Genomic DNA, 54,817 nt, shown 5'->3' on the forward strand with positions numbered 1-54,817 from the left:
GTGCCACCGTCGCCGTTGCCGGGGGCGCGATCTACAACGCCGCCGACCCGGGTGCCGCAGCGAAGGAACTCAAAAAGCGCGCCACCGCCTGACCGACCCCACTCGCTGTGTGCCGGGCACCGGCTCGGCACACAGCGAAAAAGACCCGATATCACATTTTCGAATTTGGCCGGAATGTGCCGAGTGAGAATTATCAGGAGTGCGCGTCCATGGCAGCAAACGGATCGATCTCCCGTTCCCGCGCGATCGAATCAGCCGAAGAGCTTGTTCGCTTGACCACCAAGCGACTCCCCGAAGACTGGACCGAGTTGGACCGGCGTGCGGTGGACACCGCCCGCGTGCTGGCGGCGGACGCGGTCGAGCACTGCGGGAGCGGGCACCCCGGCACGGCCATGAGCCTCGCGCCCGTCGCCTACGCGCTGTTCCAGCGGGTCATGCGGCACGACCCGGCCGACGCGCAGTGGCTCGGCCGGGACCGGTTCGTGCTGTCGGCCGGGCATTCGAGCCTCACCCTGTACATCCAGCTGTTCCTCTCCGGCTACGGCCTGGAGCTCGACGACCTGAAGGCCCTGCGCAAGTGGGGTTCGCTGACCCCCGGTCACCCCGAGTACGGGCACACCAAGGGCGTGGAGACCACCACCGGCCCGCTGGGCCAGGGCCTGGCCACCGCGGTCGGGATGGCCATGGCCGCCCGCCGCGAGCGTGGCCTGTTCGACCCGGACGCCGAGCCGGGCAAGAGCCCGTTCGACCACCAGGTCTACGTGATCGCCTCGGACGGCGACATCGAGGAGGGCGTCACCTCGGAGGCTTCGTCGCTGGCCGGCACGCAGCAGCTCGGCAACCTCACGGTGATCTACGACAGCAACGAGATCTCCATCGAGGACGACACCCGCATCGCGCTGTCCGAAGACACCGCCAAGCGCTACGAAGCGTATGGCTGGCACGTCGTCACGGTCTACGGCGGTGAGGACGTGACCGGGATCCTGGCGGCGATCGAGCAGGCCAAGGCCGAGACCGCCCGCCCGACCCTGATCGTGCTGCGCACCGTGATCGGGTACCCGGCCCCGACCAAGATGAACACCGGCAAGGCGCACGGTGCCGCGCTGGGCGCAGACGAGCTCGCCGCGGTCAAGCGCGCCGTGGGCCTGGACCCGAAGCAGAGCTTCCAGGTCGACGACGACGTGCTGCGCCACACCCGCGAGGTGGCCGAGCGCGGGCGGGCCGACCACGAGAAGTGGCAGCTGGAGTTCGACGCCTGGGCGAAGAGCAACCCGCAGCAAAAGGCGCTGCTCGACCGCATCAGCAGGCGCGCGCTGCCGGCCAGGTGGGCCGACGATCTGCCCACCTGGCAGCCCGACGCCAAGGGCGTCGCCACCCGCAAGGCGTCGGCCGCGGTACTGGCCAAGGTCGGCGCGGTGCTGCCGGAGCTCTGGGGCGGGTCGGCGGACCTGGCCGAGAGCAACAACACCACGATCAAGGGCGCGGACTCCTTCGGCCCGGTCGAGATCTCCACCAACGCCTGGCAGGCCAACCCCTACGGTCGCACACTGCACTTCGGTATCCGTGAGCACGCGATGGGTTCGATCCTCAACGGCATCGCGCTGCACGGCGGAACCCGCCCGTACGGCGGTACCTTCCTCATCTTCAGCGACTACATGCGCCCGGCGGTGCGCCTGGCCGCGCTGATGCGGCTGCCCGTCATCTACGTGTGGACGCACGACTCGATCGGCCTCGGCGAGGACGGCCCGACGCACCAGCCCGTCGAGCAGCTGGCGTCCCTGCGCGCCATCCCCGGGATGTCGGTGGTCCGCCCGGCCGACGCGAACGAGACCGCGTACGCCTGGAAGGCCGTGCTGGAGGACACCGCCGGCCCGGCCGGGCTGGCGCTGAGCCGCCAGGACCTGCCGACGCTGGAGGGCACCTCCGCCGAGGGGGTGGCCCGCGGCGGTTACGTCCTCGCCGAGGCGTCCACGGGGCGGCCCGAGGTGCTGCTCGTCGGTACTGGTTCCGAGGTCCAGCTGGCCGTGGCGGCCAGGGAGGTGCTCGAGGCCGAAGGGGTGCCCACCCGGGTCGTGTCGGTGCCGTGCGTGGAGTGGTTCGACCGGCAGGACCGGTCCTACCGGGACAAGGTGCTGCCCCCGTCGGTGCGCGCGCGGGTGGTCGTCGAAGCAGGTATCGCGCAGCCGTGGCACCGGTTCGCCGGCGACGCGGGAGAAATCGTGTCGCTGGAGCACTTCGGCGCTTCGGCCGACTTCAAGACCTTGTTCAGCCAGTTCGGCATCACCACCGAGGCCGTGGTCGAAGCGGCCCGGCGGAGCGTGCGCGCCGCGCGGCCGTGAATTCGTTGTCCTACTTGAGTTGTGGAGGAAGATCTCGGTGACGCACTCGATTTCGAAGAAGCTCGACACCGGCCTGTTCGTGGACGCAACGCGAGCTGTCATCGGCGAAGTCGACCGGGTGAGCGCGGGGGTGCAGTCCCCGTCCTGGATCCGGGCCGGCGCGTTGTTGCTCAAGGCTCCGGCCGTGTTCACGATCGGCACCGGGCGCAGTGGGCTGGCTCTGCAGATGGCCGCGATGCGGTTCATGCACCTCGGACTCCCCACCCACGTCGTCGGTGAGGTGACCGCGCCGGCGATCGGCGCCCGCGACGTCCTCGTGGCGGCGTCGGGCTCGGGGACCACGGCGCGCGTGGTGCGGGCCGCTCAGACCGCCCGTGACCAGGGCGCGGACGTGATCGCGCTGACCACGGCGGCGGAGTCACCGCTGGCCAAGACCGCGACCGAAGTGCTCATCATCCCGGCCGCGGACAAGCAGGACTTCGACGGCGCCGCCTCCGTGCAGTACGCCGGCAGCCTGTTCGAACAGTCCGTGCTGCTGACCACCGACGCGTTGTTCCACGCGTTGTGGAAGACCAGCGGGAGCCAGGCCCGCGAACTGTGGCGGCTGCACGCGAATCTCGAGTGACCGCAACGCAGGTGCCGCGATCTCACTGTCCTGATGCTACAGACGAGAAGAGGAGTTCGAGATGCAGTATCAGACTGAGGTCGAAGCGCGGACTTGCGTTGACATCCACACTTTGGAGGCGGTGGCGCTGGCCGCCACCTGCCGCGCCGCGGTGGCCAGCTACGCCTGGGTGGGCCGGCACGATCAGAAAGGCGCCGACGCGGCCGCGACCGCGGCCATGCGAGCGGCGCTGGCCGACGCGCCCGGGCGCGGGACCGTCGTCATCGGGGAGGGCGAGAAGGACGACGCCCCCATGTTGTTCAACGGTGAGGTCGTGGGCAACGGTCACGGCCCGGACTTCGACATCGCCGTCGACCCCCTTGAGGGAACGTCGTTCTGCGCGAAGGACCTGCCCGGCGCGCTGGCCACGATCGCGTTCGGCGAACCGGGCACGCTGTGGTCACCCGGGCCCGGGTTCTACATGGACAAGATCGTGGTGCCCGCCGCGGCGAAGGACGTCATCGATCTCGACGATCCGGCCGAGGTGACCTTGGCCAACGTCGCCAAGGCGCTCGGCAAGCAGGTCAGCGAGCTGCGCGTGGTCATCATGGACAAGCCGCGGCACAAGGACCTGATCGCCCGGGTGGTGCGGGCCGGCGCGGCCGTGCAGACCCCAGCGGGTGGCGACGTCGGGGGCAGCCTCGCGGTGCTCCTGCCGACGCTCGATGTCGACCTGCTCATCGGAGTCGGCGGCACGCCCGAGGGAGTGCTGACCGCCGCCGCGGTCCGGGCACTGGGCGGCGGGATGCTGGGCCGCCTGGCCCCGCAACGCGCCGACGAAGCCGACGCCATCCGCGCCGCGGGTATGTCCCTCGACCGCGTTTACGAGTGTGCCGAGCTCGTCACCGGCGACGCGTTTTTCGTCGCCACCGGCGTCAACGGCGGGCCGCTGGTCGGGCGGCCACGCACCGGTGCCGGGGCGACCATCACCGAATCGCTCCTGATTTCCCGGGGCCAGGTTCGCCACGTAACACACACCACCTTCGACTGACTTCCCGGCTGGTTCGCGCTCAACGCGAACCCCGTTGACCATCAAGATCAAGGAGACACGGTGACGTTGCACCTGGACGACCTCGGCGTTCGCCGCCTCGGCGAGTGCCGTTACGACTCGCCGTTCTCCGAGATGCTCTCCACCAAGCAGACCTCTCCCCACTACGTCGCGGAAGGCGACCGGGTTCTGCTCGAGGACACCGTTTCCATGCTCGCCGAGCACAGCCTCCCGCCCGGCCAGGTGCCGAGTTTCGAAGCCGCCGGTCCTCGGCGGAAGATCTTTTTCGACCCTCCGCGCGTGACCGCCGGCATCGTCACCTGCGGGGGGTTGTGTCCCGGGCTCAACAACGTCATCCGTGGTCTCGTGCAAGAACTCGCGGTGCACTACAAGGTCAAGCGGATTCTGGGTTTCCGCAACGGTCTCCAGGGCCTGACGGAACAACACCGCTACGACACCGTCGACCTGACGCCTGATCGCGTTCGCGACATCCACAACGCCGGCGGCACCATCCTGGGCAGCTCGCGCGGCGGCCAGGACGCCGACGAAATGGTCGACAGCCTCGTCCTGCGCGGCGTCGACATCATGTTCGTCATCGGCGGCGACGGGGGCATGCGCGCGGCGACGTTCCTCAGCAAGGCGATCCGGGCGCGTGGTCTGGACATCGCGGTCATCGGAGTGCCGAAGACGATCGACAACGACCTGCCCTTCACCGACCAGTCCTTCGGGTTCCAAAGCGCGTTCGCGCGGGCCACCGACTTCATCACCGCGGTCTCCGTCGAAGCCGCGGCCAGCCCGAACGGTGTCGGGATCGTGAAGCTGATGGGCCGGCACTCGGGTTTCATCGCCAGCTACGCCGCGTTGTCCGCCAACGCCGCGGACATCGTCTTGATCCCCGAGATCCCGTTCGCCCTCGAGGGAGCGGACGGCCTGCTGGCCCACGTGGAGCAGCGCGTGAGAGCCAAGGGTTTCGTCGTCATCGTCCTCGCCGAGGGAGCGGGCCAGGACCTCCTCGAAGAACACGGCCTGCCTCAGCTCAACGGCCGCGACGCCTCCGGCAACGTCAAACTCGGCAACATCGGCGAACTGCTCAAGGAGCGCATCACCGCACACCTGCTGTCGGTCGGCCTGCCCCCCACGATGCGCTACATCGACCCGAGCTACGCGGTCCGCAGCATCGCCGCCAACGCCTACGACGCCGTCTACTGCCTGCGGCTGGCCCATGCCGCGGTGCACGCCGCCATGGCCGGCCACACCGAAGCCGCCGTCGCCCGCTGGCGGCGCCGCTTCGTCCACGTCCCGCTGTCCCTCATGACCAGCCGCCGCAACCAGGTCGACCCCGACGGCGACCTGTGGATGTCGGTTCTCGAAACCACCTGCCAGCCGGCCGAGTTCGGTTCGGTACCGGACCGGGTCCGGGTGCGCTCGGGGTTCTGCTGACACTGCGGGGCAGGTCGCAGTTCGGGGGCCCTGTCCGGGCGGCCGAACGCGGCGTCGATCCGGCGTGGGCGCGGGCGGCGTTCAGCGCTGAAACCTCACCCCTGCACAGAACCCGACGCCGACCACGTCGGGGAGTCCACCGCGGAGTATTCCTCGCCCTGGCCGTCGAGGCGGCGCATGCGGCGGGAGGCGCGTTCGGTGAGGACGGTGGGGTCCAGAGGGGGCACGAAGGCGTTGTCCACCACGGTGTATTCGGCGGCGAGGCGGCCGATGGGGGCGATGGCGCCGAAGTCGATGCGGCCGTTGACGTAGAGGTCGTCGCGGACGTAGAAGTTGACTACTTCGCCCCAGACGATGTGGTGGAGGCCGTCGGGGGCGGAGAAGATCTGGTCCACTTTGCACTCGAGGGCGACGGGCGCGTCCTTGATGCGTGGGGGTTTCACGAGAGCCGAGGCGACCTTTTCGACGCCCACCGCGTCGAACTCGTCGACGTCGGGTTCGAACTCGGTGGCGCTGCGGTGCAGGGCGAAGGCTTGGGGCAGCGTGGCCATGTTGGTGACGAACTCGCCCGTGTCGCGGATGTTGACGAAGCTGTCCTTGAGCGTCGCGCCATCGGATTTCGGTTGGATGGACAGGGAAACCTTGGGTGGTTTGCGGCCGACGCAGGTGAAGAACGAAACGGGCGCGAGGTTGCCGACGCCGGACGTCGACTCCGTGCTGATCCACGCGATGGGGCGCGGGATGATGCTGCCGATGAGGAGCTTGTACGCGGACTTCGCGTCCAGGCCTGCGGATTCGATGTTCATTCAGTCCCCCAGCAGTGCGACGGCGCCGTACCAGACGGGGCCCGGGTTGAGGCGCTCTGGGTGCAGGCGCAGGATTTCGTCGTAGAACTCGCGGGCGGTCGGCTTGGTTTCGAGCAGGCGGATGACGTCGAGCAGGTAGGCGCGCGTCCGGTCGATGGCGATCGGGTCGTCGGGCAGGTCCTTGTTCTTGTGGCCGGCGACGACGGCGCGCGGCTCGAGTTCGGCGATCCGGTCGAGCGCGCGGAGCCAATCCTGCAGGCCGCCGTCGCCGCCTTCGAGGATGTACTGGTGGATTCCGTTGTAGACGGTGTCGCCGGCGACGACGAGGCCGAGGTCCGGCACGTGGAGCACGGAGGTGGCGTCGGTGTCGGTGTGGCCGACGTCCACCGCGCGCACGACGTGGCCCTCCAACAGGAAACCGTCTTCGGGGATCGGTTGCGCCAGTACGGGTGACGGCGGGATGCGGCCGGGGAAGTCGAGGTCCCACATCTGAGCGCGGCCGTCGGTGGCCTGCTTGTGCATCACGTCGATGGTGCCGGGGGTCGCGTAGACCTGGGCGCCGGGGAACTGGCCGAGCAACTCGGCGGTGCCGAACCAGTGGTCGCCGTGGCCGTGGGTGGCGAAGATGTGGCGCAGGCGTTTGCCGCTGCGGGCGACCCAGTCGGCGACCTCGCGGATCTGGAAGTCGAGGAACGGCGGGTCCACGAGCACGGCGTCTTCGGCCCCGGTGATGAGGGTGGTGGAGACCGGCGAGGAGATGATCGGCTCGCCCGTCGGAAGGGTCTGGCCGCGCTCGCGTCTGGTGCCGGCGGTGACCAGGACGTCATAGGACAGGGTGGTCATGGGGTTCGCCCTCTCGACATAACTGTAACTTGGTTAGCTCTGTCTTGTCACAGTATGCGGCGGGCCGGGCACGTTGCCGTGGTGGAGTGATGCAGGTCTCGTGCCGAGGAGAAGAAATAGCCCAATCAGTGACACTTATGTCCTTGGCGAAGACGTTTGTCCACAAGGGACCGTCAGTGCCGCGTGACCTCTGCCAGCTCGAACTCCATCAGGCCAAGGGAGACGAACGGCAGCTGCGCCAGCTTGGCTTCCGCGTCTTCGCGGGAGGCGGCTTCGACGACGTTCACCACGCCCGGGCCGGGCTGCAGGAAGAAGACTTCCTGGATGAAGCCCTCGGCGCGCAGGCGGTCGAACTCGCGGACTTCTTCGGGCATGTGGGCGGCGGTTTCTTCGGGCCGCAGGATCCGGCCCGTCGCGAGGAAGTACATGGTTTCTCCTGGTCAGTGGCCGGATTTGCGCGCGCGGTGGTTTGCGACATTGGTGCGGTTGCCGCAGATTTCGTAGGAGTGCCAGCGGCGCGTGCGGCTGCGAGTGGTGTCGTAGAAGACGACGCTGCACTCGTCGTTGGCGCAGATGCGCAGGCGTGACCACGTGCCGTTCGCCACGAGCTCGGCGACGTGCAGCGTGATGCCGCCGACGACCGCGTCGCCGGTGATCTGGTGGGGGACGACCTCGCCGGGGGTCGAGAAGTCCTGGGTGAAGGCGACGCCCGACGTGCGTTCGGTGAACGTCGTCCAGGCCTCGGCCGGGTCTTCAGTGGTCAGGAGCGTCATCAAGTTGCCCCGCAGGCCACGGACGAGGTCCAGACGCTGGGGCGGGACGGCGCCGGCGTCCTGGCCGAAGGGGGCCAGCAGGGTGTGGGCGAGGGCCGGGTCGTCGAGTTTGTCGGCGTGGATGGCGTAAGCGCGGGAGTTGAGCAGGTCCACGACCGCGGCTGCGGTCGACGGGACGCTCGCCTCCGGGGCGGGACTGGTGGGCATGCGGGCACCCTACCCGTAATCGTCTTCAGCAAAAAGATCTTTACATGCTCGCTGATGGACTGCTAGAACTGTAATTGTCAAAGTTCCGAAGACGATTACGGAACCTCTTCCAGGCATACGACAGGGGAAGCTCTCATGAGCAAGCTCGTTCTCACCGGCATCGGCGACGTCGACGGCAACATCCGTCTCGAGCGGAACCCGGACCTGAGCCTCGGCTCCGGCGACGCGCTGGTGACCATGGAGGCCGCGGCGATCAACCCGGCGGACCTCCTGTTCGCCAACGGCTGGTACGGCGTGTACCCGCAGGTCCCGAGCTCGATCGGGTTCGAAGGTGTGGGCCGGGTCGCCGCGGTCGGGCCCGACGCGGACCAGACGCTGGCCGGCAAGCGCGTGATCATCCTGCCCACGGGTGAGCAGGGCATCTGGGCCGACCAGGCCGTGGTCCCGACCCGCAACCTGGTCGTCGTACCCGAGGGCGCCGATGCCCGGCAGCTGGCGATGCTTGCGGTCAACCCGGCCACCGCCTACGTGCTGCTGAACCGGTTCGTCGACCTGCGGCCCGGTGACTGGCTCGGGCAGAACATCGCCAACTCCTCGGTCGGCCAGCTCGTGGTCGCGCTCGCCAAGAGGGCCGGAGTGAAGACCCTCAACGTCGTCCGGCGCGAAGACGCCGCCCGGCAGGTGCGCGAGCTCGGCGGCGACGTCGTCCTCGTGGACGGTGAAGACCTCGGCGACCGGATCGCGTCGGCCCTCGGCGGCTCGCAGCTCAGGGTGGTGTTCGACGGCGCGGCCGACGCCACGTCCGGCGCGCTGGCCACGGCGCTCGAGGCCGATGGCACCGTGGTCGGCTACTCCTCCGCCACGGGGGAGTCGCCGAAGCTGCCGCTCGCCGACCTGATCTACCGCGAGCTGACGCTGCGCGGCTTCTGGATCACCAACTGGGCCCGCTCCACCCCGCGCGAGGAGATCGAGCGGGTCTACGGCGAGCTCGCCGGCCTCGTGGCCAACGGGGAGCTGGCGGCAGCGGTTGAGGCAACCTACGCCCTCGCGGACTACCAGGCCGCGTTCGACCACGCTCGCAAGTCCGGCCGCGCGGGCAAGGTGCTGTTCACCTTCTGAGAATGGCGCTGCGGATGTCGGGACCTCCTTGACATCCTGTAAGACGACCGGTCATATTTGACCGTGGGTGCGGGTTCTGCCGTCCTCCAGCGGCGGTACCCGCACCCACTGTCCACAGCATCTCCGACGAGCACGGGCCACCGCCGGCGCTCGGGACTGCCGAACCGGGCGCCGGTTGTGCCACAACGAACTTCCGCTCACACCCCCGTTCGGACGAACTCGTGGCCGGACATGTCTTCCAGGGTCACCGCCGCGACTTCCGACGCGGGCATGCTGGCGGAGCCGTACAGCTCAGCCCCGTCACCCGTGGCCGAGGTCGAGAACTGCCAGCCGCCCGTGAGCTGGCGGGTGCCGTCCTTGCCGAGGACGACCAGGCGGCACTGGGTGCCGTCCGGGAGGCCTTGGACGTGGGCTTCCACGCGGACCCAGCCGCTGGCCGGGGTGACGGCGGCAGAGAGATGGGTGGGGCCGGCGGAGCCGGTGAGCAGCAGGGGGTCGGGCCTGGGTGCGACGGCCAGGTCCGGGTCGGGGGCGGCGGCCGGGAGCAGGGGCGGTGCGGTGCCGGCGTGGCCGAGCAGCGCGCCGAGGCCGAGCGCGGCGGCCGCCACGGCCACGGCAGCCGTGGCGGCCAGCGTTCTGCCGCGCCGGCGCGCGCCCGACGCTTCGGAGCGCACCTGCCGCAACGTGCGTTGCAGCAGTAGGTCCGCGTCGTCGGGTGGGCCGTCGAGGAGCAGTTCGGGCGGGATCGCCTCGAGGAACTCCTGCATCTCGCGCACTGATTCCACCTCCTTCCGGCAGTGCTCGCAGGTCATCGCGTGGGTGTGGTCGAGGGGGTCGTGGTTCACGCGGCACCCACCGGCTGCGGGCCGCCGAACGATTCGCGCAGCAGGCGCAGGGCGCGGTGCGAGCGGGACTTCACGGTGCCTGCCGGAATGCCCAGCTGCGCCGCGGCTTCCGGCACCGTGTGGCCGCGCAGGTACACCTGCTCCAGCACCTCGCGGTGTTCGGGCGACAGGCCGTCGAGCGCCTCCCGCACCACGATCGAGTCGACCACCGCCGAGGAGTGGTCACGAGCGACCGGCACGGTCGTCGGCGATTCGGCGACCTCCTTGGGCCGGGCGGCGCGCGCCCGGACCTTGTCGACGACGAGGTTGCGCACCACCGTGAGCAGCCACGCCCGCACGGAACCCTTGCCGTTGGCCAGGCTGTCCGGGTTGCGCCACGCACGGACCAGCGCTTCCTGCACCACGTCCTCCGCCGCCGCGCGGTCGCCGAGCAGCCGCGTGGCGTAGGCGAGCATCGCCTTGCCGTGTTCGGCGAACAACGTCCGCACGAGTGCCTCGCCGGCCACCTGCCGGCGGGCTCGCATCCCGGTCATCCGTCACCACCCTCTCGTCCGATGCTCTGAAAACGGACGCCGGCCTGGGGGTGGTTCAACGATCGCGAAGATTTTCTACCCGTCGTCCGGAGAGCGCACCGGTTTGACGTCGACCACGGGGGTGCCGTCGATCGCTTCGAGCTGCGAAACGAGCACGCGCAACCCGTCGACCTCGACGATCTCCGCACGGTGCAGCCCGATCGGATTCGGCCGTGCGGGCGAGCGTGTGCTGAACACCCCGGCCATCGCTCGTGAGGGGTCGCTGCGCGGATGCACGGACAGCACCGAGCGGTCGGCCAGGTGCAGCCAGGTGAACACGAGCACCTGCTGACCGGCTCGCAAATCGCGCAGGCCTTCGCCGACAGACGGAGAAAACACCAGCCAAGCCGAGGGCGCGCCTTCATCAGGTTGTTTCGGCGCCCCGTCGAGGTCCTTCAACGAGGATTCGACGTGGGCGATGGGCTGGAGCTCGAAGTGGGTCATGCCTCGCAAGCTACCGCCGCCATCCGACAACAACCGGCCACGAAGCCGAAATGGACCAAGGTTGTCCACAACGCCCGGACGGCTGTGGACAACCTTGGGGACCCAGCGATGACGGGGGATGAGCGCGCCACCGCCGGGGGGTCGAAACGGTCAGACAGCCGCCGGCTCGGCGGGGATTTCCTCGATCTGCTCAGGCGCCGGCCGGGTTTCCTCCACCGGACGACGCCGGGTGCGGTTCAGCAGCAGCCGCGTCACATCGGGCCGCGAGTAGTGCCCGACCGGGTCCGCCGCCGCCTTCGCGATCGGGATCGCCGAAAGATCGATGTCCGCGTACAGGATTCCTTCCTCGTCCTCCGCCAGCGGCTCGGCGAGCGGGCTGCCGTCCGGGCCGAAGATGCGCGCGAACCCGCCGCCGCGCTGCAGCAGCTGCTCCTTCATCGGGGTGTCGCAGAACAGCTCCATCCCGGCGTCACCCACGAGCGCGCACGGAGCGATCACGAAACACTGCCCCTCCACCGCGTACATGCGTGAAGCCGACGTGTTCACCTCCGCCCCGAGCGCGTACGCCGCTCCCTTGTAGACGGAGAAGCTCGGCCACGAAGCCACGTGCACCTGCTCGTCCATGCCGTACATCGCGTACTTCGTGAGCGGCTGCAGGTGCTCCCAGCAGCACAGCGCGCCGACGCGGCCGATGCCGGCGACGTCGTGCACCACCAGGTCGGAGCCGTCGCCCTCGCCGTACACCGTGCGCTCCACGAACGTCGGCTTCAGCTTGCGGCGGGCGCCGATCAGCTCGCCGTCGGCGGAGATCGTCGCCTGGGCCATGTACAGGCTGCCGCCCGACTGCTCGGAAAAGCCCATCACCACGTTGATGCCGTGCTGCTTCGCGCCGTCGAGCAGCCGCTTGAAGCGCGGGCTGTCGAGGCTGATCGAGTTCTCGTGGTAGCGGCCCACGAACTGCATGCCCCACGCGGGCGAGTCGAGCCACAGCCACCACGGGTACCCCGGGACGAACGTCTCCGGGAAGGTGATCAAACCGGCGTCGTTGCGCGAGGCCTCGGCCATGAGGGCGATCGACTTGTCGATGGTCGCGTCGGCGTCCAGCCACACCGGCTCCGCCTGCACGGCCGCTGCCTTGAAAGAGCCCGAGTAGGTGATCACGCGCTGTCCTTCCCTTCGCCTGCCTGTTCGGCCGAAGGTAGGAGCACCCGAACCCAGTGGCTTGCCTCACAGTGCACCGGGGGTTGACGGAGAGCGCACGGCTGGTGTGTCGCGCCTGGATCAGCGCATACTTGCTGATCAGGTGGTGGTGCGATGAGCATGGTGCTGACAACCGACACGCAGCCGGAGGCCGAACGCGTGGCCTTCTGGCACGAGGTCGTGTGCCGTTCGTTCGTGCCGCTCAACGTCGCCACTCCTGACGCCGAAGCGTTCTCCGGCTCCGTCGCCAACGACCGCCTCGGCCGCCTCCAGCTCTCCACCGTGCACGCCGCCGCGCAGCGCGTCCGCCGGACTCCGCGGCTCGTGGCCGAGGCGGGCGACGAGTTCGTGCTCCTCGGTTTGCAGAGGCTCGGCCCCGGCGTGGTCACGCAGGACGGCCGCCGCGCCGTGATCCGCCCCGGCGACCTGGTGTTCTACGACGCCGCGCGTCCGTACGAGCTGTGGTTCCCCGGCGAGTTCGAGATGAAGGTCTTCATGGTGCCGCGCCGGTTCCTCGGCGTCGGCGACGCGGACCTGCACCGCGTCACGGCCACCACGCTCCGCCCCGACGCCGGCGTGCCCGCGCTCGCCTCGCCGTTCCTGGCGCGGCTCACCGCGGCCGAAGGCGCGGCGGGCGAACGGCTGGCCGCGTCGGCGTTGAACCTGCTCGAATCGCTGGTCCTCGACGGCGCCGAGACGCCCGAGCCGACGCTCCTGCTGCGGATCCGCACCTTCATCGCCGACCACCTCGGCGAGCCCGGCCTGTCGCCGGCGACGATCGCGGCCGCGCATCGGATTTCCGTGCGCTACCTGCACAAGCTCTTCTCGGCCGACGGCGTGTCCGTCGTGCGCTGGATCCAGCAGCAGCGACTGGCGGAATCGCGCCGCGACCTGGGCCGCACGAGTGCGACGGTCGCCGCCATCGCCCACCGCTGGGGCTTCTCGGACGCGGCGCACTTCAGCCGTTCGTTCAAGGCGGCCTACGGGGTTTCACCACGGGAGTGGCGCATCGCTTCCGCTCCCGGCCGGGGCGGCGCAGACTGAGCCGATGGCGCTCGGGCGCTTCGCGGTGCGGGTCGACGGAGTGGTGCAGGGCGTGGGGTTCCGGCCCTTCGTCCATGGGCTCGCGCGGCGGTTCGGGCTCGCCGGCTTCGTCGGCAACGACAGCCGCGGGGTGTTCGTCGAGGTTGAAGGCCCCTCCGAGGCACTGAACGCCTTCGTGACGGCGCTGCGGGCCGAGGCGCCGCCGTTGGCTGTGGTCGACGACGTGCGGGTGACGTCGGTGCCGGCCACGGGATCAATCGGCTTCGAGATCGTCGCCAGCCCGGCCGGCGGCGAGGCGGCGGCGTTGGTGTCCGCGGACAGCGCGACCTGCGCGGAGTGCCTGGCCGAGCTGTGGGATCCGGGGGACCGGCGGTACCGGTACCCGTTCGTCAACTGCACCAACTGCGGGCCGCGGTTCACGATCGTGCGCGGAGTGCCGTATGACCGGCCGCTGACGACGATGGCCGGGTTCGCGTTGTGCGCGGAATGCAAACTGGAGTACGAAGATCCGGGTGATCGGCGGTTCCACGCGCAGCCCGTGTGCTGCCCGGTTTGCGGGCCACGGCTGGTGTTCTCGGGTGGCGGGGAGCCGATCAAGTCCACTGTGGACGCATTGACGTCGGGCGCCGTGGCCGCGGTGAAGGGGCTCGGCGGTTATCACCTCGCCGTCGACGCGGCGAACGAAACGGCCGTGGCCGCGCTGCGCGGCAGGAAACACCGCGAGGACAAGCCGTTCGCCGTGATGGTCCCCGATCTCGCGGCCGCGCGGGAGATCGCGGAGGTCGACGAGATCGCCGCGGCGGTGCTGACCGGGCACCGGCGGCCGATCGTGCTGCTCCCACGCGTCGCGAACGGACCGCTCGCGCCCTCGGTGGCGCCCGGCAACCGACGCGTCGGGGTCATGCTGCCGTACACGCCGCTGCATCACCTGCTGCTCGGTGACCTCGGCCGGCCGATCGTGCTGACCAGCGCGAACGTGTCCGACGAACCCATCGTCTACCGCGACGAAGACGCCCTCACGAGGCTGTCCGGGATCGCCGACGCCTTCCTCACGCACGACCGGGCCATCCACACCCGGACCGACGACTCCGTGGTGCGGGTGTGGCGCGACCGGGTACAGCTGCAGCGCCGTTCGCGTGGTTACGTGCCGGAGCCCGTGACGCTGCGCTCAAGGCTCACCGAGCACATCCTCGGCTGCGGCGCCGAACTGAAGAACACGTTCTGCCTGGCCAAGGACACCCACGCGTTCCTCTCCCACCACATCGGTGACCTCGACAACTACGAGACGTTCAAGGCCTACGAGACCGGCATCGCGCACTTCCGCGAGCTGTTCGACGTCACGCCGACAGTCGTCGCCCACGATCTGCACCCCGAGTACCTGTCGACGAAATACGCCCTGGACCTGGACGACGTCGAACTCGTCGGCGTGCAGCACCACCACGCCCACATCGCCTCCTGCCTCGCCGACAACGGCGAAGCCGGCCCCGTCCTCGGCGTCGCGTTCGACGGCACCGGCTACGGCACCGACGGCACGCTCTGGGGCGGCGAGTTCCTCAAAGCCGACCTCGCCGGGTTCGACCGCCTGGCGCACCTCGCGCCCATCCGGCTGCCCGGCGGCACCACGGCCATCCGCCAGCCCTGGCGCATGGCCGCCGCCTACCTCGACGCCGCAAACATCGAAGTGACAGCCCTGCGAGCCCGCCACGAAGACCAGTGGGACGACGTCCTCCACCTCGCCCGCACCGGCCTGGCTTCCCCGCTGACGTCCAGCGCCGGCCGGCTGTTCGACGCCGTCGCCGCCGTGCTCGGCGTCCGCGACGAGATCAACTACGAGGGCCAGGCCGCCGTCGAGCTGGAACAACTCGCCGATCCGGCAGAACGCACTGCTTACCGCTGTGAGCAGACCCCGGCGGAAGTGTCCGGTGTGGACTTGTTCCGCGCCGTCGTCGAGGACCTCGACCACGGCACCCCATGCCCGGTCGTCGCCGCGCGCTTCCACAACGGCGTCGCCGAAGCCATCACCGAAACCTGCACCCGCCTGCGCGACACAACCGGCCTCAAAACCGTCGCCCTGTCCGGCGGCGTCTTCCAGAACCTTCTGCTCCTGAAAAGAACCGTGGAATCCCTGGAAGACCAGGCTTTCCGCGTCCTCACCCACTCCCGTGTGCCGACCAACGACGGCGGCATCAGCCTCGGCCAGGTCGCTGTCGCAGCCAGCCGTACCACTCGTCCAGGCCGTCACCCCGGGTCGCGCTGATCTCCACCACGCGCGCGTCCGGGTTGACGTGCCGCAGGTCGTGCAGGAAATCCGGCACCGAGAACGACACATACGGCAGCAGGTCGATCTTGTTGAGCAGCACCAGATCCGTCGACGCGAACATGTGCGGGTACTTCAGCGGTTTCCCCGGCCCCTCGGTCACGGACATGATCACCACGCGTGCCGCCTCGCCGAGGTCGAACAACGCGGGGCACACGAGGTTCCCGACGTTCTCCACGAACAGCACCGAACCCCGCGCCGGCGCCAACGTGTCAAGCGCGCGCGAGAGCATCGTCGCGTCGAGGTGACAGCCCGCGCCGGTGTTGATCTGCACGACCGGCGCGCCCGAAGCCTTGATCCGGTCGGCGTCCAGCAGTGTCTCCTGGTCACCTTCGACCACCGCGAGCGGCACTGACGCACCCAAAGCGTGCACGGTCTGTTCCAGCAACGTCGTCTTGCCGGCCCCCGGTGAGCTCATCAGGTTGACCGCGAAGACCCCCAGCTCGGCGAGCCGCGACCGGTTGTGCCCGGCCAGATGATCGTTCTTGGCCAGCACATCCTGCTCCAGCACCACCGTGTGAGAACCCTCCGCGTGCGAATGACCTTCCGTGTGCGAATGACCCTCGGCGTGCGAATGAACCGAAGCCGAGTCCGAACAACCACACGTCGCACACACCTCAAACCACCTCCACGGACTTGATGCGCAGCTGCCGTCCTGCCAGCACCTCGACGTTCGCGCTGCCGCACGCGCACAGCAGGATCGGGTCGTCGATCCCGAACTCCACCCCGCAGTCGCGGCACGCGGCCCGCCCGGGCGGTTCGTCGATCTCCAACTCCGCGCCCTGCAACGACGTCCCCGCGCACACCACGTCGAAGCAGAACCGCACGCTGTCCGGCACCACACCGGACAGCCGCCCGATCTCCAGCCGCACACTGCGCACGGCCTGAGACCCCAGCCGCGAGACGATCGCGTCCACGACGCTCTGCGTGATCGACATCTCGTGCACTAGCAGATCCTCGGCAGCGGGTCGCCCACCAGCATGTCCACGATCCGCGTGCCGCCGAACGCCGTGTTCAGCAGCACCAGGCCCGGTGGATCATCGGCCACGCGGCCGATCACCGCCGCCTCCGCGCCGAGCGGGTGCGAACGCAGCGCGGCCAGCGCGGCGTCGACCTGCTCGCCGTCGACGAACGTCACGATCCGGCCCTCGCACGCGACGTACAGCGGGTCGATGCCCAGCAGCTCCGACGCGCCGCGCACTTCGTCGCGTACGGGCACGGCGTTCTCGTCCACGATCACCGAAACCTGCGCGCCGGCCGCGACCTCGTTGAGGATCGTCGCCACGCCGCCGCGGGTCGCGTCGCGCATCGCGCGCACGCCGGGCACCGCCGCGAGCAGTCCCGCCACCAGCCCGTGGACGGGGGCGGTGTCCGACTCGAGGTCGGCGTCGATGTCCAGCTCGCCACGGGCCAGCATGATCGTGACACCGTGGTCCCCGATCGGCCCGGACACCAGCACCGCGTCGCCCGGCTGAACCGAGGAAACCCCCAGTCCCGAACGGATCGAGACGCCGATGCCGGCGGTGTTGATGTACACACCGTCGCCCTTGCCGCGCTGCACGACCTTCGTGTCCCCGGTGACGATCTGCACGTCGGCCGCGAGCGCCGCCACCTTCATCGAGTCGACGATCTTCAGCAGGTCCTCGACCGGGAAGCCTTCCTCGAGGATGAACCCGGCCGTGAGGTACAGCGGCCGCGAGCCGGACACGGCGAGGTCGTTGACCGTGCCGTTCACGGCCAGGTCGCCGATGTCGCCGCCGGGGAAGAACAGCGGCGACACCACGAACGAGTCCGTGGTCAGCGCCAGCTGCGCCCCGCCGATGGCGAGCGCGGCCGCGTCCTCCAGCGGCTCGAGCAGCGGGTTGCGGAACGCGTCGAGGAACACTGCCTCGATCAGCGTGTGCGTGGCCTTGCCGCCCGAGCCGTGGGACAGCGTGATGCGCTCCTCGCGCACCTTCGCGCGCCGCCGCCGGGCGCGTTCGATGCGGTCGAGCACCTGCTGCTCGCGTCCCGTGGTGGTCATGCGTGGCTCGCCTCCCGCACGCGCTTGCGGCTGAACCGGCCGAAGTTGTAGTACGCCGCGCACGCGCCTTCGGGCGAGACCATGCAGGTGCCGATGGGCGTCTCCGGCGTGCACGCGGTGCCGAACACCTTGCACTCCCACGGCTTCAGCACGCCCTTGAGCACCTCACCGCACTGGCACGCCTTGGGATCCGCCACCCGCACGCCGGGCACGTCGAAGAGACGCTCGGCGTCGAACGCCGCGTACTTCTCGCGCACGCGCATCGCCGAGTGCGAGATGAACCCGAGGCCGCGCCACTCGAAGTACGGCCGCAGCTCCATCACCTCGTTGATCACCTTGAGCGCCACGAGGTTGCCGTCCCACGGCACCACGCGCGAGTACTGGTTCTCCACCTCGGCGCGGCCTTCGGACAGCTGCACCATCAACAGGTAGATCGACTGCAGGATGTCCAGCGGCTCGAACCCGGCCACCACCACGGGCTTGCCGTAGTCGCGCGAGATGAACTCGTACGGCCGGCAGCCGATCACGGTCGAAACGTGGCCCGGGCCGAGGAACCCGTCGAGCCGCAGGTCGGGTGAGTCGAGGATGGCCTTGATGGCCGGCACGATCGTCACGTGGTTGGCGAACACCGAGAAGTTCGGCAGGCCTTCGTCGGCCGCGCGCAGCAGCGTCATCGCGGTCGACGGCGTGGTCGTCTCGAACCCGATGGCCATGAAGACCACCTGCAGGTCGGGGTTCTGCCGGGCGATCTTCAGCGAGTCGAGCGGCGAGTACACCATGCGGATGTTGGTGCCCTCGGCGTTGGAGTCGAAGAAGTTCCCGCCCGAACCCGGCACGCGCATCATGTCGCCGAACGAGGTCATCAGCACCCCGGGGCGGCGCGCGATGCTGATCGCGTCGTCGATGCGGCCCATCGGGATCACGCACACCGGGCAGCCCGGGCCGTGCACGAGCTCGACGCTCTCGGGCAGGTAGTCCTCGAGGCCGTGCTTGTAGATCGTGTGCGTGTGGCCCCCGCACACCTCCATGAACTTGTAGTGCCTGCCGGGCTCGCACAGCGCGGTGATCTTGGCTGACAGCGCCCGCGCCTTGTCCGCGTCCCGGAACTCGTCGACGAACCGCATGGTTCCTCCTGATCGATCAGTCGATCCGAGATTCGAGGAGGGCGGCCATCTCGTCCTCGTACGCCTTCCCGATGCTCTCCAGGAACTCCAGCGCCGCGGCGGCCTCCTCCTCGTCTATTTTGGACAGTGCGAACCCGACGTGGATGAGGATCCACTCACCCGGCGCGGGTGGGTCGTCGGCGAGCAGGCCGATGTTGATGGCCCGCTTCACCCCGCACACCGAGACTTTCGCGAGGTCCGGTCGTTCCTCGCTGATCTCGATGATCTCGCCCGGGATGCCGAGGCACACGGCTATTTCCGGCTCATGTCGACATAACGCTGCACGTCCGGCTTCACCAGCCGGGCGACCCACGCCACCACACCGATGAGCACGATCAGCAGCAGCAACCGCTTGAACATGGTCAGACCTCCGTCTTGAGGGTGTGTTCCGGGAGACGCGGGGTGGTGCCCCACGCCAGTTCCTTCACCGCACGCACGGCCGCGGGCACGGCCGCCGCGACCTCGTTGCTGAGCCCGATCCCGGACTCGACCGACTTCGGCTCGCAGCCCACGATCAGCACGCGCCCCGCGTCGCCACCGAGCAGCCGCAGCAGGCGGAACACGGCTTCGGGTTGCATGCCGTGGGCGTCGATCACGGGCGCCGAAGCCATCGCGTCGACGTCGGCCTCGATCAGCGACAACGTTCCCGGCTCGGCCCCGTGCGGTGTCGCGTCGAGCAGGATCGTGGTGTCGTAGCCGCCGAGCAGGTCGTAGGCCAGGTGCAGGCCGGAGACGCCGTAGTCGGCGATCTGCACCCACTCCGGCAGCTCTTCGTGTTCGAGCTGCTTGAGCACTTCGACGCCGAAGCCGTCGTCGCCGAGGAAGATGTTGCCGATCCCCGCCACCATCACCTGCGGTCTCATGTCGGCTCCAGCTCGTCGGGGGAGAAGTAGCGGAAGCGGCCGTGGGCGTTCTGCAGGTCGGCGCCCGGATCGTCGTCGAGTGTCACGGCCACGTGCGTGGTTCCGTCCACATCGGACAGCACCGCGCGCACGGTGGCGACGCGGCCGGTGAGGAACATGTCCTGCGCGTCGGCGCCACGCAGGTTCGGGTGCAGCCGCACGCGCGAGCCCGCGGCCACGCGGACGCCGGCGACCACGACGCCGTCGGTCTCCGGGGAGACGGACGCGTCGGCTCCGGGGCCCCACCAGGGCACCTCGGGGTTCGCAGGCAGATCGGTTTCCTCGCCGGTCACCGAACGCAGGTACCGCACCGTCCCGTGCAGCCGGTCGAGCAGCTCCTGCGGCAGGTCGTCCACGCGGTCCAGCAACGCGCCCGCCCGGGGATCCGTCGCGCGGGCCTGGCGTTTCTCCTCGTCGGTGAGCGCCATCGTGCGCAGCGTCAGGATCTCGTCGATCTCCGTGCCGTCGAAGAGCTCACCTGGGCTTTCGGGCGCGATCGACGGGTCGTCGTAGAGGATGATGGGGGACGCCAGCATCACCCCGCTTCGCGACGACCCGCCGATCAGCACCGGCCACACGCGCTCGTTCACACACGCCTCGACGGCCGGCTTCGCCCATTCGGGCGGGTCGAGCATCGAGAGGAAGTGGCCCGAGTCCACCGCCAGGATCACGTGCGCGGCGAGCAACGCCCTGCGCAGCGCCGATTCGCGGACGCCGTCCGACGGCCACGTACTCGTGTTGCGCAGGTCCAGTCGCAGCCGCGTGCCGCCGAAGGGGCCGTCGAGCGCGTCGAGGCGAGCCGTGAGCGCGCCGGTCAGCTCGCCGGAGCGGCGCACGAGCGTGCAGTGGTCGCCCACGCACTCGCGCGTCTCGGCCGGCGGCACGGAGAACGGCAGCTCCACGGGCTGCGCGAGCAGGTCGGCCACGGGGACCACGAAGTTCAGCTCGTGCTCCACGGCTTCGTCCCACGTCGTGTAGTCCTTGCCGGCCACGGTCACGGAGTCGACGAACCCGTGGCCGTCGTGCACCAGGCGTTCCTGGGCCTGCAGGAACCGCAGCGTCAGGTGCACCGAGGTGTGCTTACGGGGCTCCAGCAGGCACTCCGTGCGCGAAGTCGCGTACTCGCCGCGCTCCTCCGACGCATACGTTGGCGGCATCAGCACACCCCACTGCCAGCGCACGCGGTTCTTCCGCGCCGACGCGCGGTACGGGTAGAGCAGGTACCCCTCGTACAGCACGGCGTCGCCGACGGCGCGCGCCTGGTCGAACACGCTGGTCACAGGCCATCACCCACGTTCGCCAGCAGGTGCTCCATCGCCGCGTCCCACGTCGGGATCGCGTGGCGCGATTTGTACCGCAGCAGCGCGTCGACGGTCTCGCGGTGCAGCTTCAGCCACGCGACGTTGGGGAAGTACTGGTTCATCAGCTCGTCCCACGCGGCGATCGGCATCCGGCACTCGGCTTCGGTGTGCCACGGCACGGGCTCGACCCAGAACCCCGGGCCGCCCTTCGCGAACACCGTGCCGCTGAACAGCAACACGAGCGGAATCACACCGTCGGCGAGCGCGTGGAAGTACTTGCCGGCAGCCACTTCCAGGTCGTACGTGCAGGGCACTTCGAGCTGGAACTCCGTGGTGCTCGTGAAGCTGGGCACCATCACGGCCACGGTCGCGAACTGGAACGGCCGCAGCGTCTCGCCCCAGCGTGCCGGGTCGCCGAACAAGTTCGTGAGCAGCTCCGCCTCCCCGCTGCTGTAGCGGCGGCGCTGCGGTTCGATCCGCAGCTGCACCCGCAGCACCAGCGCGTGAATCGGCTGGGCGGTGAGCTCGGTGATCTTCATGCTGAACGCGAGCGTCGGCGACGCCGCGTACTTCACCGGGCGCACGTCCAGGCAGTCGAAGGTGAGCTCAGCCATCCGCGGCGACCTCTCCGCGGGCGCGAAGGTCGGCGAAGAAGCTGTCGATGGCTTCGTGCGCTTCGTCGCCGCCGTCGAATCCGCGCCAGTGCAGGCGGACCAGGCCGACGAGCTCGTAACACACGTCGATGGGCACGAGGAAGGCCTCGAACCCGACGTCGTGCTTGTTGATCAGCACCGCTTCCACGTCGGGGGCCACGGTGGCGAACTCGGGCTCCTCCTGCAGCAGCTCCGTCCACGTGTCCAACGGCAGCAGCGACTCCGTCGCGCCGGCCGGGCTCGGGTAGAACGCGACCGCGCGGTCCTGCACCGAGTTGTAGAACAGGAACGCCATCCGCACGGGGATCCCGGCTGTCTCCCACAGCGTCGCGCCGGCCGGGAACCGTGCGGCGTGCCGGTAGCGGGTCGGCACCGCGCGGTGGCGCAGGCCGCCGGCACCGGTGTGGGTGAACAGGAGGTAGCAGCCCCGACAGGTGCACATGATGGTGCGGGATTCGAGGTCGATCACGTGTCCGTGGCCGATGCCGATCGGCTCCGTGCACAGCTCGCACCTCTCACCGCGCGCCGGTCGCTCGGCCGGCGTCAGGAACCTGCGCAGACCGCCCGTCATGCCTGCTCCACGGGGACCGGGCACTCGATCGCTTCGAGCGGCAGCAGCGGACGTCCGCCCGGGCCGGTCTCTTCGGGCACCACCCCGGCCACGACGACGTCGGTGAGCTCCGGCGCGGCCTCGCGCACCACGCGTTCGATCGCCATCTTCGCCGTGACGGTCGAAGACGGGCAGCCGTCGCACGTGCCCTGCAGCTGCAGCCGCAGCACGCCTTCGGCGTCGATGCCGACGATGTCGACGTCTCCGGAGTGCGAACCCAGGTAGGGCCGCACCTCGTCGAGCGCCTCGCTGACACGGTCCAAAGTGGACTTCGGGTGCAGGTCGTGGAGGACCAGCAGCCCACGTACGTGGTCGTCGCCGGCGAGGCGCTCCAGCAGCACCTCGCCGGCGACGTCCTCTCGCAGGACGGACACGATCGTCGTCAGGCCGGCGCCGTAGAACTCGAGCAGCGTGTGGACGAGGTCCTCAGCCCTGTCCGCCACGGTGCTGCCCGCCTCCGCCGCGAGCTCACCGAGGAGCTGCTCGATGCGTTCGCCGACCTGGCCGATGTCGCGCTCCGTCATGGTTCAGAACACCTCTCCGCCGAATGCGTGGGGGGTGTGGATCCGGTCGAGCGTCTTGCCCTTGCCGGTGTACATGTGCACGCCGCACGGTAGGCAGGGGTCGAAGCTGCGCACGGCGCGCATGATGTCGATGCCCTTGAAGTTCTCCTGCGTGTTCTCCTCGAAGATCGGCGTGTTCTGCACCGCGTCCTCGTACGGGCCCGGCGTGCCGAAGGAGTCGCGCACGCTGCCGTTCCACGGCGTCGGCGGGTACGGGTGGTAGTTCGCGATCTTGCCGCCCTTGATCACCATGTGGTGCGAAAGGACCCCGCGCACCGCCTCGGTGAACCCGCACGACACGCCTTCCTCGGGCACCGTGAACGGCTCCCACGTCTTCGTGTGGCCGCCGCGGACCTCGGCGAGCGCCTGCTCGCAGAAGTGCAGCGCGAGCCCGGCGGCGTATGCCTGGAAGTACGTCCGGGCGCGGTTGCGCTCGATCGCGTTGCTCCACTTCGGGATCTTCCACTCGAAGCTGACCTCGGGTTTCGTGGCCGTGCGCGGGAGGTTGATCACCACGCTGTGGCCGGTGGACTTCACGTAGTCGGTGTCCACGAGGCCGGCCAGCGCCGTGACCCACAGCCGGGCGATCGGGCCGCCGCCGGTGTCGAGCGCGAGGTGGTCGGTGCCGTCGAACCAGCGCGGCGACATCGTCCACGAGTACTTGTCGTCGAAGTCGCGCTTCTGCGGGCGCGGGATCGTGTGCTGGTTCCACGGGTGGCGCGCGTCCACGGGGTTGCCCAGCGGGTCGTGCGTCACGAACTTCTCCATGCCCTCCCAGTCTTCGTAGAAGGACGAGCCGAGCAGGATCCGGATGCCGAGGTTGATGTCGAGCAGGCTCGTGGTGACCAGCTTGCCGTCGACGACGACGCCGGGTGTGACGAACATCTTGCGGCCCCACGACTCCATGTTCTCGTAGGTGAAGTCGCAGTACTGCGGGTTGTTGAGACTGCCCCAGCAGCCGAGCAGGATGCGCCGGCGGCCGACCTCTTCGTAACCGGGAATGGCTTCGTAGAAGAAGTCGAACAGGTCGTCGTGCATCGGCAGGCAGCGCTTCATGAACTCGACGTAGCGCATCAGCCGGGTGAGGTAGTCGGTGAACAGCTGCACCGTCGCGATCGTGCCGACGCCGCCCGGGTACAAAGTGGACGGATGGACGTGGCGGCCTTCCATGAGGCAGAACATCTCGCGTGTGGAACGGCTGACCTGTAGGGCCTCGCGGTAGAACTCGCCCTCCAGCGGGTTGAGCGAACGCATGATGTCGCCGATGGTCTTGTACCCGTGGTCGCGCGCGTGCGGCGCCTCGGTGCGGTTGGCCAGCTCCAGCACGCCGGGGTTGGTCTCGGCCACCATCTTCTCGCAGTAGTCGACGCCGACCAGGTTCTCCTGGAAGATGTTGTGGTCGAACATGTACTCGGCGGCCTCGCCGAGGTTGATGATCCACTCTCCGAGGTGCGGCGGGCGTACGCCGTAGGCCATGTTCTGGTTGTAGACCGAGCACGTGGCGTGGTTGTCGCCGCAGATCCCGCAGATGCGGCTGGTGATGAAGTGCGCGTCGCGCGGGTCCTTGCCCTTCATGAAGATGCTGTAGCCGCGGAAGACCGAAGACGTGCTGTGGCACTCCACGACCTTCTTGGCCGCCCAGTCGATCTTCGTGTAGATCCCGAGGCTGCCGACGATGCGCGTGATCGGGTCCCACGCCATCTCGACGAGGTCGGTCTTGGCCTTGCCGCCGCTCTTGGGCTGTGTCTGCGTCATGTCCCGTTCCCTTTCAGCGCCAGGAGGAGCGGTAGCCGGTCTCGAGCTGCTTGCCCTTGTGCCGCCACTTGGGTTCGGCATCGGCCTTGCGTTCGGTGATCTTGCGCAGGCGCCGGATCACCGAGCCGTACGCGCCGCTCGCGAGCGAGGAGACGTGAGCGCCGGGTGGCTCGTCCATGAACGGCATGAACTTGTCCGGGAAGCCGGGCATGGTGCAGCCGATGCAGATGCCGCCGACGTTCGGGCAGCCGCCCACACCGTTGATCCAGCCGCGCTTGGGCACGTTGCACTTCACGACCGGGCCCCAGCAGCCGAGCTTCACCAGGCACTTCGGCGAGTCGTACTCCTCGGCGAACTGGCCCTGCTCGTAGTAGCCGGCGCGATCGCACCCCTCGTGGACTGTCGCGCCGAAGAGCCACTGTGGACGGAGGTGGTCGTCGAGCGGGATCATCGGCGCGTGGCCGGCGGCCTGGTAGAGCAGGTAGGTGAGCGTCTCGGAGAAGTTGTCGGGGTGCGTCGGGCAGCCCGGGATGCAGACGATCGGCAGGCCGGCACTCGACTTCCAGTCCCAGCCCAGGTAGTCGGGCACGCCCATCGCGCCCGTCGGGTTGCCCTCCATGGCGTGGATTCCGCCGTACGCGGCGCAGGTGCCGGCCGCGACCACGGCGAGTGCCTTGGGCGCCAGGCGATCGAGCCATTCGCTGGTGGTCATCGGCTGGCCGGTCGCGGGGTTGTTGCCGAAGCCGCACCAGTAGCCCTCGGCCTTGATGGCCTCGTTGGGAATCGACCCCTCCACGACCAGCACGAACGGTTCCAGCTCGCCGCGGTCGGCCTTGTAGAACCACTCGATGAACGTGTCGGCGCCCTTGTCCGGACCGCACTCGAAGTCGATCAGCGGCCAGTGCACCTGGATCTTCGGCAGGCCGGGCAGCGCGCCGAGCACGATCTCCTCGATGCTCGGCTGCGTGGCGGCGGTCAGCGCGACCGAGTCGCCGTCGCAGGACAGTCCGGCGTTGATCCACAGGATGTGGATGGGCTTCTCTTCTTCTTGGGCGGGGGTTTCCTGGGCTTGGGTCACGGCTGTTCACCCTCGAGGTCGTCGAGCGCACCGAGGGTGAGTTCCCACAGTGCGTGGTAAAGGGTCGTCTGGGCTTCTTGGATGCGGTGCACGGAAGGCGACGGCACCACGAAGAGGTGGTCGATCGAGCGCAGCTCGGCCATCTTGCCGCCGTCGTACCCGGCGATGCCGACGGTGACGAGGCCGCGGCGCGCGGCCTCGTCGAACGCGGACAGCAGGTTCGCCGAGTTCCCGCTGGTCGACAGGCCCACGGCGATGTCGCCACGGCGGCCGAACGCGGCGACCTGCCGGGAGAACACGACGTCGAACCCGATGTCGTTGGACAGGGCGGTGACCACCGCGATGTCGTTGGTGAGGCCGAACGCGGGCAGTGGCCTCGCGTCGCCGTCTGGGCTGTCGAGGCTGTCGGGGCTGAGGAACAGGCTCGCGAGGTCCTGCGCGTCGGTGGAGCTGCCGCCGTTGCCGAAGGCCAGCAGGCGGCCACCGCCGGCGAACGCCTGCGCGAGGTCCCGCGCGCACGCGGCGAGGCGCTCGCCGTCGGTCTCGAGAACCTGGCGGCGCAGCGCGACTATTTCGCGGGCTTTCTCCACAGTGGACTGCCGGACCTGGGTCAGGACGGCATCGAGATCGCTCGTACCCGAGTACAGGAACGGGTACAGCTCCTCGAGTCCACTCGCGCCCACGGAATCCCTTGCCATGGCCGCTCAACTCCCTCGGCTATTCGGGAATCTCCAGACGTGCGATGGCTTCGCCGGCGTGGACGAGGATGCGATCGCCGACACCGGCTTGCACCAGTGCGACGCTCACTTCTTCCCTGCCTTGGCCGGTATCCACGACTGCGAACCCGAGGTCCAGGAGTTCGACGACGGTCACTTCGACTGCGATATCGGAACAGGTGATGCACACCCCGTCGTGACAGGCGGGGGCTGGTGCTCTGTCGGCGTCACGGGCGTTCACGACGCCACCTCCGGTGCGAGGATGCCGGGCTGTTCGAAGAACACGTGCACGAGTTCCCACAGGACGTGGTAGGTCGTGACGTGGATTTCCTTGACCACGCGGGGGTCGTCGGAGCGCGCTCGCAGCACGTGGTCGGCCGTGATGGTGCCCGGGCCGGTCCCGCCCGTGAGCGCGATGGTGAGCATCCCCAGCTCATGGGCGGCTTCGAGGCCGCGCCGGACGTTGGCGCAGTCGCCGTCGGACGAGATGCCGAGCGCGATGTCCTGCGGCTCGGCCAGGAACTTGATCTGGTAGGCGAAAATCTCGTTGAGCCCTTGGCGGTTCGCGACGCTGGTGAGGGTCGCGACGTCGGCCGTCAGCGAAATCGCCGGCAACGCCCGCTTTCCGACGATCACGGGGTGCACGAACTCCACGGCCACGTGCTGCGCATCGGTGCCGGCGCCCCCGTTGCCGAACACCACGAGCTTCCCGCCGCGGTGGAACCGCCGCGCCATTGCGTGACACGCCTGGGCCACCGCCTCCGCTTGCCCGCCCAGCTCTCTACCCGGCACGACGCGGCGCTCGAAAAGCGCCGCCACCGCACCGGAAGAAGTACTCGGAGAGCCGACCATGGCGGCACTTCCCTGCGCTCGGTGGTGGGAGCAGTCCCTTCCCACATTAGAGCTGTGAATTGGATCACACAATAGACTGCGGTAATGGGCAGTAATTCACCCATGTGGTGGCTGACGTTGATCTTGATTCTTCGATTTATCCACAGCCGCTTGGAGCTGTGGATAACTGCGCCCTTTGGGCGTCGCTTTCCCGGAATGGTCGGTAGGGCCCGATAAAATGGGACGGGGACGCCCCCCTGGGAGGGCGGGGGTTGTGTGTCCGTCCGGCTTGTCGGTGTGCGTTGGTGGCGAGGTTGCGCAGGCTGGCCATGAGGCGGGGTGCGGGTGCGGGGGTGGTGCGGGCTCGGGATTGATCTTCTCTGTCGGTGAGGTTGCGGACCCGGGGGAGTGTGTTGTCGATGTGCCAGTGGCTGCGGACGTGCTGTCCGATGTGGGCAGGGTGGGCGTAGTGGCCGGTGAGGCTGGTGAGCCGTGCGCGGCGGGAGTGGAGCGTTGATAGGTGCTGTGGCGCTCAATGAGGAACGCGTGGGTGGCGTGTGGGAAGTCGATTGCCGGGCAGCCGAGGAATTCGCCCAGAGGTGTGGGCTGAATGGTGCGGCGTTCGCTGCGGCCGTGCCCGCTTCCGCCGATGATGTGGGCGGAAATCTCGCGCCAGGGCAGGTGTCGAGCAGGCCGTGGAGATGGTGTTGGTTCTCCTTGACGGTGAACACGTAGTCCGCGCCGTGTTGATGCCGGTAGCGGGGGCATGTTCGGCGGCGGTGTGCAGGGCGTCGGCGGTGACTGCTCGTCCGGCCGGGTCGATCCGGTCCAGCAGCGATGGAAACCAGGTGAGTTCGCCGCTGCCGATCGGAAGCTGGCGTTGACCCGCCGCCGTTGCCGTCTTGTGGGTGAACGCGGCAAGCAGATGAATGCCGGTGTGGCGCGCAGGGACGTGCCGCCCGCCGCGATCGTTGCCCGCGCGGTCTCGGCCAGGTCGGTGTTAGTGGTGTCGTGTTCGGCAAGCCGGCTGCTGATCACGTCGTCGAGGATGTCGCCGTCGACCCGGCGGGCTCACCTGACCAACCAGGAGCCGCGCCCACCCTGCACCCAGGCCAAAAGTCTCTGCCGGAACCCTGCCCGGGAGGGCGCGGCTGCGTGTCTCTGTCCGGCGGCTCAACGAGGCCTCGTGCCCAGCCGGTTCCCGAACCCGTCGTCAAGCGCGGTCATGCTCCCCCTGAGACTCCTCCGCCCGCGACAACCATGTATCCGCCTCCTCCACCGCCCCGCGCGCCTGCAGCATCCGCGCCAAGCTCAACATCCCCTGCACATCCCCGGTCTCCGCCGCCGCGCGGAAGAACCGTTCCGCCTTCGCCAGCTCGTCGCGCGCTTCCGCGAGGTGCCCGAGGTTCGTCAGGGCCGGAATGCTCCCGTGCTCCGCCGCCTTGCGGTACCAGGCCGCCGCTTCGCCCTCGTCGCCGCGGTTGCGGGCCAGGACGCCGAGGTTGGTCATCGCGGCGGCGTCGCCGGCTTCGGCCGCGTCGAGGTACCAGGCTTCGGCCTCGTCGACGTCGCCGCGGCGGTGCAGGAGCAGGCCCAGCCGGACGGTGGCCTCGACGTTGCCGGAGGTCGCGCCCTGGCGGTACCAGGATTCGGCGTCCTGGACCTTGCCGAAGCGTTCGGACTGGCGGCCGAGCAGGCACGTCGCCGAGAGGTCGCCGTCGGCGAGGGCCTCGCGCCACCAGCGCGTGGCCTCGCTGTAGCGGCCGCGTTCGCGCATGACGATGCCGACGTCGATCATCGCGGACGTGTTGCCCGCGCTCGCGGCGCGGCGGCACCAGTCCTCGGCCTCGTCGTAGCGGCCGCGTTCGGCGAGCAGGTGCCCGAGCGCGCCCATCGCCTCGACGTCACCGGTCACGGCGGCCTCGTGGAACCAGTACTCGGCGTCCTCGAACCGGCCGCGCCGTTCGTACGCGCGCCCGAGCCCCAGCATCCCGCGCGGCTCGCCGGCGTGAGCGGCCTCGTGGTACCAGCGTTCGGCCTCGTCGAGCACGCCGCGCTCGGCCAGGAGGTTCGCCAACGCGGTCATCGCGATGCGGTCGCCGCCGGCCGCGGCGCGACGGAACCACGTCTCGGCCTCCGCTGCCTCGCCCCGTTCTCGCAGCGCCGCTCCGAGGCGTGTCATCGCGACGACGTTGCCGCCTTCCGCGGCCTTGCGCTGCAGGTAGTCGTCGACGCGCGAGTTCCACTTCCGCAGCCGCCCGCTCATCGGCCACGCTCCCTTCCGCCTGTCCTCACCTCGGTAGTCGCTCGGCGCGGCGCGGACGTGACACCGTGGTCCCGGACACGGTTCGCGCGCAGCTGAGAGTGTCGGCGCGGTCACGGGCTTCGCGCCGGGCATACTGCCGCCTCCCGAACCTGTCGAGAGGATCACGCGCGCATGGCCCGGACGTTTCCCACCCAGCGGATTCTGCTGGTCGTCGTGGTTCTCGTGGTGGCTGTCGCCGGGATCTGGTACGCCGGACGGCAAAGCGGCGCCGAGCCCACGGGTGCCGAGCCCGCCGACGTCACGCAGCAGCTGGCGGAGCTGAAAATCGCGCCGCGCGCGTCGATGTCCGGCTATTCCCGTGACAAATTCCCGCACTGGGACAACCAGGGGCACAACTGCAACACGCGCGAGCTCGTGCTCAAGCGCGACGGCAAGGACGTCAAGGCCGGCACCGACTGCAACCCGACGTCCGGCACCTGGTTCAGCGTCTACGACGCCGAGACCTGGACCAAACCCGGCGACGTCGACATCGACCACATGGTGCCCCTCGGCCAGGCCTGGGCCAGCGGCGCGCGCGACTGGCCCCAGGACAAACGCGAGCAGTTCGCCAACGACCTCACGCGCCCCCAGCTGTTCGCCGTGACGGACAACCTCAACCAACAGAAGAGTGACAAGGCGCCCGACGAGTGGAAGCCGCCGCTGGTGTCGTTCTGGTGCACCTACGCGACGGACTGGGTGACCGTGAAGCACTTCTACGGCCTCACCATCACGACGGGGGAGAAGACGGCGCTGCAGGACATGCTGGGCCGCTGCCCGGCCGCGAGCTGATCTCCGCCACGGGACCCCTCCGCGCCGTTGACGAGGTGCGTCGAGCTGGCGCCTGACGACGCCGACGGGCACAACAGGCTCGCTATGGTCCTCGGCTGACCCGGCCGAGCCGGAGAGGGCGAAGTCCACCTCCCGCACGCCGCGTACCTTGGCCACCGGCAGGCGCCGGAGACCCTGCGCGGGATGGGCTACTGCCGCCGGTGCGGCGACCAGTGCCTGAGCCGTCCGACGGTGTTCTGCGTGCGTTGTGTGCTCGGCAACGGGGCGAGCGCGGTCGCGCCGAACTGCCCCGTTTGCGGTGCCACGTTGAGCGTTCCGGACGGATTCGGACCTGTAGCCGAGTCGCGCCGGCCGGAATTGTCAGACCGCTCGGTTACTGTCCCCGGCATGGCGACCTTCCTCCTCATCCACGGCGGTGGTGGCAGCGGCTGGGATTGGCACCTCGTCGTCGACGAGCTGCGGCGGCGCGGCCACGAAGCCGTCGCCCCGGACCTGCCGATCGGGAACCCCGAGGCGAAGCTGGCGGACTTCGCGGCCACGGCCACCGCGGCGGTGGACGGGAGGCCGGACATCGTCGTGGTCGGGCATTCCTACGGCGGATTCACCGCTCCCTTGGCCGCTGCGAGGCTGGAAAACGCGCGGTTGCTCGTCTTCCTCGCCGGCATGGTGCCCGCGCCCGGGGAGGCGCCGGGGCAGTGGTGGGGCAACGTCGGGTTCGAAGGCCCCGGCTCAGGCCTCACCGAGACGGAGACCTACCTCGGCGACGTCCCACCCGAGCTGGCGGCAGAAGCCTTGAGCCGCAGCCGCGACCAGCTCAGCGCGGAGTGGGACGACCCGTGGCCCGACGCGCGGCTGCCCGACATCCCCACGCGCGTGCTCCTCTGCCGCGACGACAAGTTCTTCTCGCCCGAGCTGCAGCGGCGCGTCGCGCGTGAGCGGCTCGGCTTCGAGGCCGACGAGATCGACGGGTCCCACAGCGTCGCGTTGAGCCGTCCGGTTGAGCTGGCCGAGCGGCTCGAGCGGTATTTCGCCACGCTCTGACACCGCGGAGCCGCCAAATGGTCCAGACCTATTGACGGGCTGGCTCGGCGATCCCTAACGTCGGTCTCCCGTGCACGGTTCCTCCACCCCGGTCCCCACTGGAGGTTCCGAAAAGTGAAACTCAGAGCCCTCAGCGCCGCCGTGCTCGCGCTCGGCGCGCTCGTCACCGTCCCCGTCGCGACGGCCAGCGCCGCGACTTTGCCCGCGTGCCAGCACTTCTACACCGGCCCGATCCCCGACCGCCCCGTCTCCGGAGGCCACGGCCCGGGCTCCCTCGTCGGCGCGGTCAACGTGAGCAACCGCCTGCCCGCGCCCACCGGCGTCTCCGGCGGCCTCGGCGGCGACGGCAAGGTCACCTTCACGTTCTCCCGCGTGCCGGGCGCCAAGGCGTATCGCGCGTTCCGCAACGGCCAGGCCCTGCAGTGGATCAGCGACTGGGGCCAGCCGACGCTCCAGGTCACCGACGCGAGCCCCTGCCAGAACGCCAACTACCAGCTCTACGCCATGACCGCCGAGGACAACTCGCCCGGCTCGCTCGGCCAGATCTCCACCGCGTACCGCGTGGGTTCGTCAGGTCAGCTGACCCCCTACGCCCTCGCCAAGGGCACCACGCTCAACTACCGCGTCACCGCCTACAACGACGTCGCCCAAACCGCCCTCGGCTACCAGGCCGGCCCGGGCTTCTGCGCCGTCGACGCCCGCAACATCCCTTGGGGCACCCGGATTTCCGTCCCGGGCTACGGCCACTGCTACGCGGCCGACATCGGCAGCTGGATCAAGGACGACATCCTGGACGTCTGGCTGCCCGGCAACCAGGCCAACGACTGGGGCGTGCAACGGCTGACGCTCACTGTCGAATAAGGCCGGTCAAGTAAAGCGGTGAAGGGCACCTTCAGGGACTCGGATTCCCTCAAGGTGCCCTTCACGGACCTTCAGCCGACTGGCAATACTGAGAAGCGTTGTCGCGCAAGGCTTTTGCAGCGACAATCCCGCCCCGCGACGGATCGCTACCAGGCGCAGTCGAACTCCGTCACCACTTGTCGTGCACCAACGGCCGGATCAGCTCGTCATACGTGGCCCGCACTCCGGCCGCCGCTTCTTCCGGCAGCGGGGCCAGCCCGGCCGCAACCGTGTTCCCCCGCGCCTGCTCGGCGTTGCGCGCGCCCGGGATCACCACGGAAACCCCCAGCTGATCCAGAATCCAGCGCAGCGCGAACTGCGCCAGCGTCTGCCCCTCCGGCACCAGCCCGCGCAGGCGCTCCACGGCCTCCAGCCCGACCTCGAACGGCACCCCCGAGAAGGTCTCGCCGACGTCGAACGCCTCACCGTGGCGGTTGAAGTTGCGGTGGTCGTCGGTCCCGAACGTCGTCGCGGCCGTGTAGCGCCCGGACAGCAGACCCGACGCCAGCGGCACCCGCGCGATGATCCCGGCGCCCGTCTCCACCGCCGTCGGCAGCACGCGCTCCAGCGGCTTGAGCCGCAGGCAGTTCAGGATGATCTGCACCGAAGCGACATTCGGCCGCGAAAGCGCCGTCAACGCCTCGTCGCACGTCTCGACGCTGACGCCGTAAGCCTTGATCCGGCCCTCGTCGACCATCCGGTCCAACGCGTCATACACGGCATCCGACGAGTACACGGCGGTCGGCGGGCAGTGGAGCTGGACGAGGTCCAGCGTGTTCATCCCGAGGTTCCGGCGGGACCGGTCGTTCCATTCGCGGAAGTTTTTCTCGACGTAGTTCTCCGGTACCTGCTCGGCGCGGCGGCCCATCTTCGTGGCTACGAACACGCCGTCACCACGCTCCTTGCGGAAGCGACCGACCAGCGTCTCGCTGCGGCCGTCGCCGTAGACGTCGGCGGTGTCGAAGAACGTGACGCCCTCGTCGGCCGCCGCGTGCAGCACGCCCATGGCCTCGGTTTCGTCGACGGTGCCCCAGTCGGCGCCGAGCTGCCAGCACCCGAGGCCGACGGCAGACACCTCACGCCCCAGCCGGGTGATCTTGCGAGTCTCCATACAAGCGATCCTAAGCGGACCCTGATCAACCGCGAGCACTCACGCGACCGGTCCCACCGCGAACGCTGCCCAGACGTACTTCCCGCCCGCGCACGGCTCGTAGCCCCACTCCTGCGACAGCACGTGGACCAGCTGCAGCCCCCGGCTGCGCGCCGCCTCCGGGGAGGGCTCCTTGAGGCGCGGCACCTCCTGGCCGGCGTCGAAGACGCAGATCACCAGCCGTCCCTCCGACAGCCGCAGCTCCAGCCGATCCGGCCGCTCACCGTGCTCGAACGCGTTGGTCACCAGCTCGGACGTCGCCAGCAGAATGTCGTCCCGCCATTCGCAGCCCACCGCCAGCTCATCGAGCTTGGCGCGAACAGCGTGGCGGGCGATCGCGGGCGCGGTGACGTCGTCCGGGAGCGCCAGGCGCACGGTGGCGGGTGTCGTGGTGCCTCGCGTCGGCATCTTCGACGTCGTCATGGCTTCCACCCCTCCCGACCTGTCCGTTACTCGCACCGGCTTACTACCCAAGCGGGGGGACCCCGAATCAGGTGCCCTCGGTGATGTCCGTCTCGACCAGTCCGGTGCGCAGTTTCTTCAGCGTCGACGCGAGCAGGCGCGACACCTGCATCTGCGAAACGCCCACGCGGCGGGCGATGTCCGACTGGCTCATCCCCGACCCGAACCGCAGCGCGACGATCTTGCGCTCCCGCTCCGGCAGGCTCTCCAACATGGGCCGCAGCGCCTCGCGCAGCTCCGCCTGGCTGAGGTTCGCGTCGGGCGCGCCGAAGCGTGTGTGCGCGGAGTTCTCCAGCAGGTTGTCCAGCGAAGCGCCGTAGCGGCCCTGGCCGGCGCGCAGGCCTTCGTAGACGTCCTCCATCGGCACGCCGAGGTGCTGCGCGATCTCACTCGGGCGCGGCGCGCGCGAGAGCCGCACGGTGAGCTCCTCGCGCGTGGCGGAGATGGACGCGTTGAGCTCCTTCAGCCGCCGCGGCACCCGCACAGACCAGCTGTTGTCCCGGAAGTGGTGGCGCAGTTCACCCGAAATGGTGGGGACGGCGAACGCCAGGAAGTCGGTGCCCTGCGTCGGGTCGTAGCGGTCGACGGCGTGGATCAGGCCGACCGTCGCGATCTGCACCAGATCGTCCATGGCCTCGTCGCGGTTGCGGAACTTCCGCGCGAGGTTGCGGGCGAGCTCCAGGTGCTCGCGCACCAGTCTGTCCCGGATCTCCTCACGGCGCGGGGAGCCTTCGGGCAGCTGGGCCAGCTCGTCGAACAGCGACGCCACATCGGTCTCGTCGCCTTCGGCGGGGGTGGTCACGGGCGCGCCACCTCACTCTCCCGGACGAGCTGAACCCGGGAGAGGTACCGGCCGTCGGCCGGGGTCACCGTGCGTCGCGCCGACGTGGCCAGCGCCGTGAGCAGCTGCCAGGACAGACCGGTGTCGTCACCGTGGTCCGGGGTGTCGGCGACCACCGACACGGTGACCTCGATGCGCCCCTCGATCCAGGAGAAGACGCAGGTCAGCTTGCCGTCGGCCGCGGACGGCAGGAGCATCGAGCACGCCTCGTCCACCGCCATCCGCAGGTCTTCCACCGCGTCGAGGTCGAAGTCCTGGCGCATCGCGATGTCCGCGACGATCGTGCGCAGCGTGGGCACCACGTGCGGGATGGCCGCCGTCCGCACCTCGATGAGCTGGGCGTCCTCCCGATCGAGCGGGGCGTTGTCCTCCACGTGCGGTCCTCTCTCCGGCTCACTCGGCCGTGTGCTGTGCTGCCCGGTCTGCTCATGCCCGGGGTGTGAGCAAACCAAACCCGGGTTTGATTCGCGCGACCGGCGGGCATGTAGCGGTCGAAGTGCTGATCCCGGGAAAGGTGGGGACGAGATGGCTGACGTGAGCCGGCTGCCCAACGTGGTCGCCGAGGAGTGGGAGTGGCAGCTGCAAGGTTCCTGCCGTGGCGCGGACAGCAGTCTGTTCTTCCACACCGACAACGAGCGTGGGTCCGCACGCGAGCGTCGTGAGTCGCGCGCGAAGGCGATCTGCCAGACCTGCCCCGTGCTGGCGCAGTGCCGTAAGCACGCCCTGACCGTACAGGAGCCGTACGGCATCTGGGGCGGCCTCGGCGAGATCGAGCGCCGTGAGCTGTTCATGCGTGAACGCCGCGCCGCCAAGCGCGACCCGCTGTCCGCCTGACCCAGCCCCGAACCTGCCCCGCGTGCCCCGCCGGCACGCGGGTCGCTGTGCGCGCGGCCGTTCGCCGGAATGACCATGCCGCCGTCCGGCTCTTGCCCGCCCGTGCCGTTGTCCGGGACAGTGGCGGCCGACGCGGCGGCAGTCACCCACTGGGTTAGGGTTGGACTTTCCAGATGCCTGGAACCGTGAACGGTTGCCGCTTGAGATACAGGCGCGTACCGGCGCAGCAGCAGCAGCGCCTGACGAGGAGAAACTGCATGCCCGCAGCCGACCAGAACGCCACCCCTCCCGGGTTCGGCATCACGCTGGACACCGAGGCCGCCGAGCCGCGGGTGGTGGTCAACGGTGAGCTCGACCTGCTCACCAGCCCGCAGCTGCAGGAAGCCCTTGCCGGGTTGATCGCGGACAAGAGCTCGCAGCGCGTGGTGGCCGACCTGACCGGGGTGACCTTCTTCGACTCCTCGGCGTTGAACGTGGTCCTGCACGCCCAGCGGCAGGCTCGTGAGCAGGACGTCGAGCTCGCGGTGGTCCCCAGCTCGGCTGTGAGCCGCGTCATCGAGCTCACGGGAGTGGCCGAACACCTGAGCGTGTCGGAGGAACCGCCCGCCTGATCCCCGATACGGTCGCGCGGACCTGAATTCCGCTCGCGACCTGGGGGAGATCCACGATGATGGGGCGCACCCACGCCCTGACCGGCTGGTGCGCGGGCCTCGCCCTCGCGCCCGCGGTCGGCGCCGGTTCGTTGCACCAGGCGGCGGTCTTCGCCGCCACCACGGCCGGCTTCGCGTTGCTCCCCGACCTCGACCACCCCGGCGCCAGCGCGTCCCGTCTCCTCGGCTGGCTGACGGGCGCGTTGTCGTGGCTCCTGCGCCGCGTTTCGTCGGCCGTGTACGCACTGACGAAGGGCCCCCGCGACGAGAAGGTGACCGGCAAGCACCGCCACCTGTCGCACACCGTGCTCTTCGCCGCGGGCCTCGGCTTGGCAACGTCGGCGGGCACCGCGGCCGGCGGCCCGTGGGCGGTGTTCGGCGTCGTGGTCTTCGGGCTGTTGCTCGCTGAGGGCGCCTTGGGCGACTGGCTCTTGCCGGTCAGCGTCGGCGCCATCCTGTGGTGGTACTTCACCGCGCCGCCCGACCACGCCGCGCAGCTGCAGCAGATCTCGGGCTGGCTCGGGATCGCCGTGGCGGCCGGGTGTTTCGTGCACTGCCTCGGCGACTCGCTGACGGAGTCCGGCTGCCCGTTCCTCTTCCCGCTGCCGATCGCCGGCGAGACCTGGTACGAAATCCGGCCACCGAAGGTTTTCCGGCTACGGACGGGCAAAAAGGTGGAGACGCGGTTGGTGTTCCCCATTTTCGTTGTGGTGGGAGTGCTTCTGGTGCCCGGCGTGTGGGGCTGGACGACCTCGACGGCCGAACGGCTCTTCAGCCCACCGGCGGCGCAGACTGCGACGCAGTGATCCGCTTCGCTGCCGCGGCGGTGTCCGTGTAGTCGCGGGTGTGGGCGATCTTGCCGTCGCGGATGGTCAGCACCATCACGTACGACGAGACGAACGCTTCGCCACCGAACTCGCCGTGGAGGTCGAACTCCGTGACCAGCACGGCCGGGTCGGTGGTTTCGTGCACGACGACGTTGTCCGCCTCGGTCATCCGGCGCACGGAACCCGCGGCGCGGAACCGGCGGCGCAGCTCTTCGCGCCCGTGCGTCAGGCGCGGCACTCCGGCCGGGGTGAAGGGCATTTCCAGCACGACGTCCTCGGCGTAGAGATCCGCCAGGTCGTCCCAGCGGTTCTCCACGGACGCGTCCAGGAATCGCTGGAACACTGTCGCAGCACCGGTCATGGTGTGCGCCGCCGCGGTGTTGGGAAAATCGCGGTACGTCGTGATCTCTCCATTGTGGACGGTAACCAGCCCGACCGACGACGGAAACCCGTAGCTCTCACCGGTGTGCGGATTGCGGCCCTCGACGGTGAGCTCCGCGACGAACCCGTCGGCCAGTTCGCGGATGCCGACCCGCACGGAGTCCAGCCCGAGCGCACGGGCTCGGATGGTGCCGTCGCCGAGCGTCGCCAGGATCGCTTCCCTGCCTTCGACGCGGTGGCCGTGAAAGGGGAGCTCGTACACGGCTTCGGCGGCGAAGACGTCGGCGAGCGGCCCAGGGTCGAGCGTCTGCATGCTGCGGACGAAGAGCTGCGAGATTTCGGACACGGTTCGGCTCATCAGGACTTCTCCGAGGAAGAATAGGGTTGAATCGGAACGGTGCACCCGGTTCCCACGATACGGAGTGAGCGCTCCGGTTGTCAACGAGATCGAGGAGGACGCCCGTGGACAAGCCACTGCTGCGCGCCGACGCACGCCGCAACCGGGCGCGGGTGCTGGCTGCCGCCGAGGAGGCCTTCGCGGCCGACGGGCTGGCCGTGCCCCTCGACGACATCGCGCGGCTCGCGGGCGTCGGCGCGGGCACTGTTTATCGGCATTTTCCCAGCAAGGAGGCGCTTTTCCAGGCCGTGGTGCTGGAGCGCCTGGAGCAGTTCGCCGCGGAGGCCCGGTCACTGGCGGACGCCGAAGACCCGGGCGCGGCGTTCTACGACTACTTCGCCCGCGTGATCAAGCAGGCCTCCCTCAACCGCGCGATTTGCGAAGCCCTCGGCGCCACCACGGGCTCGGCGTACAAGGCCGAGATCGGCACGGAGTTCCGTACGAATCTCGCCGCCCTGCTCGAACGCGCACAGGCGGCGGGAGCGGTTCGCGCCGACCTCGATGGGGATGACCTGCGTGCGCTGATCGTCGGTGCTTTGGCGGTGGAGCGGTATTCGCCGGGTAGTCATCATCTGGTTCGTGTTCTGCTTGACGGTCTGCGTGTGGTTGGTTCGGCGAGTTCCTGAGTCTCCGCTGTGGTGAAGTGAGTAGGCCGTGGGCGCCGTCCGCGCCGACCTCGACGGGTGGCGACATGCGTGCGCTCATTGCTGGGGCCTTGTGGTGGAGGGCTATTCGCCCGGCTGTCAGGATCGGGTCCGCGTCGTGCTCGACGGCCTTCGTGCGGTTGGTTCGGCAGGATCCGGAGCTCGCTGCGCCGCAGCCAACCTCGACCCCCGCCACCCTCGACTCTCCGTGACCTGTCCCCGTAACACGCCGAGCTCGCCCTCGCGATCGCCCGAGTTATCCACAGTGACACCGAGTTGTGGACAACTCGGCCCTCTGCGCAGCTTTTCAACGGCCCCGCCGCCACCTGCCGGTAGAATGGAGATGGGACGCCCCCCTTGGGAGGGCGGGGGTTTTGCCTGGTGAGCGCCTCGCAAACGGCACTTGGCGAGCGTCGAGCGGGGCGCTGCGGCGGCGGTGAAGAGCCGTGGTGCCGGTGCGAGTGCCGTCAGAGCGGCAGGGTCGCGAGGGGCGGCGCCGGTGGCGAGACGAAATCGGCAAAACCCGGTGGTACTGAACAACGTTTGCTCCTGGCCAGGCCAGCCGGGCCACCTCTCCGAGCACCTCGAACCTGCGGCGCGATGCCACCTGATCACAAACCTGAGTCAAACCAGCTCAACTTGCACAGTCTGTAACGGCGCATAAGATCAACGCGACTACTCCTCGTACCCGCGCGTCGGCTCGGCGAGGGAGGTGCCGGTTTGTCCAACACGGCTCCGACCTGGGGTTCTGTCGTCGTAACCGGGCTGGCCGGCTTTGCCGTCGGTCTGCTTGTGGCGGCACTCCTCGTGGCCGGGAACTCACCGACCCGTCCGGCGGATTCGTCCGTTCCGTCGTCGCCGCCACCTGCGCAACCGGTCACGGTGACGGTGACGGGCCAGCCACCACCCCCGGTGACGGTCACGCAGCCGCAGTCGCAGTCGCAGTCGATGTCGGAACCCCCGCCGCCGCCGAGCACGACGACGTCGACAGTCTCCGTGACCCGCGAGCCGCCGGCGCCGGTGACGGGGTCGGGGTCGCCGACGTCGTTGGGGCCGACGTCGGCCATCGCGCCGAACGTCGCGTCGCCGCAGTGGTGGATGCAACCAGCCGGCCGGTACCGCACGTCTGGCTGACGTGCGAAGACACCTAGCCGCTGCCGTTCTCCTGCTCGGCCTCACCGCCTGCAGCCCACCACCGCCGACGTGCCCCGCCATCGCGGCGCCCGCAGGGTTGGCCATCGATGTGCCGGCAGGGCAGTTCAGCCGAGCCGAAGTGACCGCGTGCTGGGCCGCCCAGTGCACCCAGCGCCAGGTGGAGCTCCGACAAACAACCACCCCCGGCCCCACCACCTGCACCCCGACCGCCTGCGCGGCATCGGCTGTGCCGACCGGCGGGCGGTACGGGTTCGTCGAGATCCCCGGACTGCCCGCCGCGCCCGTTGACGTCAAGCTCGTGTTCGACGGCGGCGAACCCCTGCGAACGACCGTCCACCCCCAGGCACCCCGAGCGAGCCAGTGCGGCGAACCGGGAGTCCAAGCCCGCCTGGTCGTGGGGCCCGACGGGACCGTTCGCTAACCCACGTCCCGCCGGCGCCAGCCGAAGAGCCCGACCACCAGGCACACCACCGCGATCAGCAGCAGCCACACGATCGGCGTCGCCGTGAAAGCGGCGCCCGGGAGCTTCGGCGGGTGCTGGAACGGCGAAACGTCCAGCACCGCCTGCGGCGCGTTCACCACCGGCCCGAACAGGCTGATCAGCAGCCCTAGCGCGCCCGCGGCCCAGGCAAGCCCGGTGAACCGCGGCAGCAGCCCGAAAAGCAGCGTGCACACCGAAACGATCACCCACGTCGCCGGTACCTGCACCAGCACGGCCGTCAGCATGTCGGCCACGGAACCGCCGACATCGCCGGATCGCAGGCCGTGCGAAATGCCCAGCAGCACCCCGCCGACGAGCACCAGCAGCGCCGTCCCGACGTAGGCGAACGCGAGGTGGCTCGCGGCCAGCCGGAGGCGGCCGACGCGGGTGGCGAGGAGCGGTTCGAAACGCATGCCCGTTTCCTCGGTGCGCATCCGCAGCGTCGCCTGCACGCCGTACAGCGCGCTGAGCATGGCGAACAGGCTCACCATCGTCGCGAGGAACGCGTCGACGATCGCGTCGGAACCGCCGAGGCGCTCGAAGATCTGGCGCGTCTGCTCGGTGTCGCCGACGAGGCCGGAGATGCCGCTCGCGATGGAGCCGAACAGCGCGCCGCCGACGGCGAAGCCGATGACCCAGCCGAGCAGAGGACCGCGTTGCAGTCGCCACGCCAGCGCGAACGGCGTGCGCAGTGAAGGCGCACCACCCGCGGGCCCCGGACGGGGCGGCACCAAGCCGGTGCCGACGTCACGTCGTGGCAGGAGGGCGTAGCCGGCGGCGCCGAGCACCAGCGTCGCCGCGACGGGCAGCAGCAGCACCCACCAGCGTTCGCCCGCGAAGGGGCGCACCTGCTGCGACCAGCCGATCGGCGAGAGCCACGAGAGCCAGTGGGCGTCCGACGTCGAGTCACCCGCGCCGCGCAGCAGGAAGGCGACGCCGATCACGGCGGTGCCGATGCCGTTGGCCGTGCGCGAGTACTCGGCGAGCTGCACGGCCACCGCCGCGACGCCCGTGAACACCAGGCCCGCCAGCGCCGTGCCCGCGCCGAAGGCGAGCGCGCCGTCGGCCGGCAGCTTCGCGCTGATCATGGTGCCGACCTGGATCACGCCGATCAGCACGCTCGCCGCGCCGGACACGAGGACGGCCGCCGTCAGTGCCGCGTAGCGACCGACCACAGTGGACGCCAGCAGCTCCGCACGGCCCGAGTCCTCCTCGGCGCGCGTGTGGCGCGTGACCGTGAAGACAGCCATCAGCCCGATGAGCAGCGCGAGGAACCCGCCCATGCGCCACGCGATGAAACCGCCCGCCGTGGTGAGGTCGAAGGCCGGGCCGTAGAGCAGGGAGAACGACGGGTTGGCCAGGGCGCCCGCGGTGAGCGCCGCGCGGCTGGCGGCGTCGGGGTAGAACTGGTCGTAGCTCGACACCGTGGCGGCCGGGACGATGCTGAGCAGCACGATCCAGATCGGCAGGATCACACGGTCGCGCCGCAGCGCCAGCCGCGTGAGGTGCCAGGTGCCGACGAGCGCCGTGTTCGTGGCCGGCGCCCTCGTGAGGGTCGCGGTCATTTCCCGGCCCCTTCGGTGTAGTGGCGCAGGAAGAGCTCCTCCAACGTCGGCGGCTGGCTCACCAGGCTGCGCACGCCCACCTGCGTGAGCTGGCGCAACGCGTCGTCGAGCGAGCGCGTCTCGACGTCGAAGCGCACGCGGTTGCCGGTGACCTCGAGGTCGTGGATGTCGGCGAGCTTGGCCAGGCCGTTGGGTGGGCCGGCCAGCTCCGCGGTGATCGAAGTGCGGGTGAGGTGGCGCAGCTCGGCGAGCGTGCCGGACTCGACGGTGCGGCCGTTGCGGATGATGCTCACCTTGTCGCACAACGCTTCCACCTCGGCGAGGATGTGGCTCGACAGCAGCACGGTGCGGCCCTGCGCGCGTTCCTCCTGGATGCACTCCTGGAACACCGATTCCATGAGCGGGTCGAGGCCCGAGGTCGGCTCGTCGAGGATCAGCAGGTCCACAGTGGACGCGAGCGCGGCCACGATGGCGACCTTCTGCCGGTTGCCCTTCGAGTAGGTGCGGCCCTTCTTGCGCGGATCGAGGTCGAACCGCTCGATGAGGTCCTTGCGCCGGCTCTGGTCGAGCCCGCCGCGCAGGCGCCCGAGCAGGTCGATCACCTCGCCGCCCGACAGGTTGGGCCAGAGGTTGACGTCGCCGGGCACGTAGGCGAGGCGGTGGTGCAGGCTCGCCGCGTCGCGCCACGGGTCGCCGTCGAGCAGGCTCACCTCGCCGGCGTCGGCGTGCAGCAGCCCGAGCAGAACCCGGACAGTGGTGGACTTCCCGGCGCCGTTCGGGCCGAGAAAGCCGTGGACTTCCCCCACGGGAACCTGGAGATCGAGGCCGTCGAGGGCCTTTGTCCGGCCGAACGACTTGTGAAGGCCGGAGATCGAGATGGCGTTTCCCATGTTTCGGAAGCTACACTCGTTTCACGAAGTTGTGAAGTTAAGAAAATGTCTGGATATAGTGATCATGGCCTGGGGCGTGCGAGAGGATGGACGGATGACGACGCAGCGAGACGAGGACGCCGTCCGCCGGTACGTCGAGAGCCTGGGCCTCGTGCTGTCGCAGATCGGGATGCAGCGCATGGCCGCCCGCGTCTTCGCGGCCCTGATGACGACCGACGAGGGTCAGCTCACGGCCGCCGATCTGGCGTCGCAGCTGTCGGTGAGCCCCGCGGCTGTTTCCGGTGCCGTGCGGTACCTGGAGCAGGTGGGGCTCGTGACGAAGGTCCGCGAGCCGGGCGAGCGGCGTGACCACTACCGGCTCTACGACGACCTTTGGTACGCCACGTTCCTCAAGCGCGACCGGTTCCTGATCATGTGGCGCGACGCGGCCGAGGAAGGCATCGACGCGCTGGGCGCGGACACGCCGGCCGGCAAGCGGCTGGCGGAGATGCAGGACTTCCTGTCGTTCGCGCTGAAAGAGATCACGAACCTCTACGACCGGTGGCACGAGGAGCGGGCGAAGCGGCGGGCCGCCGAAGCCTGACGGCTCACCGGAGCCCGGCGATCAGAGTCTTCGCCAGGCGGGCCGCGACGGCGTTGCCGCTGTCGGTGTCTTCGAAGGAGTCAAGGAAGGCCTGCTGGAAGCACGCGCCGAGCAGCAGGCGCGCGGCCGCGTCGAGGTCAGTGTGGGCGGGGATGCGGCCGAGTGCGGCTTCGGCCCGCAGGTACGTCTTCACCAGGACGATCGGCTGGTCGGGGCCGTGTCCGCTGTCGAGCGCGGCACGGTGGGTGCGCAGCAGGTCGCGCGACGAGAAGATCGAGACGGAAATCGGGAAGCTCGCCCGGTAGAACTCGAGCGCGGTGCCGGCGAGCTCGGTCAGGTTCTGTTCGAGCGACGCGTCCGCGGCGTGGCGCGTGAGGCGCTCGGCGGTGGCGCCCAGTGCCGGCAGTTCCTCGCTCAGCACGGCGAGGAACAACGCCGTCTTGTCGCGGAAGTGCTTGTACAGCAAGGCTTCCGAATAGCCCGCGGCCTGCGCGATGGCCTTGGTGGTCGCGTGTGCGTAGCCCTGCTCTCGCATGACCTTGGCGGCTGCGGCGACGAGGTCCTGACGGCTTCCCAATGGTGCTCCCTGAGGACGTTCTCAGCGTGGTGAGTGTTCACTCACCCTACCTGGTGAGTGAACACTCACCCCTGGGTTCGAGGAGGAGCTGCCATGAAGATCACCGTTCTCGGCGCGAGTGGGCGGATCGGCACGCTGGCCGTGCGGGAGGCGCTGGGCCGGGGCTGGCACGTGACGGCGGTGGTCCGGTCGCCCGAGCGGCTGCACGTCGCGAGCCATCCGCGGCTGGACGTCGCGGTGCACGCGCTGGACGACCCTTCGCTGGCCGAGGCGTTGCAGGGGCGCGACGCGATCGTGCTGGCGCTCGGGGCGCGCGACCGGCGCCCGACCACGGTGAACGCCGACGGCGCGCGGGCTGTGATCGCGGCGGCAGGGGCCACGCGGTTCGTCGCTGTGAGCGCGATCGGCCTGACGACCGAGGGCGACGACCCGTTCACGCGGTTCGTGGTCAAGCCCATCCTGGGTTCGCTGCTGCGCAACGGTTTCGACGATCTGCGCGTGATGGAGTCGGCGATCCGGGCCAGCGACCTGCGGTGGACGATCGTGCGTCCGCCTCGGCTCACCGACGGTCCGGCCACGGGCCGCGTGCGCTTCAGCAAGCGCGGCGCGTTGCGTGGCGGCTTCGTCATTTCGCGCGCCGACGTCGCGACGTTCCTGCTCGACGCGGCGGAGGATACGGCGTTGATCGGGGAAACCGTCGGGATCGCGCGCGGTTGAGGGGCAGTTGTCCACAACTCGCTCTGGCTGTGGACAACTCGGCCGGATTCGCCGGGACGGTCGGTGATCGTGTTTAAGGTCGGTGGCATGGCTCTGTTCCGGTTCTTCCTGTTCGCCGCGCTGGCCCCGGTCCTCGCGGTGCAAGCGCTGCGCGTCCGCCGCGGCACCCCACGCCTGCCCAGCGCCGGCGGCCCCGCCGAGGGCGCCACCGGCGACGGTCCGGCGGTCCGGCTCGCCGTGCTCGGGGAGTCCACCGTGGACGGCGTCGGAGTGCCCGCGCACGCCGACGGCCTCACCGGGCAGCTCGCGAACGAGCTCGCGCGCCGAGGTCTGCGGGTGCGCTGGCAGGCGGTCGGCCTCACGGGGGCGACCGCCGCCGTGGTCCGGAGCTCGTTGATCGCGCGGCTGGCGCCGGCTGACGTCGTGGTGGTCGCGCTGGGGGTGAACGACACCCTCGAGCTGCACTCGGCCGCGCGGTTCCGGCGCGACCTGCTCGGGGTGATCGTCGACGTGCGGCGACGGCTGGGGCCGGTGCCGGTGGTCCTGGCCGGGGTGCCGCCGATGGCGAGCTTCCCGTCGTTGCCACGGCCGCTGCGGGACGCGCTGTCCGCGCGCTCGACGGCGTTGGACACAGCGGCGGCCGAGCTCGCACGGCTGCCGGGCGTCACGTACTCGGCGATGACACCCGACCTCCTGCACGAGGGCACGTTCGCCGAGGACCGCTTCCACCCTGGGCCGGTCGGGTACCGCGACTGGGCCGCGGTGCTGGCGCCCGACGTGGCCGAGGCGGTGGCCGCCGCCCTACCCGGGGTCACGGTGGTTCCGCATCCGAGGGAGCCGCGTCAGCCCATCTGACCAGCGGAGACGAAAAGTTCCCAGAAATCTTCGCTCTCCGTGTATCTGGGTGGACCCTTGTTGCGTCCTATGGGGCAGCCGAGGGAAAAAGGGAGACCCAGATGCCTGCCGAATCCAGCGAAGAGAACACGCCGACCACCGTTCCGCCGGTGACGGTCGGCAAGCCGCCCCACGGCGGCGGCACCACGCAGCCCGACGGTGCCCACGAGCCCTACGACGAGCCGACCACCGCGAAGTAGCGAGACGGGCGGCGCCCGGGGGCCGAGGGGGCTGCCGGACGCCGTCTGCCGGGCGGGTTCAGGGGAGGAGCCGTCCGGCCGGGTCCGATGGGGAGCGGACCCGTAGAAGAGGGAGGGGAGCGCCGGCCGGTGCGGGTGCACGCCCGCGCCGGTCGGTGCACGAAGTCGCTTTGGCTGGGACGGGCCACGAGGGGAGCCGGCTCAGCACGAACGCCGACCATGACGACCCGAGCCGGTCCACCGGATCGGGTGACCAACCGGGCCGGAGGACCAGACCGGTCCACGACGAGCCGGTCCGCCACCGCGGACCACGAGGACGGGGACCGGCGCACCACGCCGGCTCACCGAGACCGGACGACCGAGGACCGGCCCACCAGGCCGGCCCGCACACGACCGGACCACCGAGAACCCGACCGTGACCCACCGACCCACAGCACCGATCCACTACCCGAGTAAGTGACCCGATGTATCCCAGCCCTTCCTGTCTGCTCCTTCCCCGAGAAGGCCCCCGCGACAGACCCACGACACCGCCGCCGAACCCAACGCGCCTCGCGAGCGAGGCAGATACGGTGACCGACGTGCAAACCACCGAGGTAGACCCGCCATGGGAAGGCCTGACCGGCGTCGACCTGCACGCTGCCTGCATGGAGGCGGCGCGGGGCGGTGACCGGCGGGCGATGGCGAAACTCGTCGACGAGCTGACGCCGCTCGTCTGGCACGTCGCGCGCGCGAACGGGCTGAACCGCCAGGTCGCCGAGGACGTCGTGCAGACCGTGTGGCTCGCCCTGTTCAGCCAGCTGGAGAAGCTGCGCGATCCGCGCGCGCTGGCCGCCTGGCTGATCACCACCGCGAGACGCGAAGCAGCCCACCCGTACGGGCGCCGCGTCCAGCCGGTGCCGTTGAGCGACGAGGTCGCCGAGAACCTCGAAAGCACCCATCCAGCGCCCGAGGACGAAGCCGTGCGCGCCGACAACGACCGACGGGTCTGGCGCGCCTTCCTCCGGCTGCCCACTCGCTGCCAGGAACTGCTTCGCCTCACTGTTCTCGCCGGCCGCGCCGAATACCAGGCGGTGGCCGACGCGATGCGGATGCCACGCGGCAGCATCGGACCCACCAGGGGTCGTTGCCTCGACACGATGCGCGATCTCCTCGCAGGAGAAGGGGGTGGCCGATGAACGACATCGGCGTGCCGGGAAGTGGCAGCGCTCTGCCTGACGACGAGACGCTGCTTGCCGACCTAGGCCGTTTCCTCGACGAGCTGGACCCGCCGCCGGACGACCTGGTGCAGCGCGTCCAGTTCGCGCTCGAACTGGAGAACCTCGACGTCGAGATCGCGCGCTGGGAGCGTGCCGGCGAGCTCGCCGGCGTCCGCAGCACGGCCACGGGCACGATCACGTTCACGGTCAGCGACCTGACGGTGATGATCAACCTCACTCGCATCGGGAAGCTGCACCGGATCGACGGCTGGCTCGCGCCCGCCGGCGAGTACGAGGTGGAGATGCGCGTGGCCGACGAGGGCACGTTCTCCACCGTCGCCGACGAGGGCGGCCGGTTCGTGCTCGAGAACGTGCCGTGCGGGACCACGCAGATCCTGGTGCACCTCGGTGAGGGACCGCGCCGCCGGACGGTCGTGACTCCCACGGTCGTGCTCTAGAACCCGGACGGGCGTTACGGCGTGTCACGTGAGTGTGCTCAGATAGAGCGCGTGTCTGCGCCGTCGTCTCTTTCCGATCGAGTGATCGCGGAGGCGTCCGACTTGTACGCGCGGGGCCGAGCGGCCTCGTTCGACCAGCGGCCCGTGGTCGCCGTGCGCTTGTTCCGGCGCGCACTGAACCGCGTCTCGCGTGGTGAAGCTCCGGCTTCACTGGAGATCCAGGTCCGGGTTCTCATCAGCCTGGGCGCGGCGGACGCCGAGGTGACGTCGACCGAGGCCGGTCTCGCACGCCTGGCGGCGGCGGAGACGGCGCGGCAACGCCTGCCCGCGGGCGAGACGCGTGCCGAGCTCGGGTTGATCGTCAACCTCCAGCGGGCTGTCGTGGTGATGCGCGCGGGCCGGTTCGCGGAAGCGCTCGTGCTCTACGACACCGTGATGCCGCAGCTCGAAGTCGGTGATCAGCTGCTGTTCTTGCGCACGCTCAACAACCGCGCGCTTGTGCACATGGCGCTGAACCAGCCGGCCGCGGCGCAGGCGGACCTGGTGCGCGCGCTCGAGTTGTCACTCGCGCTCGGCCAGCCGCGGCTCGAGGGCAAGATCCGGCAGAACCTCGGTGATCACGCCCAACTGCTCGGGGACGTCCCGCAAGCGTTGTTCCACTACGACGAGGCAGCCCGGATCTTCGTCGACTTCTTCGAGGAAGAGTCACCCGGTTCGCTGGCGGTGGTGCGGCTCGACCAGGCTCGGGCGCTGCTCACCGCGGGTCTCGGCGAGGAAGCGGCGCGCCACCTCGACGAGGCGCTGCCCCAGCTGCGTGCGAACGGGTCGGGCCAGCACATCGCCGAGGCCGAAGTCGCCCGCGCCGCCGCCGCGCTGCTGGAAGGCGACTTCGCGCTGGCGCGCAAGTTCGCGTCCGATGCGAGGCGGCGGTTCCTGCGCCGCGGCAACACGACGTGGGCCGAGATCGCCGGCCTCGCCCGGTTCCGCGCCGACGCCCACAAGATCCTCAGCACTCGCGACGCCCGGTCGACCCCGCGGCTGCCGGCCGACCTCGTGGCGCTGGCCGAACGCCTGTCCGCGCTGGGGGTGCGGGACGAGGCGGCTGTGGCGCGGTTGCTCGCCGTGCGGCTCTTGTTGCGGCGCGAGGAGTTCGACGAGGCCGCGAAAGTGCTGGCCGGCGTGCCGAAGCCGCGCGAGACGGCGCCGATCGACCACCGGATGCTGTTCCGGCTGTGCCGCGCGGAGCTGGCCGTGGCCACGGGCCGGCCACGGTCCGCGCTCGCGCAGGCGCGCGCCGGCCTTCGCGAGCTCGGCATGATCCGCGACCGCATGGGCGGGCTCGACCTGGTGTGCGGCACGGCCGTGCACGGCGAAGAGCTGGGCCGGCTCGCGATGCGGCTCGTGTTGCGCCGCGCCCGCAACAACGCCGCAGGTGCGCGCCGCATGTTCGCGTGGCTGGAGCGCACGCGCGCGCAGGTCTACCGCTACGAGCCGTTGCCCGTGATCGAGGATCCCGTGCTGTCGAAGCACATCACGGAGATGCGGCACCTGCAGCGCACGATCCAGCGCGCCCGTGCCGAGGGCGAGCCGGTGAAGGCGCTGGAGCAGCGGTATTCCGCGCTGCAGCACGAAGCGAGCCGGCTCGGCTGGTACACGAGCCCGTGGGGCCGGCCGCGGCCGGTCGCCACGCCGGACGAGGTTGTGGAGCAGCTCGGGGACCGCGTGCTCGTGAGCCTGGTGCCCTACAACGGGCAGCTGTACTCGGTGGTCGTCGACCGCGGGTCGTTCCGGCTGCTGAAGCTCGGGCCGTACGAGGACATCGTGGAGACGGCGAAGCAGCTGCACGCCGACCTCGACGCGCTGGCGCCCGACCACCTGCCGCCGATGCTGGCCGAGACAGTGGCGGCTTCCGCCGTCCGGCGCGCGGACAAGCTCGACGCGCTGATCTCCGCGTCGCTGGTCAAGACGCTCGACGATCGCGAGCTCGTGATCGTCCCCATCGGACAGCTGTACGCGATGCCGTGGGGTGCGCTGCCGTCGCTGCGTGGCCACGCGGTGTCCATCGCGCCGTCGGCCACCGCGTGGATCACCGCCAAACGTGCCACCGGCGCCGGCGCCGTGCTGCTCGCCGGCGGCCCCGGCGTGCCCGGCGCGGTCGGTGAGGTGAGCAAACTCCGCTCGGTCTACCCGGACGCCCGCCTGGTCGACGGCTCCGACGCCACCAGCTCCGCCGTCCTCGCCGCCCTCGACGGCACCCGCCTGGCCCACCTCGTCGCCCACGGTGCCCACGAGCCGGCCAACGCGTTGTTCTCCCGCCTCGAACTCGTCGACGGCCCGCTGTTCGCCCACGAGACCTCACGCCTCGCGAACCCGCCCGAACGCGTCGTCCTCGCGGCCTGCGAACTGGCCATGAGCCACATCCGCCCGGGCGAAGAAGCCCTCGGCTTCGCCGGCACGCTGCTGGCCAGCGGCTCCCGCACGGTCATCGGCGCCGTCGCCCGCGTCGGCGACCGCGCGGCGGCGGACACGATGGCCGACCTGCACCGGCGGCTGGCCGACGGCGCGCCGCCCGCGTTGGCTCTGGCGGAGGCCATCGCCGTGGACCCGCTGCGGCGGCCCTTCGTGTGCCTGGGCGCGGGCTGAACAACTAAGCCAGGAAGTCAGCCAGCGGCACCGGCGTCAGGCCGTCCTTCTTCGCTTGCGCCAGAAAAGCTTCGTAGTCTTCCTTGAACGTCTTGCGGAAGTGCATCAGCACGATGTCGCCAGGGCGGAGCTTGTCGCCGACCTGGAACTGGACATGGCCGTCGTTCACCGCGGCGGACCACAGGACGGCGACGCGCATGCCGCAGAGCTGGGCGGCGTGCAGGGTGTTCTGGTCGTAGTTGCCGAACGGCGGGCGGAACAACACGGGGCGCACGCCGAGCTCGTGCTGGAAGTCGTCGGCGTCGTCGCAGATCTGCTTTTGCTGGTAGGCCAGCGGTTTGCCCTTGAGGTTCGGGTGGTCGACGGTGTGGTCGCCCAGCGTCGCGCCCGTCGAGTCCAAAATGGACTTGAAGTAGGCCTCGTGGCCCTTCACGTAGCGCTGGTTCAGGAACAGCACCGGGTGCCCGCCCGACTGCTGGATCAAGCCCGGCGCCGAGGGATCCTTGACGGCGCCGTCGTCCATGGTGATGAACACGTACGGCTTGGTGGTGGTGATGCGGCGGACCACGCCGACCTTGCCGTCGGCGATGGCGGGTGCCTTCTGCTGCACAGTGCCGAACGGGTACGGCCCCGGCGGCACCGTCGGGTGCGCAGCGCCGGGCGCGGGGTTCGGCTGGCTAGGGGGCGGCGCGACAGCCGGTGCCGGCGCGGAACAAGCCGCCACCACGAACAACCCGGCCACCACAGCACCCAGCTTCGTCACGCGTTTCACACCAGGGGAGACGTCGAGACCGCGGCCGGAGTTGAACCGCTGTGGCCCAGCGCACCCGGGTCAGCGCCCGGAGTCGGCCGCTTTGACCAGTTGTGCCGAAAGGATCCGGATCGCACCGCGGAGTGCGGCGGCGGCGAAAGCCCCGGTTCCGGGAACGGACTCGGTGAACGAGCCCGTCCAGCGCAGATCCGTGCCGCCCGCGGTGTTCGGGGTGAAGAACACCTCCGCGCGGTAGTCGCGCACCGGCCCGGAGCCGTCGAACGTGTAGACGTGGCGCCGGTCGGGCTCGTACTCCACCGTCTTCTCCCGCAGCAGCACCGGCCACAGTCCCACTTCGCGGACGGCGCCGACGCCGTTGGGATCGTCGTCACCCCGCCGCGCCCAGCGCGCCTGCACGATCAGCGGCCGGCCCCACTTCGACCACAGCGGACCCTCGGTTTCCAGGCGGAACAGGACTTCCGGCGGCGCCGTACTGACGCGGTTGACCTCGAACGAGTACGTACGGCCCGGCATCGTCGGCCCCTTCCGTCTTGTTGACAGGGTGATAATTAACCCGAGACGCTCAGCGTAGGTCAAGATGGGTGCGTGAGCCGCCCCGACTTCGCCGCGCCGCACTGGCTGGTCCAGCTCCTCCGCTCAAAACCGGTCCCGGTCCCGTGGAACATGGTCGCCCGCGCGGTCCTCGCGCTCGCCACGCCACTGGCCGTCGCGTACGCGGCCGGCGACATCGGCGTGGGTGCCCTGGTCTCCACCGGCGCGCTGCCCGCCGTGTTGTCCGAGGCCGCCGGGCCGTACCGCTACCGCGCCCGCCGGCTGGGCGGCGCGACGCTCGCGGCGGCCGGCGGCTACCTCGTCGGCCTGCTCACGGGCGCGGTGCCGGCGCTGTCGATCCCGGCGATCGTGGTGATCGCCGCAGTGTCGGCGCTGATCAGCGCGGCCGGCAGCAACGCGTCGGTGGCGGCGCTGCAGATGTTCGTCTTCTGCGTGCTCGGCACGGCGCAGCACGCGACGGGCCTGAAGGTCGAAGAGCTGTTCGGCTACTTCTGCCTCGGCGCGGCCTGGAGCCTGTTCGTGGCGCTGGTGACGTGGACGGTCCGCGGCACGAGCCCCGAACGCACCGCCGTCGCGCAGGTCTACATCGAGCTCGCCGCGATGCTGTCGGCCACCGACGAGCCGACGTCGCGCGTCGCCCGCAACCAGCTCACCACGGCCATGAGCACCGCGTACGACCGTCTGCTCACCGCGCGCTCGTGGCTCTCGGGCCGCGACGCCGCGTACCGCGAGTTGCTGAACCTGCTGTCCGCTACCACTCCGGCCGTGGAGGCGTCCGTCGCGATGGTCAACGCGGGGCACCGGCCGCCGCCCGAGGTCATCGACTACCTCACCGGCGCGGCCGCGTCCGTGCTCGCGACCCAGCCGCTGCCCGCGCCGCCGCCGATGCCCGAGGACGACCTCGACCCGGTCGAGTCCGCGCTCTACGCCGGCCTCGCCCGCATCGAGAAGGGCGACAACCGGCAACGACGTGCGCCCGCCTCGCCGTACCAGCGTCTTCGCGAGTGGTTCGGCTCGCTCGCCTCCGGCCCGCTGACGTGGCTCGTCGCCCTGCGGCTCACGGTGTGCGTGGCGGTGGCCGAGGTCGTGGCGCTGATGGTGCCGTTCGAGCGCTCGTACTGGATCACGCTCACGGTCGGCGTGGTGCTGAAACCCGACTTCGGCTCGGTCTTCGGCCGCGCGCTGCTGCGCGGCATGGGCACGATCGCGGGCGTGGGCATCGGCGCGATCGTGCTCGCCATCGGCGCGCGCGGCTGGGTGCTGGTAGTGCTGATCGCCCTGTTCGCGGGCGGCGCCGCGATCGGGAAGGTGCGCAACTACGGCATGCTCGGCACCTTCGTGACGCCGCTGATCATCCTGCAGATGGACCTCGCCCAGACGGGCAGCTGGTCGGTCGTCCTCGCGCGGTTGCTGGACACCGTCACCGGCTGCGTGATCGTGCTGCTGATCGGCTACCTGCTCTGGCCCGGCTCCCGCCGCCCGCGGGTCGGCGGCCGGCTGGCGGACAGCTTCGACACGGTCGCGGCTTACGTCCAGGCCGCCCTCGTCCTCAACTCGACCCCCGAGGCCCGGCTGGCCCGTTCACGCTCCCGCCGCGCGGCCTACCGCGCGCTCGCGGACCTGCGCACGGCGTTCCAGCAGGTGATCGTGGAGCCTTCACCCGCGGGCCGGCACGCCGTGGCGTGGTGGCCGGTGATCGCGGGGCTCGAGCGCGTGGCGGACGCCGTCACCGAGGTCTCCGTGACGCTCGGCCGCGGCGTGCCGGCCCCGTCACCCGCGGAGATCGCACTGGTCACCGACGCCTTGGCCGAGCTCGCGGCGGCCGTGCGCGAGCAACGTGAGCCGGGGTCGGTGCCCCTGCCCGACAGCGCGCAGCTCTCCGGCGTCGTCGACCAGCTCGGCTCGACGTTCGACGCGGTGCGCGGTCCGGACCTCGTGGAAACCGCCCCGCTGCGGCTGGTGCGCCGGTTCCTGCCCTACCACCGGCGCACCTGACCACCGCTTACTGCTGCGGCGGCTGCTGACCCTCGTCGGGCTTGTCGGTGCCGGCGAGCTTGCCGAGGAAGTCCTTGGCCTTCTCGACGCCGCCGTCGATCTGCGAGTCGTGGCCGCTCGTCTTGGACTTGGCGAACCCGGCCGCCTTGTCGAGGCCCTGCTCGATCTTGTCGCTGTTGTCCCGCAGCGCCTCGGTGGCCTTGTTCTTGAGCTCGTCGAAGTTGATGCCCATGTTTCGCTCCCCAATCCCGGAGTTGAGACGCCCTCATCGTCACACAACGGATGCCCCCGGCAACTCCGGCGAAATCCCTGGGTTAGTTGACTTCTCCGCCGGCCACGCCGTCTTCCAGCGAGGTGATCCGGCCGCCCCGCTCGCCGAGGCCGATCAGCGCTTCGCGGGCGTCCGGGGCGGAAAGGGTGACGCGCACGCCCGAGCGGGCGGCGTCGTGGGCGGTGGAGTAGGCCAAGGCGCCGTCGTGGCCGGCCTTGATCGTGGCGGCCAGGCCGCCGGTGGAGGCGAGGGAACCGCGGGCGGCGCCGAGCCGGCCGAGGGCCTCGTCGACGATGGGCAGCAGCGCGTCGCGGTTGCCTTCGGTCATGGCGCGGACCAGTTCGGGGCTGGAGCCGGCCACGCGGGTGCCGTCGCGGTAGGAGCCGGCGGCCAGGGACATCGCGAGTGGCCCGCCCTGGGCGCCGATGGTGGCCAGGATCGCGGCGAACAGGTGCGGCAGGTGCGAGATCCGCGCGACGGTCTCGTCGTGCGAGTCGGCGGGCAGCGGCACCGCGAACGCACCGACGTCGAGCACCAGCCGGGTCACCTCGGCCCACGCTTCGAGATCGGTGTCCTCCTCGACGCCGACGACCCACGCCGCGCCCTCGAACAGCGAAGCGTTGCCCGCGAGCCAGCCCGACTCGGCCGTGCCCGCCATCGGGTGCCCGCCCACGTAGCGCGTGTACGGCGCGCGCCGGCGTACGGCGTCGAGCATCGGGCCCTTGACGCTCACCACGTCGGTGAGCACGCAGTGCGGCGCGTGCTGCGCGACCAGCCGCAACAGGTTCTCGACGGCCGGCAGCGGCACGGCGAGCACGATCAGCGCCTCGGCCGACTCCGCCCGGTGCAGCGCGGCCTCCACGTCGGTCGTCACGTCGTAGCCGGCGCGGCTGGCGGCGTCGGCGTCCACTTCGGACACCGCGGCGCCCCACGTGGTCCTGCCGCCGGCCACGCTCGCGCGCAGCAGCGATCCGCCGATGAGCCCGAGCCCGATCACGCACACATCTCGCACGGGCCTCATCCTGCCAGTGGCCGCAACCCGGCTACAGCGTGGCCGCCAGGCGCGTGCCCTGGTCGATGGCACGCTTCGCGTCCAGCTCGGCCGCCACGTCGGCGCCGCCGATGAGGTGCACCGGCGTCGAACCCAGCGCGTCCGCCAGGTCGCGCACGGGCTCCTGACCGGCGCAGACCACCACCGTGTCCACCTCCAGCAGCCGCGGCTTCCCGTCGACGGACACGTGCAGCCCGGCGTCGTCCACCCGCTCGTAGGTGACGCCGGAGATCCGCTCCACGCCCTTCGCCTTCAGCGCCGCCCGGTGCACCCAGCCCGACGTCTTGCCCAGCGCCGCCCCGATCGGCGTCTTCTTGCGTTGCAGCAGGTAGACGGTCCGCGGCGACGGCGAAGGCCGCGCCACCCCGAGGCCGCCGGCAGCGAGCGCGGGATCCGTGAC

59 protein-coding genes (1 of these 59 cut by a window edge) are annotated in these 54,817 nt (G+C 70.0%); 22 read left to right on the forward strand and 37 right to left on the reverse strand.

All coding sequences use genetic code 11. The features are described from left to right. The first annotated feature begins 209 nt into the window (after positions 1 to 209). The 4 genes from tkt to ABZU76_RS22875 all read left to right on the forward strand — a co-directional run bounded on the left by tkt (position 210) and on the right by ABZU76_RS22875 (position 5,431). Positions 210 to 2,339: a transketolase gene (tkt, locus tag ABZU76_RS22860; protein ID WP_354872816.1), complete on the forward strand. Its 2,130-nt coding sequence runs from the start codon at positions 210 to 212 to the stop codon at positions 2,337 to 2,339. 37 nt (positions 2,340 to 2,376) lie between these two features. Then, positions 2,377 to 2,964: a 6-phospho-3-hexuloisomerase gene (gene hxlB, locus ABZU76_RS22865; RefSeq protein ID WP_220245706.1), complete on the forward strand. Its 588-nt coding sequence runs from the start codon at positions 2,377 to 2,379 to the stop codon at positions 2,962 to 2,964. Between the two features lie 61 nt (positions 2,965 to 3,025). Further along, positions 3,026 to 3,994: a fructose-bisphosphatase class II family protein gene (locus ABZU76_RS22870; protein WP_220245707.1), complete on the forward strand. Its 969-nt coding sequence runs from the start codon at positions 3,026 to 3,028 to the stop codon at positions 3,992 to 3,994. Positions 3,995 to 4,054: 60 nt separating this feature from the next. After that, positions 4,055 to 5,431: an ATP-dependent 6-phosphofructokinase gene (locus ABZU76_RS22875; RefSeq protein ID WP_354872819.1), complete on the forward strand. Its 1,377-nt coding sequence runs from the start codon at positions 4,055 to 4,057 to the stop codon at positions 5,429 to 5,431. Positions 5,432 to 5,526: 95 nt separating this feature from the next. On the opposite strand, the gene ABZU76_RS22880 is transcribed toward ABZU76_RS22875, so the two are convergent. From ABZU76_RS22880 to ABZU76_RS22895, 4 genes are all read right to left on the reverse strand, one after another. Next, positions 5,527 to 6,237, reverse strand: coding sequence for a flavin reductase family protein (locus ABZU76_RS22880; protein WP_354872821.1), 711 nt, complete (start codon positions 6,235 to 6,237; stop codon positions 5,527 to 5,529). Continuing rightward, entirely contained in the window at positions 6,238 to 7,080 is an 843-nt protein-coding gene (locus ABZU76_RS22885) for an MBL fold metallo-hydrolase (RefSeq protein WP_354872824.1), read from the reverse strand. A 173-nt stretch (positions 7,081 to 7,253) separates the two neighbouring features. Then, positions 7,254 to 7,508, reverse strand: coding sequence for a hypothetical protein (locus ABZU76_RS22890; protein ID WP_220245711.1), 255 nt, complete (start codon positions 7,506 to 7,508; stop codon positions 7,254 to 7,256). 12 nt (positions 7,509 to 7,520) lie between these two features. Next, the gene (locus ABZU76_RS22895; RefSeq protein WP_354872826.1) at positions 7,521 to 8,060 is read right to left on the reverse strand and encodes a CGNR zinc finger domain-containing protein; all 540 of its coding nucleotides are present in this window, start codon (positions 8,058 to 8,060) and stop codon (positions 7,521 to 7,523) included. A 135-nt stretch (positions 8,061 to 8,195) separates the two neighbouring features. Between ABZU76_RS22895 and ABZU76_RS22900 the strand changes: the two genes are divergently transcribed. Continuing rightward, positions 8,196 to 9,179, forward strand: a complete 984-nt coding sequence (locus tag ABZU76_RS22900; RefSeq protein ID WP_354872828.1) for a zinc-dependent alcohol dehydrogenase family protein — start codon at positions 8,196 to 8,198, stop codon at positions 9,177 to 9,179. Between the two features lie 197 nt (positions 9,180 to 9,376). Here the strand turns inward: ABZU76_RS22900 and ABZU76_RS22905 are convergent, their stop codons facing one another. The 4 genes from ABZU76_RS22905 to ABZU76_RS22920 form a co-directional block, all read right to left on the reverse strand. Further along, positions 9,377 to 10,024, reverse strand: coding sequence for a hypothetical protein (locus tag ABZU76_RS22905; protein WP_354872830.1), 648 nt, complete (start codon positions 10,022 to 10,024; stop codon positions 9,377 to 9,379). Then, complete coding sequence (locus tag ABZU76_RS22910; RefSeq protein ID WP_354872833.1) at positions 10,021 to 10,557, reverse strand: sigma-70 family RNA polymerase sigma factor; 537 nt, start codon at positions 10,555 to 10,557, stop codon at positions 10,021 to 10,023. The genes ABZU76_RS22905 and ABZU76_RS22910 overlap by 4 nt, the downstream gene beginning before the upstream one ends. 75 nt (positions 10,558 to 10,632) lie before the next feature. Further along, positions 10,633 to 11,040 carry a tRNA (N6-threonylcarbamoyladenosine(37)-N6)-methyltransferase TrmO gene (gene tsaA / locus ABZU76_RS22915; RefSeq protein WP_354872835.1) on the reverse strand — a complete coding sequence of 136 codons (408 nt, stop codon included), beginning with the start codon at positions 11,038 to 11,040 and terminating at the stop codon, positions 10,633 to 10,635. Between the two features lie 150 nt (positions 11,041 to 11,190). Further along, positions 11,191 to 12,201: a carbon-nitrogen hydrolase family protein gene (locus ABZU76_RS22920; protein WP_354872838.1), complete on the reverse strand. Its 1,011-nt coding sequence runs from the start codon at positions 12,199 to 12,201 to the stop codon at positions 11,191 to 11,193. A 153-nt stretch (positions 12,202 to 12,354) separates the two neighbouring features. On the opposite strand from ABZU76_RS22920, the gene ABZU76_RS22925 reads away from it, so the two are divergent. After that, positions 12,355 to 13,284, forward strand: coding sequence for a helix-turn-helix domain-containing protein (locus tag ABZU76_RS22925; protein ID WP_354872841.1), 930 nt, complete (start codon positions 12,355 to 12,357; stop codon positions 13,282 to 13,284). Between the two features lie 4 nt (positions 13,285 to 13,288). After that, complete coding sequence (hypF, locus tag ABZU76_RS22930) at positions 13,289 to 15,541, forward strand: carbamoyltransferase HypF (protein WP_354872843.1); 2,253 nt, start codon at positions 13,289 to 13,291, stop codon at positions 15,539 to 15,541. Here hypF and hypB read toward each other — a convergent pair. From hypB to ABZU76_RS23010, 16 genes are all read right to left on the reverse strand, one after another. Further along, complete coding sequence (gene hypB / locus ABZU76_RS22935; protein WP_354872846.1) at positions 15,471 to 16,115, reverse strand: hydrogenase nickel incorporation protein HypB; 645 nt, start codon at positions 16,113 to 16,115, stop codon at positions 15,471 to 15,473. The genes hypF and hypB overlap by 71 nt on opposite strands. A 103-nt stretch (positions 16,116 to 16,218) precedes the next feature. After that, positions 16,219 to 16,548, reverse strand: coding sequence for a hydrogenase maturation nickel metallochaperone HypA (locus tag ABZU76_RS22940; protein ID WP_354872848.1), 330 nt, complete (start codon positions 16,546 to 16,548; stop codon positions 16,219 to 16,221). Then, positions 16,548 to 17,624, reverse strand: a complete 1,077-nt coding sequence (gene hypE / locus ABZU76_RS22945) for a hydrogenase expression/formation protein HypE (RefSeq protein ID WP_354872850.1) — start codon at positions 17,622 to 17,624, stop codon at positions 16,548 to 16,550. The genes ABZU76_RS22940 and hypE overlap by 1 nt, the downstream gene beginning before the upstream one ends. Beyond that, complete coding sequence (gene hypD, locus ABZU76_RS22950; protein WP_354872852.1) at positions 17,621 to 18,748, reverse strand: hydrogenase formation protein HypD; 1,128 nt, start codon at positions 18,746 to 18,748, stop codon at positions 17,621 to 17,623. Before hypD ends, hypE begins: the two co-directional genes overlap by 4 nt. Positions 18,749 to 18,764: 16 nt before the next feature. Beyond that, complete coding sequence (gene hypC, locus ABZU76_RS22955; protein WP_354872855.1) at positions 18,765 to 19,037, reverse strand: HypC/HybG/HupF family hydrogenase formation chaperone; 273 nt, start codon at positions 19,035 to 19,037, stop codon at positions 18,765 to 18,767. 112 nt (positions 19,038 to 19,149) lie between these two features. Next, entirely contained in the window at positions 19,150 to 19,650 is a 501-nt protein-coding gene (locus ABZU76_RS22960; protein WP_354872857.1) for a hydrogenase maturation protease, read from the reverse strand. Further along, entirely contained in the window at positions 19,647 to 20,969 is a 1,323-nt protein-coding gene (locus ABZU76_RS22965) for a hypothetical protein (protein ID WP_354872859.1), read from the reverse strand. Before ABZU76_RS22965 ends, ABZU76_RS22960 begins: the two co-directional genes overlap by 4 nt. Then, positions 20,966 to 21,604 carry a DUF6084 family protein gene (locus ABZU76_RS22970; protein ID WP_354872861.1) on the reverse strand — a complete coding sequence of 213 codons (639 nt, stop codon included), beginning with the start codon at positions 21,602 to 21,604 and terminating at the stop codon, positions 20,966 to 20,968. Before ABZU76_RS22970 ends, ABZU76_RS22965 begins: the two co-directional genes overlap by 4 nt. Further along, positions 21,597 to 22,214 (reverse strand): DUF5947 family protein, encoded by a 618-nt coding sequence (locus ABZU76_RS22975; RefSeq protein WP_354872864.1) that lies wholly within the window; start codon positions 22,212 to 22,214, stop codon positions 21,597 to 21,599. The genes ABZU76_RS22970 and ABZU76_RS22975 overlap by 8 nt, the downstream gene beginning before the upstream one ends. Beyond that, positions 22,211 to 22,777: a NifU family protein gene (locus ABZU76_RS22980; protein ID WP_220245728.1), complete on the reverse strand. Its 567-nt coding sequence runs from the start codon at positions 22,775 to 22,777 to the stop codon at positions 22,211 to 22,213. Before ABZU76_RS22980 ends, ABZU76_RS22975 begins: the two co-directional genes overlap by 4 nt. 3 nt (positions 22,778 to 22,780) lie before the next feature. Next, positions 22,781 to 24,571: a nickel-dependent hydrogenase large subunit gene (locus ABZU76_RS22985; protein WP_354872866.1), complete on the reverse strand. Its 1,791-nt coding sequence runs from the start codon at positions 24,569 to 24,571 to the stop codon at positions 22,781 to 22,783. Positions 24,572 to 24,584: 13 nt separating this feature from the next. Then, on the reverse strand, positions 24,585 to 25,649 hold the full coding sequence (locus tag ABZU76_RS22990; protein ID WP_354872868.1) for a hydrogenase expression protein HypE: 1,065 nt from the start codon (positions 25,647 to 25,649) through the stop codon (positions 24,585 to 24,587). Beyond that, entirely contained in the window at positions 25,646 to 26,347 is a 702-nt protein-coding gene (locus tag ABZU76_RS22995) for an SIS domain-containing protein (RefSeq protein ID WP_354872870.1), read from the reverse strand. Before ABZU76_RS22995 ends, ABZU76_RS22990 begins: the two co-directional genes overlap by 4 nt. A 19-nt stretch (positions 26,348 to 26,366) precedes the next feature. After that, on the reverse strand, positions 26,367 to 26,555 hold the full coding sequence (locus ABZU76_RS23000) for a HypC/HybG/HupF family hydrogenase formation chaperone (RefSeq protein WP_220247300.1): 189 nt from the start codon (positions 26,553 to 26,555) through the stop codon (positions 26,367 to 26,369). A 47-nt stretch (positions 26,556 to 26,602) separates the two neighbouring features. Further along, positions 26,603 to 27,217: an SIS domain-containing protein gene (locus tag ABZU76_RS23005; protein ID WP_354872872.1), complete on the reverse strand. Its 615-nt coding sequence runs from the start codon at positions 27,215 to 27,217 to the stop codon at positions 26,603 to 26,605. A gap of 1,192 nt (positions 27,218 to 28,409) precedes the next feature. Continuing rightward, complete coding sequence (locus ABZU76_RS23010) at positions 28,410 to 29,462, reverse strand: tetratricopeptide repeat protein (protein WP_354872874.1); 1,053 nt, start codon at positions 29,460 to 29,462, stop codon at positions 28,410 to 28,412. Positions 29,463 to 29,633: 171 nt separating this feature from the next. Here ABZU76_RS23010 and ABZU76_RS23015 point away from each other — a divergent pair, with 171 nt between their 5' ends. The 3 genes from ABZU76_RS23015 to ABZU76_RS23025 all read left to right on the forward strand — a co-directional run bounded on the left by ABZU76_RS23015 (position 29,634) and on the right by ABZU76_RS23025 (position 32,192). After that, a complete protein-coding gene (locus ABZU76_RS23015) occupies positions 29,634 to 30,290 on the forward strand; it encodes an HNH endonuclease family protein (protein ID WP_354872876.1) in 657 nt (218 codons plus the stop codon). A gap of 387 nt (positions 30,291 to 30,677) precedes the next feature. Continuing rightward, positions 30,678 to 31,331: an alpha/beta hydrolase gene (locus tag ABZU76_RS23020; RefSeq protein WP_354872878.1), complete on the forward strand. Its 654-nt coding sequence runs from the start codon at positions 30,678 to 30,680 to the stop codon at positions 31,329 to 31,331. Positions 31,332 to 31,445: 114 nt separating this feature from the next. After that, the gene (locus ABZU76_RS23025; RefSeq protein WP_354872881.1) at positions 31,446 to 32,192 is read left to right on the forward strand and encodes a 3D domain-containing protein; all 747 of its coding nucleotides are present in this window, start codon (positions 31,446 to 31,448) and stop codon (positions 32,190 to 32,192) included. 169 nt (positions 32,193 to 32,361) lie between these two features. Here the strand turns inward: ABZU76_RS23025 and ABZU76_RS23030 are convergent, their stop codons facing one another. The 4 genes from ABZU76_RS23030 to ABZU76_RS23045 all read right to left on the reverse strand — a co-directional run bounded on the left by ABZU76_RS23030 (position 32,362) and on the right by ABZU76_RS23045 (position 35,058). Beyond that, positions 32,362 to 33,342: an aldo/keto reductase gene (locus tag ABZU76_RS23030; protein ID WP_354872883.1), complete on the reverse strand. Its 981-nt coding sequence runs from the start codon at positions 33,340 to 33,342 to the stop codon at positions 32,362 to 32,364. Positions 33,343 to 33,381: 39 nt separating this feature from the next. After that, complete coding sequence (locus ABZU76_RS23035; RefSeq protein WP_354872886.1) at positions 33,382 to 33,804, reverse strand: ATP-binding protein; 423 nt, start codon at positions 33,802 to 33,804, stop codon at positions 33,382 to 33,384. A gap of 67 nt (positions 33,805 to 33,871) precedes the next feature. After that, complete coding sequence (locus ABZU76_RS23040; RefSeq protein WP_354872888.1) at positions 33,872 to 34,645, reverse strand: SigB/SigF/SigG family RNA polymerase sigma factor; 774 nt, start codon at positions 34,643 to 34,645, stop codon at positions 33,872 to 33,874. After that, a complete protein-coding gene (locus tag ABZU76_RS23045; RefSeq protein WP_220245740.1) occupies positions 34,642 to 35,058 on the reverse strand; it encodes an anti-sigma factor in 417 nt (138 codons plus the stop codon). The genes ABZU76_RS23040 and ABZU76_RS23045 overlap by 4 nt, the downstream gene beginning before the upstream one ends. 151 nt (positions 35,059 to 35,209) lie before the next feature. On the opposite strand from ABZU76_RS23045, the gene ABZU76_RS23050 reads away from it, so the two are divergent. The 3 genes from ABZU76_RS23050 (at position 35,210) to ABZU76_RS23060 (ending at position 36,974) form a co-directional block, all read left to right on the forward strand. After that, entirely contained in the window at positions 35,210 to 35,518 is a 309-nt protein-coding gene (locus ABZU76_RS23050; protein ID WP_220245741.1) for a WhiB family transcriptional regulator, read from the forward strand. A gap of 257 nt (positions 35,519 to 35,775) precedes the next feature. Then, positions 35,776 to 36,129, forward strand: a complete 354-nt coding sequence (locus tag ABZU76_RS23055) for an STAS domain-containing protein (protein WP_220245742.1) — start codon at positions 35,776 to 35,778, stop codon at positions 36,127 to 36,129. Positions 36,130 to 36,188: 59 nt separating this feature from the next. Then, on the forward strand, positions 36,189 to 36,974 hold the full coding sequence (locus ABZU76_RS23060; RefSeq protein WP_354873315.1) for a metal-dependent hydrolase: 786 nt from the start codon (positions 36,189 to 36,191) through the stop codon (positions 36,972 to 36,974). Here ABZU76_RS23060 and ABZU76_RS23065 read toward each other — a convergent pair. Then, positions 36,940 to 37,734: a nuclear transport factor 2 family protein gene (locus ABZU76_RS23065; protein ID WP_354872893.1), complete on the reverse strand. Its 795-nt coding sequence runs from the start codon at positions 37,732 to 37,734 to the stop codon at positions 36,940 to 36,942. The genes ABZU76_RS23060 and ABZU76_RS23065 overlap by 35 nt on opposite strands. A 104-nt stretch (positions 37,735 to 37,838) precedes the next feature. On the opposite strand from ABZU76_RS23065, the gene ABZU76_RS23070 reads away from it, so the two are divergent. Then, positions 37,839 to 38,399, forward strand: a complete 561-nt coding sequence (locus ABZU76_RS23070) for a TetR/AcrR family transcriptional regulator (protein WP_354872896.1) — start codon at positions 37,839 to 37,841, stop codon at positions 38,397 to 38,399. A 1,590-nt stretch (positions 38,400 to 39,989) separates the two neighbouring features. On the opposite strand, the gene ABZU76_RS23075 is transcribed toward ABZU76_RS23070, so the two are convergent. Then, positions 39,990 to 41,618, reverse strand: a complete 1,629-nt coding sequence (locus tag ABZU76_RS23075; RefSeq protein ID WP_354872899.1) for an ABC transporter permease — start codon at positions 41,616 to 41,618, stop codon at positions 39,990 to 39,992. Then, entirely contained in the window at positions 41,615 to 42,508 is an 894-nt protein-coding gene (locus tag ABZU76_RS23080) for an ABC transporter ATP-binding protein (protein WP_354872903.1), read from the reverse strand. The genes ABZU76_RS23075 and ABZU76_RS23080 overlap by 4 nt, the downstream gene beginning before the upstream one ends. Before the next feature lie 94 nt (positions 42,509 to 42,602). Here ABZU76_RS23080 and ABZU76_RS23085 point away from each other — a divergent pair, with 94 nt between their 5' ends. After that, positions 42,603 to 43,091, forward strand: coding sequence for a MarR family transcriptional regulator (locus ABZU76_RS23085; protein WP_354872906.1), 489 nt, complete (start codon positions 42,603 to 42,605; stop codon positions 43,089 to 43,091). Between the two features lie 4 nt (positions 43,092 to 43,095). Here the strand turns inward: ABZU76_RS23085 and ABZU76_RS23090 are convergent, their stop codons facing one another. Next, positions 43,096 to 43,668 carry a TetR family transcriptional regulator gene (locus tag ABZU76_RS23090; protein ID WP_354872909.1) on the reverse strand — a complete coding sequence of 191 codons (573 nt, stop codon included), beginning with the start codon at positions 43,666 to 43,668 and terminating at the stop codon, positions 43,096 to 43,098. 93 nt (positions 43,669 to 43,761) lie between these two features. Between ABZU76_RS23090 and ABZU76_RS23095 the strand changes: the two genes are divergently transcribed. From ABZU76_RS23095 to ABZU76_RS23120, 6 genes are all read left to right on the forward strand, one after another. Beyond that, the gene (locus tag ABZU76_RS23095) at positions 43,762 to 44,385 is read left to right on the forward strand and encodes an NAD(P)H-binding protein (protein WP_354872912.1); all 624 of its coding nucleotides are present in this window, start codon (positions 43,762 to 43,764) and stop codon (positions 44,383 to 44,385) included. 87 nt (positions 44,386 to 44,472) lie between these two features. Further along, complete coding sequence (locus ABZU76_RS23100; RefSeq protein WP_354872915.1) at positions 44,473 to 45,240, forward strand: SGNH/GDSL hydrolase family protein; 768 nt, start codon at positions 44,473 to 44,475, stop codon at positions 45,238 to 45,240. Between the two features lie 101 nt (positions 45,241 to 45,341). Next, positions 45,342 to 45,479 carry a hypothetical protein gene (locus ABZU76_RS23105; RefSeq protein WP_354872918.1) on the forward strand — a complete coding sequence of 46 codons (138 nt, stop codon included), beginning with the start codon at positions 45,342 to 45,344 and terminating at the stop codon, positions 45,477 to 45,479. A 569-nt stretch (positions 45,480 to 46,048) separates the two neighbouring features. Further along, the gene (locus tag ABZU76_RS23110) at positions 46,049 to 46,654 is read left to right on the forward strand and encodes a sigma-70 family RNA polymerase sigma factor (protein WP_220245752.1); all 606 of its coding nucleotides are present in this window, start codon (positions 46,049 to 46,051) and stop codon (positions 46,652 to 46,654) included. Then, complete coding sequence (locus ABZU76_RS23115; RefSeq protein ID WP_220245753.1) at positions 46,651 to 47,133, forward strand: carboxypeptidase regulatory-like domain-containing protein; 483 nt, start codon at positions 46,651 to 46,653, stop codon at positions 47,131 to 47,133. Before ABZU76_RS23110 ends, ABZU76_RS23115 begins: the two co-directional genes overlap by 4 nt. A 51-nt stretch (positions 47,134 to 47,184) precedes the next feature. Then, positions 47,185 to 49,776 (forward strand): CHAT domain-containing protein, encoded by a 2,592-nt coding sequence (locus tag ABZU76_RS23120; RefSeq protein ID WP_354872922.1) that lies wholly within the window; start codon positions 47,185 to 47,187, stop codon positions 49,774 to 49,776. A 4-nt stretch (positions 49,777 to 49,780) separates the two neighbouring features. On the opposite strand, the gene ABZU76_RS23125 is transcribed toward ABZU76_RS23120, so the two are convergent. Together ABZU76_RS23125 and ABZU76_RS23130 are read right to left on the reverse strand one after the other, a co-directional pair. Next, positions 49,781 to 50,509 (reverse strand): polysaccharide deacetylase family protein, encoded by a 729-nt coding sequence (locus ABZU76_RS23125; RefSeq protein WP_354873317.1) that lies wholly within the window; start codon positions 50,507 to 50,509, stop codon positions 49,781 to 49,783. Positions 50,510 to 50,608: 99 nt separating this feature from the next. Next, positions 50,609 to 51,061: an SRPBCC family protein gene (locus tag ABZU76_RS23130; RefSeq protein WP_220245755.1), complete on the reverse strand. Its 453-nt coding sequence runs from the start codon at positions 51,059 to 51,061 to the stop codon at positions 50,609 to 50,611. A 72-nt stretch (positions 51,062 to 51,133) separates the two neighbouring features. Here ABZU76_RS23130 and ABZU76_RS23135 point away from each other — a divergent pair, with 72 nt between their 5' ends. Continuing rightward, positions 51,134 to 53,095 (forward strand): FUSC family protein, encoded by a 1,962-nt coding sequence (locus ABZU76_RS23135; RefSeq protein ID WP_354872925.1) that lies wholly within the window; start codon positions 51,134 to 51,136, stop codon positions 53,093 to 53,095. A 7-nt stretch (positions 53,096 to 53,102) separates the two neighbouring features. Here the strand turns inward: ABZU76_RS23135 and ABZU76_RS23140 are convergent, their stop codons facing one another. The 3 genes from ABZU76_RS23140 to ABZU76_RS23150 all read right to left on the reverse strand — a co-directional run. Next, entirely contained in the window at positions 53,103 to 53,327 is a 225-nt protein-coding gene (locus tag ABZU76_RS23140; RefSeq protein ID WP_354872928.1) for an antitoxin, read from the reverse strand. Positions 53,328 to 53,409: 82 nt separating this feature from the next. Beyond that, positions 53,410 to 54,387: a prephenate dehydrogenase gene (locus ABZU76_RS23145; RefSeq protein ID WP_354872931.1), complete on the reverse strand. Its 978-nt coding sequence runs from the start codon at positions 54,385 to 54,387 to the stop codon at positions 53,410 to 53,412. Between the two features lie 22 nt (positions 54,388 to 54,409). Further along, positions 54,410 to 54,817, reverse strand: partial view of an NADPH-dependent 2,4-dienoyl-CoA reductase gene (locus ABZU76_RS23150; protein WP_354872933.1) — the 3' end only. Its footprint extends 1,590 nt past the window's final position; 408 of the gene's 1,998 nt are visible here — the last part of the coding sequence; its start codon lies beyond the right edge, outside the window; its stop codon occupies positions 54,410 to 54,412.

It is taken from the genome of Amycolatopsis sp. NPDC005232 (genome assembly GCF_040607795.1).
Taxonomy (GTDB): Bacteria; Actinomycetota; Actinomycetes; order Mycobacteriales; family Pseudonocardiaceae; genus Amycolatopsis.

What these genes read in the sequence shown, in the direction of transcription:
- hypE (WP_354872850.1), bottom strand. Translation starts at nt 17,624, where the DNA reads ATGACCACCACGGGACGCGAGCAGCAGGTGCTCGACCGCATCGAACGC.
- ABZU76_RS23010 (WP_354872874.1), bottom strand. Translation starts at nt 29,462, where the DNA reads ATGAGCGGGCGGCTGCGGAAGTGGAACTCGCGCGTCGACGACTACCTG.
- ABZU76_RS22910 (WP_354872833.1), bottom strand. Translation starts at nt 10,557, where the DNA reads ATGACCGGGATGCGAGCCCGCCGGCAGGTGGCCGGCGAGGCACTCGTG.
- ABZU76_RS22980 (WP_220245728.1), bottom strand. Translation starts at nt 22,777, where the DNA reads ATGACGGAGCGCGACATCGGCCAGGTCGGCGAACGCATCGAGCAGCTC.
- ABZU76_RS22970 (WP_354872861.1), bottom strand. Translation starts at nt 21,604, where the DNA reads ATGGCTGAGCTCACCTTCGACTGCCTGGACGTGCGCCCGGTGAAGTAC.
- ABZU76_RS23130 (WP_220245755.1), bottom strand. Translation starts at nt 51,061, where the DNA reads ATGCCGGGCCGTACGTACTCGTTCGAGGTCAACCGCGTCAGTACGGCG.
- hypF (WP_354872843.1), top strand. Translation starts at nt 13,289, where the DNA reads ATGGCGCTCGGGCGCTTCGCGGTGCGGGTCGACGGAGTGGTGCAGGGC.
- ABZU76_RS23065 (WP_354872893.1), bottom strand. Translation starts at nt 37,734, where the DNA reads ATGAGCCGAACCGTGTCCGAAATCTCGCAGCTCTTCGTCCGCAGCATG.
- ABZU76_RS22900 (WP_354872828.1), top strand. Translation starts at nt 8,196, where the DNA reads ATGAGCAAGCTCGTTCTCACCGGCATCGGCGACGTCGACGGCAACATC.
- ABZU76_RS22975 (WP_354872864.1), bottom strand. Translation starts at nt 22,214, where the DNA reads ATGACGGGCGGTCTGCGCAGGTTCCTGACGCCGGCCGAGCGACCGGCG.
- ABZU76_RS22995 (WP_354872870.1), bottom strand. Translation starts at nt 26,347, where the DNA reads ATGGCAAGGGATTCCGTGGGCGCGAGTGGACTCGAGGAGCTGTACCCG.
- ABZU76_RS23085 (WP_354872906.1), top strand. Translation starts at nt 42,603, where the DNA reads ATGACGACGCAGCGAGACGAGGACGCCGTCCGCCGGTACGTCGAGAGC.
- ABZU76_RS22885 (WP_354872824.1), bottom strand. Translation starts at nt 7,080, where the DNA reads ATGACCACCCTGTCCTATGACGTCCTGGTCACCGCCGGCACCAGACGC.
- ABZU76_RS23055 (WP_220245742.1), top strand. Translation starts at nt 35,776, where the DNA reads ATGCCCGCAGCCGACCAGAACGCCACCCCTCCCGGGTTCGGCATCACG.
- ABZU76_RS22925 (WP_354872841.1), top strand. Translation starts at nt 12,355, where the DNA reads ATGAGCATGGTGCTGACAACCGACACGCAGCCGGAGGCCGAACGCGTG.
- ABZU76_RS22895 (WP_354872826.1), bottom strand. Translation starts at nt 8,060, where the DNA reads ATGCCCACCAGTCCCGCCCCGGAGGCGAGCGTCCCGTCGACCGCAGCC.
- ABZU76_RS22880 (WP_354872821.1), bottom strand. Translation starts at nt 6,237, where the DNA reads ATGAACATCGAATCCGCAGGCCTGGACGCGAAGTCCGCGTACAAGCTC.
- ABZU76_RS23035 (WP_354872886.1), bottom strand. Translation starts at nt 33,804, where the DNA reads ATGACGACGTCGAAGATGCCGACGCGAGGCACCACGACACCCGCCACC.
- ABZU76_RS23095 (WP_354872912.1), top strand. Translation starts at nt 43,762, where the DNA reads ATGAAGATCACCGTTCTCGGCGCGAGTGGGCGGATCGGCACGCTGGCC.
- ABZU76_RS23115 (WP_220245753.1), top strand. Translation starts at nt 46,651, where the DNA reads ATGAACGACATCGGCGTGCCGGGAAGTGGCAGCGCTCTGCCTGACGAC.
- ABZU76_RS22890 (WP_220245711.1), bottom strand. Translation starts at nt 7,508, where the DNA reads ATGTACTTCCTCGCGACGGGCCGGATCCTGCGGCCCGAAGAAACCGCC.
- ABZU76_RS23100 (WP_354872915.1), top strand. Translation starts at nt 44,473, where the DNA reads ATGGCTCTGTTCCGGTTCTTCCTGTTCGCCGCGCTGGCCCCGGTCCTC.
- ABZU76_RS23105 (WP_354872918.1), top strand. Translation starts at nt 45,342, where the DNA reads ATGCCTGCCGAATCCAGCGAAGAGAACACGCCGACCACCGTTCCGCCG.
- ABZU76_RS23030 (WP_354872883.1), bottom strand. Translation starts at nt 33,342, where the DNA reads ATGGAGACTCGCAAGATCACCCGGCTGGGGCGTGAGGTGTCTGCCGTC.
- ABZU76_RS23080 (WP_354872903.1), bottom strand. Translation starts at nt 42,508, where the DNA reads ATGGGAAACGCCATCTCGATCTCCGGCCTTCACAAGTCGTTCGGCCGG.
- ABZU76_RS23050 (WP_220245741.1), top strand. Translation starts at nt 35,210, where the DNA reads ATGGCTGACGTGAGCCGGCTGCCCAACGTGGTCGCCGAGGAGTGGGAG.
- ABZU76_RS23075 (WP_354872899.1), bottom strand. Translation starts at nt 41,618, where the DNA reads ATGACCGCGACCCTCACGAGGGCGCCGGCCACGAACACGGCGCTCGTC.
- ABZU76_RS22960 (WP_354872857.1), bottom strand. Translation starts at nt 19,650, where the DNA reads ATGAGACCGCAGGTGATGGTGGCGGGGATCGGCAACATCTTCCTCGGC.
- ABZU76_RS22870 (WP_220245707.1), top strand. Translation starts at nt 3,026, where the DNA reads ATGCAGTATCAGACTGAGGTCGAAGCGCGGACTTGCGTTGACATCCAC.
- ABZU76_RS22985 (WP_354872866.1), bottom strand. Translation starts at nt 24,571, where the DNA reads ATGACGCAGACACAGCCCAAGAGCGGCGGCAAGGCCAAGACCGACCTC.
- hypD (WP_354872852.1), bottom strand. Translation starts at nt 18,748, where the DNA reads ATGCGGTTCGTCGACGAGTTCCGGGACGCGGACAAGGCGCGGGCGCTG.
- ABZU76_RS23005 (WP_354872872.1), bottom strand. Translation starts at nt 27,217, where the DNA reads ATGGTCGGCTCTCCGAGTACTTCTTCCGGTGCGGTGGCGGCGCTTTTC.
- ABZU76_RS23020 (WP_354872878.1), top strand. Translation starts at nt 30,678, where the DNA reads ATGGCGACCTTCCTCCTCATCCACGGCGGTGGTGGCAGCGGCTGGGAT.
- ABZU76_RS23060 (WP_354873315.1), top strand. Translation starts at nt 36,189, where the DNA reads ATGGGGCGCACCCACGCCCTGACCGGCTGGTGCGCGGGCCTCGCCCTC.
- ABZU76_RS23015 (WP_354872876.1), top strand. Translation starts at nt 29,634, where the DNA reads ATGGCCCGGACGTTTCCCACCCAGCGGATTCTGCTGGTCGTCGTGGTT.
- ABZU76_RS23140 (WP_354872928.1), bottom strand. Translation starts at nt 53,327, where the DNA reads ATGGGCATCAACTTCGACGAGCTCAAGAACAAGGCCACCGAGGCGCTG.
- ABZU76_RS23145 (WP_354872931.1), bottom strand. Translation starts at nt 54,387, where the DNA reads ATGAGGCCCGTGCGAGATGTGTGCGTGATCGGGCTCGGGCTCATCGGC.
- tsaA (WP_354872835.1), bottom strand. Translation starts at nt 11,040, where the DNA reads ATGACCCACTTCGAGCTCCAGCCCATCGCCCACGTCGAATCCTCGTTG.
- tkt (WP_354872816.1), top strand. Translation starts at nt 210, where the DNA reads ATGGCAGCAAACGGATCGATCTCCCGTTCCCGCGCGATCGAATCAGCC.